This window comes from Sphingomonas sp. TZW2008, assembly GCF_002117915.1.
In the GTDB taxonomy this organism is placed as follows: Bacteria; Pseudomonadota; Alphaproteobacteria; order Sphingomonadales; family Sphingomonadaceae; genus Sphingomonas.
The window spans coordinates 108,813-162,821 of record NZ_BDJB01000009.1 but is presented as its reverse complement, the minus strand read 5'-3'; the positions used below and the strand labels follow the sequence as shown (position 1 = coordinate 162,821).

60 protein-coding genes and 1 tRNA gene (1 of these 61 cut by a window edge) are annotated in these 54,009 nt (G+C 67.1%); 32 read left to right on the top strand and 29 right to left on the bottom strand.

Going from position 1 to position 54,009, the window contains the following annotated elements:
• Positions 1 to 130: 130 nt before the first annotated feature.
• Positions 131 to 427, bottom strand: a complete 297-nt coding sequence (locus B7L05_RS13165) for a hypothetical protein (protein WP_085810723.1) — start codon at positions 425 to 427, stop codon at positions 131 to 133.
• 53 nt (positions 428 to 480) lie between these two features.
• On the opposite strand from B7L05_RS13165, the gene B7L05_RS13160 reads away from it, so the two are divergent.
• The 3 genes from B7L05_RS13160 to B7L05_RS17475 all read left to right on the top strand — a co-directional run bounded on the left by B7L05_RS13160 (position 481) and on the right by B7L05_RS17475 (position 1,403).
• Entirely contained in the window at positions 481 to 669 is a 189-nt protein-coding gene (locus B7L05_RS13160) for a DUF6961 family protein (protein ID WP_144037274.1), read from the top strand.
• Between the two features lie 224 nt (positions 670 to 893).
• Positions 894 to 1,175: a hypothetical protein gene (locus B7L05_RS13155; RefSeq protein ID WP_085810721.1), complete on the top strand. Its 282-nt coding sequence runs from the start codon at positions 894 to 896 to the stop codon at positions 1,173 to 1,175.
• 57 nt (positions 1,176 to 1,232) lie between these two features.
• Positions 1,233 to 1,403, top strand: coding sequence for a hypothetical protein (locus tag B7L05_RS17475; RefSeq protein WP_179187214.1), 171 nt, complete (start codon positions 1,233 to 1,235; stop codon positions 1,401 to 1,403).
• An 8-nt stretch (positions 1,404 to 1,411) separates the two neighbouring features.
• Here the strand turns inward: B7L05_RS17475 and B7L05_RS16955 are convergent, their stop codons facing one another.
• Both B7L05_RS16955 and B7L05_RS13145 read right to left on the bottom strand, forming a co-directional pair.
• The gene (locus tag B7L05_RS16955) at positions 1,412 to 1,669 is read right to left on the bottom strand and encodes a DUF4214 domain-containing protein (protein ID WP_144037273.1); all 258 of its coding nucleotides are present in this window, start codon (positions 1,667 to 1,669) and stop codon (positions 1,412 to 1,414) included.
• Between the two features lie 75 nt (positions 1,670 to 1,744).
• On the bottom strand, positions 1,745 to 2,368 hold the full coding sequence (locus tag B7L05_RS13145) for an SOS response-associated peptidase (protein ID WP_085810719.1): 624 nt from the start codon (positions 2,366 to 2,368) through the stop codon (positions 1,745 to 1,747).
• A gap of 154 nt (positions 2,369 to 2,522) precedes the next feature.
• On the opposite strand from B7L05_RS13145, the gene B7L05_RS13140 reads away from it, so the two are divergent.
• From B7L05_RS13140 to B7L05_RS13125, 4 genes are all read left to right on the top strand, one after another.
• A complete protein-coding gene (locus tag B7L05_RS13140) occupies positions 2,523 to 3,290 on the top strand; it encodes a hypothetical protein (protein WP_085810718.1) in 768 nt (255 codons plus the stop codon).
• Positions 3,287 to 4,498 (top strand): M48 family metallopeptidase, encoded by a 1,212-nt coding sequence (locus B7L05_RS13135; RefSeq protein WP_256926724.1) that lies wholly within the window; start codon positions 3,287 to 3,289, stop codon positions 4,496 to 4,498. The genes B7L05_RS13140 and B7L05_RS13135 overlap by 4 nt, the downstream gene beginning before the upstream one ends.
• The gene (locus tag B7L05_RS13130) at positions 4,498 to 5,100 is read left to right on the top strand and encodes a hypothetical protein (protein WP_085810717.1); all 603 of its coding nucleotides are present in this window, start codon (positions 4,498 to 4,500) and stop codon (positions 5,098 to 5,100) included. The genes B7L05_RS13135 and B7L05_RS13130 overlap by 1 nt, the downstream gene beginning before the upstream one ends.
• A gap of 65 nt (positions 5,101 to 5,165) precedes the next feature.
• Positions 5,166 to 5,474 (top strand): excalibur calcium-binding domain-containing protein, encoded by a 309-nt coding sequence (locus B7L05_RS13125; protein ID WP_085810716.1) that lies wholly within the window; start codon positions 5,166 to 5,168, stop codon positions 5,472 to 5,474.
• A gap of 116 nt (positions 5,475 to 5,590) precedes the next feature.
• On the opposite strand, the gene B7L05_RS17880 is transcribed toward B7L05_RS13125, so the two are convergent.
• From B7L05_RS17880 to B7L05_RS13085, 9 genes are all read right to left on the bottom strand, one after another.
• On the bottom strand, positions 5,591 to 5,737 hold the full coding sequence (locus B7L05_RS17880) for a hypothetical protein (RefSeq protein ID WP_375601263.1): 147 nt from the start codon (positions 5,735 to 5,737) through the stop codon (positions 5,591 to 5,593).
• Positions 5,670 to 6,350: a hypothetical protein gene (locus B7L05_RS16950; RefSeq protein WP_144037272.1), complete on the bottom strand. Its 681-nt coding sequence runs from the start codon at positions 6,348 to 6,350 to the stop codon at positions 5,670 to 5,672. Before B7L05_RS16950 ends, B7L05_RS17880 begins: the two co-directional genes overlap by 68 nt.
• A complete protein-coding gene (locus B7L05_RS13115) occupies positions 6,334 to 6,648 on the bottom strand; it encodes a GcrA family cell cycle regulator (RefSeq protein ID WP_085810715.1) in 315 nt (104 codons plus the stop codon). The genes B7L05_RS16950 and B7L05_RS13115 overlap by 17 nt, the downstream gene beginning before the upstream one ends.
• A complete protein-coding gene (locus B7L05_RS13110) occupies positions 6,645 to 8,126 on the bottom strand; it encodes an AAA family ATPase (protein ID WP_085810714.1) in 1,482 nt (493 codons plus the stop codon). Before B7L05_RS13110 ends, B7L05_RS13115 begins: the two co-directional genes overlap by 4 nt.
• Positions 8,123 to 9,037, bottom strand: coding sequence for a CHC2 zinc finger domain-containing protein (locus B7L05_RS13105; protein WP_085810713.1), 915 nt, complete (start codon positions 9,035 to 9,037; stop codon positions 8,123 to 8,125). Before B7L05_RS13105 ends, B7L05_RS13110 begins: the two co-directional genes overlap by 4 nt.
• Positions 9,034 to 9,372 carry a hypothetical protein gene (locus B7L05_RS13100; protein ID WP_085810712.1) on the bottom strand — a complete coding sequence of 113 codons (339 nt, stop codon included), beginning with the start codon at positions 9,370 to 9,372 and terminating at the stop codon, positions 9,034 to 9,036. The genes B7L05_RS13105 and B7L05_RS13100 overlap by 4 nt, the downstream gene beginning before the upstream one ends.
• Positions 9,373 to 9,771: 399 nt before the next feature.
• Positions 9,772 to 9,960, bottom strand: coding sequence for a helix-turn-helix domain-containing protein (locus tag B7L05_RS13095; protein WP_085810711.1), 189 nt, complete (start codon positions 9,958 to 9,960; stop codon positions 9,772 to 9,774).
• Between the two features lie 97 nt (positions 9,961 to 10,057).
• Positions 10,058 to 10,693, bottom strand: a complete 636-nt coding sequence (locus B7L05_RS13090; RefSeq protein ID WP_085810710.1) for a hypothetical protein — start codon at positions 10,691 to 10,693, stop codon at positions 10,058 to 10,060.
• Entirely contained in the window at positions 10,690 to 11,967 is a 1,278-nt protein-coding gene (locus B7L05_RS13085; protein ID WP_085810709.1) for a site-specific integrase, read from the bottom strand. The genes B7L05_RS13090 and B7L05_RS13085 overlap by 4 nt, the downstream gene beginning before the upstream one ends.
• 369 nt (positions 11,968 to 12,336) lie before the next feature.
• Here B7L05_RS13085 and B7L05_RS13080 point away from each other — a divergent pair, with 369 nt between their 5' ends.
• The 3 genes from B7L05_RS13080 (at position 12,337) to B7L05_RS13070 (ending at position 14,733) form a co-directional block, all read left to right on the top strand.
• Positions 12,337 to 13,209, top strand: a complete 873-nt coding sequence (locus B7L05_RS13080; protein WP_085810708.1) for a dienelactone hydrolase family protein — start codon at positions 12,337 to 12,339, stop codon at positions 13,207 to 13,209.
• Positions 13,210 to 13,266: 57 nt separating this feature from the next.
• A complete protein-coding gene (locus B7L05_RS13075) occupies positions 13,267 to 13,893 on the top strand; it encodes a glutathione S-transferase family protein (RefSeq protein ID WP_085810707.1) in 627 nt (208 codons plus the stop codon).
• Positions 13,894 to 13,965: 72 nt separating this feature from the next.
• Positions 13,966 to 14,733, top strand: coding sequence for a TonB family protein (locus tag B7L05_RS13070; RefSeq protein ID WP_179187213.1), 768 nt, complete (start codon positions 13,966 to 13,968; stop codon positions 14,731 to 14,733).
• A gap of 382 nt (positions 14,734 to 15,115) precedes the next feature.
• Here B7L05_RS13070 and B7L05_RS13065 read toward each other — a convergent pair whose 3' ends face one another.
• Complete coding sequence (locus B7L05_RS13065; protein WP_085810706.1) at positions 15,116 to 16,501, bottom strand: short-chain fatty acyl-CoA regulator family protein; 1,386 nt, start codon at positions 16,499 to 16,501, stop codon at positions 15,116 to 15,118.
• A 182-nt stretch (positions 16,502 to 16,683) separates the two neighbouring features.
• Between B7L05_RS13065 and B7L05_RS17470 the strand changes: the two genes are divergently transcribed.
• The 3 genes from B7L05_RS17470 to B7L05_RS13055 all read left to right on the top strand — a co-directional run bounded on the left by B7L05_RS17470 (position 16,684) and on the right by B7L05_RS13055 (position 19,393).
• A complete protein-coding gene (locus B7L05_RS17470) occupies positions 16,684 to 16,839 on the top strand; it encodes a hypothetical protein (protein WP_179187212.1) in 156 nt (51 codons plus the stop codon).
• 58 nt (positions 16,840 to 16,897) lie between these two features.
• Positions 16,898 to 18,493 (top strand): isocitrate lyase, encoded by a 1,596-nt coding sequence (locus B7L05_RS13060; RefSeq protein WP_085810705.1) that lies wholly within the window; start codon positions 16,898 to 16,900, stop codon positions 18,491 to 18,493.
• 279 nt (positions 18,494 to 18,772) lie between these two features.
• Entirely contained in the window at positions 18,773 to 19,393 is a 621-nt protein-coding gene (locus B7L05_RS13055; protein ID WP_085810704.1) for a hypothetical protein, read from the top strand.
• Here the strand turns inward: B7L05_RS13055 and B7L05_RS13050 are convergent.
• The 3 genes from B7L05_RS13050 to B7L05_RS13040 form a co-directional block, all read right to left on the bottom strand.
• Positions 19,386 to 19,925, bottom strand: a complete 540-nt coding sequence (locus B7L05_RS13050) for a DUF4893 domain-containing protein (RefSeq protein ID WP_256926723.1) — start codon at positions 19,923 to 19,925, stop codon at positions 19,386 to 19,388. The genes B7L05_RS13055 and B7L05_RS13050 overlap by 8 nt on opposite strands.
• Before the next feature lie 130 nt (positions 19,926 to 20,055).
• A complete protein-coding gene (locus B7L05_RS13045; protein WP_085810702.1) occupies positions 20,056 to 20,841 on the bottom strand; it encodes a 3-hydroxybutyrate dehydrogenase in 786 nt (261 codons plus the stop codon).
• A gap of 12 nt (positions 20,842 to 20,853) precedes the next feature.
• The gene (locus B7L05_RS13040) at positions 20,854 to 21,990 is read right to left on the bottom strand and encodes a patatin-like phospholipase family protein (protein WP_085810701.1); all 1,137 of its coding nucleotides are present in this window, start codon (positions 21,988 to 21,990) and stop codon (positions 20,854 to 20,856) included.
• Between the two features lie 103 nt (positions 21,991 to 22,093).
• Between B7L05_RS13040 and B7L05_RS13035 the strand changes: the two genes are divergently transcribed.
• The gene (locus B7L05_RS13035; protein ID WP_085810750.1) at positions 22,094 to 23,011 is read left to right on the top strand and encodes a neutral zinc metallopeptidase; all 918 of its coding nucleotides are present in this window, start codon (positions 22,094 to 22,096) and stop codon (positions 23,009 to 23,011) included.
• Positions 23,012 to 23,070: 59 nt separating this feature from the next.
• On the opposite strand, the gene B7L05_RS13030 is transcribed toward B7L05_RS13035, so the two are convergent.
• Positions 23,071 to 24,057, bottom strand: coding sequence for an NADP-dependent oxidoreductase (locus B7L05_RS13030; RefSeq protein WP_085810700.1), 987 nt, complete (start codon positions 24,055 to 24,057; stop codon positions 23,071 to 23,073).
• Between the two features lie 129 nt (positions 24,058 to 24,186).
• Positions 24,187 to 25,572, bottom strand: coding sequence for a DUF2171 domain-containing protein (locus tag B7L05_RS13025; protein ID WP_085810699.1), 1,386 nt, complete (start codon positions 25,570 to 25,572; stop codon positions 24,187 to 24,189).
• Positions 25,573 to 25,817: 245 nt separating this feature from the next.
• Here B7L05_RS13025 and B7L05_RS13020 point away from each other — a divergent pair.
• From B7L05_RS13020 to B7L05_RS17720, 4 genes are all read left to right on the top strand, one after another.
• Positions 25,818 to 25,893 (top strand) — tRNA-Ala (locus B7L05_RS13020).
• 96 nt (positions 25,894 to 25,989) lie between these two features.
• Positions 25,990 to 26,748, top strand: a complete 759-nt coding sequence (locus B7L05_RS13015) for an NUDIX domain-containing protein (RefSeq protein WP_085810698.1) — start codon at positions 25,990 to 25,992, stop codon at positions 26,746 to 26,748.
• Complete coding sequence (locus tag B7L05_RS13010; protein WP_085810697.1) at positions 26,748 to 27,500, top strand: extensin family protein; 753 nt, start codon at positions 26,748 to 26,750, stop codon at positions 27,498 to 27,500. Before B7L05_RS13015 ends, B7L05_RS13010 begins: the two co-directional genes overlap by 1 nt.
• Positions 27,430 to 27,795 carry a barstar family protein gene (locus B7L05_RS17720; RefSeq protein ID WP_256926726.1) on the top strand — a complete coding sequence of 122 codons (366 nt, stop codon included), beginning with the start codon at positions 27,430 to 27,432 and terminating at the stop codon, positions 27,793 to 27,795. The genes B7L05_RS13010 and B7L05_RS17720 overlap by 71 nt, the downstream gene beginning before the upstream one ends.
• A 6-nt stretch (positions 27,796 to 27,801) precedes the next feature.
• Here the strand turns inward: B7L05_RS17720 and B7L05_RS13000 are convergent, their stop codons facing one another.
• The 4 genes from B7L05_RS13000 to B7L05_RS12985 form a co-directional block, all read right to left on the bottom strand.
• Positions 27,802 to 28,341, bottom strand: a complete 540-nt coding sequence (locus B7L05_RS13000) for a hypothetical protein (protein ID WP_375601262.1) — start codon at positions 28,339 to 28,341, stop codon at positions 27,802 to 27,804.
• Between the two features lie 199 nt (positions 28,342 to 28,540).
• Positions 28,541 to 28,759 (bottom strand): hypothetical protein, encoded by a 219-nt coding sequence (locus B7L05_RS12995; protein ID WP_085810695.1) that lies wholly within the window; start codon positions 28,757 to 28,759, stop codon positions 28,541 to 28,543.
• Positions 28,760 to 28,786: 27 nt separating this feature from the next.
• Positions 28,787 to 29,599, bottom strand: a complete 813-nt coding sequence (locus B7L05_RS12990; RefSeq protein ID WP_085810694.1) for a transglutaminase family protein — start codon at positions 29,597 to 29,599, stop codon at positions 28,787 to 28,789.
• A gap of 101 nt (positions 29,600 to 29,700) precedes the next feature.
• The gene (locus B7L05_RS12985) at positions 29,701 to 30,447 is read right to left on the bottom strand and encodes a Bax inhibitor-1/YccA family protein (protein ID WP_085810693.1); all 747 of its coding nucleotides are present in this window, start codon (positions 30,445 to 30,447) and stop codon (positions 29,701 to 29,703) included.
• A 128-nt stretch (positions 30,448 to 30,575) separates the two neighbouring features.
• Between B7L05_RS12985 and thpR the strand changes: the two genes are divergently transcribed.
• The 8 genes from thpR (at position 30,576) to B7L05_RS12945 (ending at position 39,824) form a co-directional block, all read left to right on the top strand.
• Positions 30,576 to 31,118, top strand: a complete 543-nt coding sequence (thpR, locus tag B7L05_RS12980; RefSeq protein ID WP_085810692.1) for an RNA 2',3'-cyclic phosphodiesterase — start codon at positions 30,576 to 30,578, stop codon at positions 31,116 to 31,118.
• A gap of 42 nt (positions 31,119 to 31,160) precedes the next feature.
• On the top strand, positions 31,161 to 32,720 hold the full coding sequence (locus B7L05_RS12975; protein WP_085810691.1) for an MFS transporter: 1,560 nt from the start codon (positions 31,161 to 31,163) through the stop codon (positions 32,718 to 32,720).
• Between the two features lie 19 nt (positions 32,721 to 32,739).
• Positions 32,740 to 33,465: a 1-acyl-sn-glycerol-3-phosphate acyltransferase gene (locus B7L05_RS12970; protein ID WP_085810690.1), complete on the top strand. Its 726-nt coding sequence runs from the start codon at positions 32,740 to 32,742 to the stop codon at positions 33,463 to 33,465.
• A gap of 79 nt (positions 33,466 to 33,544) precedes the next feature.
• Positions 33,545 to 34,870 carry a tRNA (N6-isopentenyl adenosine(37)-C2)-methylthiotransferase MiaB gene (gene miaB / locus B7L05_RS12965; protein WP_085810689.1) on the top strand — a complete coding sequence of 442 codons (1,326 nt, stop codon included), beginning with the start codon at positions 33,545 to 33,547 and terminating at the stop codon, positions 34,868 to 34,870.
• Positions 34,871 to 35,095: 225 nt separating this feature from the next.
• Complete coding sequence (locus B7L05_RS17815) at positions 35,096 to 37,222, top strand: M10 family metallopeptidase C-terminal domain-containing protein (protein ID WP_085810688.1); 2,127 nt, start codon at positions 35,096 to 35,098, stop codon at positions 37,220 to 37,222.
• A gap of 133 nt (positions 37,223 to 37,355) precedes the next feature.
• Entirely contained in the window at positions 37,356 to 38,357 is a 1,002-nt protein-coding gene (locus B7L05_RS12955) for a PhoH family protein (RefSeq protein ID WP_085810687.1), read from the top strand.
• A gap of 51 nt (positions 38,358 to 38,408) precedes the next feature.
• On the top strand, positions 38,409 to 38,918 hold the full coding sequence (ybeY, locus tag B7L05_RS12950) for an rRNA maturation RNase YbeY (protein WP_085810686.1): 510 nt from the start codon (positions 38,409 to 38,411) through the stop codon (positions 38,916 to 38,918).
• A complete protein-coding gene (locus tag B7L05_RS12945) occupies positions 38,919 to 39,824 on the top strand; it encodes a hemolysin family protein (RefSeq protein ID WP_085810685.1) in 906 nt (301 codons plus the stop codon).
• A 31-nt stretch (positions 39,825 to 39,855) separates the two neighbouring features.
• Here the strand turns inward: B7L05_RS12945 and B7L05_RS12940 are convergent, their stop codons facing one another.
• Genes B7L05_RS12940 through B7L05_RS12930 form a run of 3 tightly spaced genes read right to left on the bottom strand, consistent with a single transcriptional unit; the run spans position 39,856 to position 43,624 of the window.
• Positions 39,856 to 40,137, bottom strand: coding sequence for an ETC complex I subunit (locus B7L05_RS12940; RefSeq protein ID WP_085810748.1), 282 nt, complete (start codon positions 40,135 to 40,137; stop codon positions 39,856 to 39,858).
• 10 nt (positions 40,138 to 40,147) lie between these two features.
• Positions 40,148 to 42,595, bottom strand: a complete 2,448-nt coding sequence (hrpB, locus tag B7L05_RS12935; protein WP_085810747.1) for an ATP-dependent helicase HrpB — start codon at positions 42,593 to 42,595, stop codon at positions 40,148 to 40,150.
• 36 nt (positions 42,596 to 42,631) lie between these two features.
• Positions 42,632 to 43,624, bottom strand: coding sequence for an adenosine kinase (locus B7L05_RS12930; protein WP_085810746.1), 993 nt, complete (start codon positions 43,622 to 43,624; stop codon positions 42,632 to 42,634).
• 134 nt (positions 43,625 to 43,758) lie between these two features.
• Here B7L05_RS12930 and B7L05_RS12925 point away from each other — a divergent pair, with 134 nt between their 5' ends.
• The gene (locus B7L05_RS12925) at positions 43,759 to 44,427 is read left to right on the top strand and encodes an EI24 domain-containing protein (RefSeq protein WP_085810684.1); all 669 of its coding nucleotides are present in this window, start codon (positions 43,759 to 43,761) and stop codon (positions 44,425 to 44,427) included.
• Complete coding sequence (locus B7L05_RS12920; protein WP_085810683.1) at positions 44,424 to 44,789, top strand: hypothetical protein; 366 nt, start codon at positions 44,424 to 44,426, stop codon at positions 44,787 to 44,789. The genes B7L05_RS12925 and B7L05_RS12920 overlap by 4 nt, the downstream gene beginning before the upstream one ends.
• 10 nt (positions 44,790 to 44,799) lie before the next feature.
• On the opposite strand, the gene B7L05_RS12915 is transcribed toward B7L05_RS12920, so the two are convergent.
• Positions 44,800 to 44,994 carry a hypothetical protein gene (locus B7L05_RS12915; protein ID WP_085810682.1) on the bottom strand — a complete coding sequence of 65 codons (195 nt, stop codon included), beginning with the start codon at positions 44,992 to 44,994 and terminating at the stop codon, positions 44,800 to 44,802.
• A 121-nt stretch (positions 44,995 to 45,115) separates the two neighbouring features.
• Positions 45,116 to 46,159, bottom strand: coding sequence for a tRNA epoxyqueuosine(34) reductase QueG (gene queG / locus B7L05_RS12910; protein ID WP_085810681.1), 1,044 nt, complete (start codon positions 46,157 to 46,159; stop codon positions 45,116 to 45,118).
• Between the two features lie 87 nt (positions 46,160 to 46,246).
• Here queG and B7L05_RS12905 point away from each other — a divergent pair, with 87 nt between their 5' ends.
• The 4 genes from B7L05_RS12905 to B7L05_RS12890 all read left to right on the top strand — a co-directional run bounded on the left by B7L05_RS12905 (position 46,247) and on the right by B7L05_RS12890 (position 50,966).
• Entirely contained in the window at positions 46,247 to 47,176 is a 930-nt protein-coding gene (locus tag B7L05_RS12905; protein WP_085810680.1) for an ABC transporter ATP-binding protein, read from the top strand.
• The gene (locus B7L05_RS12900) at positions 47,173 to 48,432 is read left to right on the top strand and encodes an ABC transporter permease (RefSeq protein WP_144037269.1); all 1,260 of its coding nucleotides are present in this window, start codon (positions 47,173 to 47,175) and stop codon (positions 48,430 to 48,432) included. Before B7L05_RS12905 ends, B7L05_RS12900 begins: the two co-directional genes overlap by 4 nt.
• A gap of 55 nt (positions 48,433 to 48,487) precedes the next feature.
• The gene (locus B7L05_RS12895; protein WP_085810744.1) at positions 48,488 to 49,735 is read left to right on the top strand and encodes a cytochrome P450; all 1,248 of its coding nucleotides are present in this window, start codon (positions 48,488 to 48,490) and stop codon (positions 49,733 to 49,735) included.
• 115 nt (positions 49,736 to 49,850) lie between these two features.
• Complete coding sequence (locus B7L05_RS12890; RefSeq protein ID WP_085810679.1) at positions 49,851 to 50,966, top strand: DUF3667 domain-containing protein; 1,116 nt, start codon at positions 49,851 to 49,853, stop codon at positions 50,964 to 50,966.
• 80 nt (positions 50,967 to 51,046) lie between these two features.
• On the opposite strand, the gene ftsH is transcribed toward B7L05_RS12890, so the two are convergent.
• Positions 51,047 to 53,017 carry an ATP-dependent zinc metalloprotease FtsH gene (gene ftsH / locus B7L05_RS12885; RefSeq protein ID WP_085810678.1) on the bottom strand — a complete coding sequence of 657 codons (1,971 nt, stop codon included), beginning with the start codon at positions 53,015 to 53,017 and terminating at the stop codon, positions 51,047 to 51,049.
• Between the two features lie 75 nt (positions 53,018 to 53,092).
• Positions 53,093 to 54,009: the 3' portion of a tRNA lysidine(34) synthetase TilS gene (tilS, locus tag B7L05_RS12880; protein WP_085810677.1), read on the bottom strand. The gene runs 67 nt beyond the window's last position; the window shows 917 of its 984 coding nt (coding positions 68-984); its start codon lies beyond the right edge, outside the window — the gene reads right to left on this strand; its stop codon occupies positions 53,093 to 53,095.

The following is a 54,009-nucleotide window of genomic DNA, read 5'->3' as shown; positions in this document are numbered from 1 at the left end:
CTCCGCCGTCGCCCTCGCTGCAACCGTCATCTTCTGGCTGTGATCAACGAGTCCTGAGCCTAAAGTGGCAAAGATACTGGCGTGGCCACCGATGCAGCATTTGAAGCCGGTCAAAGGGGCTCGCCTGTCGTCAATGTCGCTCGTTGAGACCGCCCCCAGATGACCTGACCAGAGCCTCTTCAGCAGCGATTAGTGCGCGCTTCTCTTCCGCCATGATCCAACACAGCATGTCTTCCTCATACCAGGGCAATGTTTCGACAGCTTCGACGGACGGTCTCACGCCGGTCCAGATCAACAAGCCTTCGATCGCCGTCCACGTGATTATCACCACCGCCACAACTGCAAGCGCAATCAGTACAAGACCGAGTAGCGGAACCGCGCAAACGGCAGCGGCGATAAAGACGGGTAGGAGAACAAACTCTCGCATCGTAACTTTGTGGCTTAGCTGCGCTATTGCCGCAATGCCGTATGGGTCGCTTCATGACGTCAGATCAGGAACGGTGGGCTGAAGCCATAGCGATCGAGCGTCAGCATGGAATGATGGCCCCGATGTGGATCGCCGAACGTATCGGCGCGCTGGCTATGATGGGTGACGTCGGTGGAGTCGTCCGTTTCAAGGAGATCGCTACCAAGCTGGAGTTGCTTATGAGCGGGGAAGGACGCGCGTGAACGAGCCGCGGCCGATCGCTGGCTGCTCTTTCCGTCGCTTGATGCGTCGGCTGTGGAACTACGAAACTGACAGCTTGTGGGTTTGGGTACCTCTATGGGCGCTCGCAGTCCTGCTGTTCGGAGGCTTTTTATCCTAAGCGCTAATCACCACCCGAGACCAACTTATCCACAGCTTCCACAGCTGTCCGTCGCAACCCGACTCAGACAGTTCGCGTCAGCTCTTCATGGCTACGGTTCTTGCCCCTTCCACTGCCGAGGAGATCCGCGATCTTCTCGCACATCTGCTGGCCGGCGTGACGGACGCTTGCGAAGCAACGTGGCGTCGCCGCATCGGCGCGATCGAACGCTATCCGACATGGAAGTATGTGCGGTTCAACTGGGGTGTCGCGCTCAGCAGGAGCGTCGTTGATCGCGAGGCTATCGAAAAAGCAGTCGAGATCGTCAGAGCCGAGCACCCCTACATCACTGATCCTTTCCCGAAAGACGTCGACTGGTTACGCCGGTGACTTGCGCGCGCCGCCCCGCGGGCCGATGGTTCGTCATGGCAGCGCAAGGGCAGATCGATGGACGAGGAACTGCAGACCGCGATCGATCGGCTTCACGCATTCAGCCAGTCGTGGAATGACGATGATGTCGTCGATGAGGTGGGCCACCTTACTGGCAAGGATCTCCGCCTGGTGGTCGAGCATCTACGCGGGACAGAAGCGGCTACCGCCGCCGGCGTTACCGACTAGAGCTTCGCTCAGCGCGGACCGTGCATCGAAAGGTGATGCTCGCGAAAGTCGCGTGCTTCCTGGCTCATTGCCATTGAGCGAACGACAGCGATCAATGTCTCGCGATTCGGCGCCTTCAAGATCAAGTCCCGGTAGTGCTTCTGTCCCGAGGCGTCTGGCGCGCGGCCGAACATCGCATGATAGCAGACGTCGACGAACGCCTTGGCTTCACAATCACTAAAGTTGAGCGCCGTCCCAACAACACCCGCTTTTCGACTCGGCAACACGACTATCCCTCCCCAAGGATCGTCGCCTCTTAGCTTCTTCCAGCCATGCCGCCTACGGCAACATCGTGATATAAATCACTCAACACGCATCAGCTGCGCCGGGTATGGCGCCACCAGCTGCATCGCCTCCTCGATCGGCGCGCGGAGCCACGTTTCCTCATCCTCATCATGCAGCAGCACCGGCATCGCCTTCGGATGGATTGGCGCCACCAGTGAGTTCGGTTCGGTCGTCAGGAACGCGAACACGGCGCCGCCCTCGGCCGGGCGCCAGATCCCGGCGAAGCTGACAATCGGCCGGCTCGGCACGTCGAACCAATGCAGCGGCAGCTTACCCTCGGCACCGCGCGTCTGACCGTATTCGCTGAAGGCTGTGAACGGCACCAGGCAGCGACGCTCCGGTTTCGCGAGCGCGCTCTTCCAGAACGGCGACGTGTAGTTGCGCACGTTCGTCACCTTCTTGTCGAGCAGCACCGGCTTGCCAGTCGCCTTGTCGATCCGCTTGCCAGGCACCTTGTGGGGGAAACCCCAGCTCATCATGTCCAGCATGCGAATGCCATCTGCCTCGCGTACGACATACGCCGGCTTGTCGGGGAACAGCTCTGGCGGCGGGATCGTCAGATCATCAGGGTAGGGTGAAACGATGCCGTAGCGGCCCGCGAGCTCGGCCTGCTTGGCCGTCATGCGGTAGCGGTTGCACATGGCTGCAGGATTGAAGCGACATCAGCGGAAGTCAAAGCCAACGACTCCGTAGGTCCATAGCCGATCAAGTAGCGCCCTAGCATCTTGCATCGTGGAGGCGCCTGTGCAGATTACGACACGTCGGTTGGGGAACCAATGATTCTTCGGGGGTTAGATGCGAGTCAGTCTATACGTCGCAGCCGCTTTTGCAGCTGCTGCGGTCGCCATGCCAGCGGCTGCGCAAGAGCGGACAGCGGTGAAGAACGGATTCGATCTGGCTGCGGCAAGCGGCAAGACGATCTTAGTTATGCGGCCTACGGTGCGCGTGGGAGCTCAGTCGACTGGCGGTATGTTCGAGCCGAACGGGGACTGGACTGATCAATCGCGTAAAAATATCGACGCTGCGTTGTCTAAGATCCAGACCAAGCTTGGCAACAAGGTGGTTGTCGCACCGGAGGCTTACGGGAACGAAGCCCGGATCGCTGAAGAGTATGCCGCGCTGTTCGCCGCCGTATCGCGCTCGGTGATCAATTATCAGTTTTTCGTTGGTAATCGGCTGCCTACCAAAAAGCGTGACAACAAGGCCAACGTGTTTGATTGGTCGCTCGGCTCTGGCGTGTCTGATTTGCCCGGTGCAAAGAACGCAGATTACGCGCTCTTCATCTACAATAAGGATGCTTATGGTTCGACCGGGCGTAAGCTGCTTCAAGCGGTTGCGCTACTCGGTCCCGGGATTGGCATTAAGTCGGGCGAGCATGCCGGCTACGCGGGCTTGGTCGATCTCAAGACCGGTGACATCCTTTGGCTCAATGCTGACGGCGCAATGGGCGGAGATGTCCGGACTGCGGAAGGTGCCGACAAACGGGTCAACCAGTTGCTCGAAGAGTTTCCTGGAAGCTCCATCGCTAAGGAGCCGACCGCCGTCGCCGGGGCCGGAAAGTGAAAATCCCACTTTCAGCGCTCGCCGCCGCGGCCTTGGTCATAGCGGCGTCAGCCAATGCCGCCACCAAGGCCAAGGTTCAGCCCGCGCCGCCCCCTCCCCCTTACGCCGGCGCGTATCAGCCGCAAGGCGTCGACGAGATCGGCATGTGGAAGGAGGACGACGAAGACGAACGTCGGCTTGCGAATTCACCTCTCGTGATCCACGATCCAACACTGAACGGCTATGTGAAGAACGTGCTGTGCGGCACGGTCGGTGTTGACCGTTGTAAGGCGACCCGCGTTTACATTCTGCGCACGCCGCTCTTCAACGCCACTATGTCGCCCAACGGAACGATGCGGGTCTACAGTGGCCTGCTCCTGCGGATGCGCGACGAGGCAGAGCTTGCCAGCGTCCTTGGCCATGAGTTCGGACATTACGAGAGCAGGCATTCGCTAAGCCGGTTTCGCGCGGCTCGGAGCGGCAACGACTTGCTGAGCTGGGCTGCGGTTCTCGCATCAATGTCGGGCACCTACGCCGCAGCTGCAAACTACGACAGCCTTCAGCTTTCTGTTTATGGCGGACTATACCGCTACCAGCGTGATAATGAGCGCGAGGCGGATATGCTCGGTCTCGGCTATCTTAACACCAGCTCTCTTCCGCCGCAGTCGGCGGCAAAAGTGTGGCGAAACGTCATGGCGGAGGCGGAAGCTTCGGCCACCTCACGCGGATTGAAGAAGCCCCGCTTCGACTCGATCGCATTTTTCGCATCTCACCCACCCGAAGCCGAACGCGCAGAGTACCTTGCTGCGCTAGCCGTGCCTGACGGGGCGAGCCGTGATACTGGTGCAAGGCGCTACGCCGCGGCGTTGGCTCGTTGGCTCCCGCTATTTCTTGACGATCAAGTTAAGCTCAACGACTTCGGCGGCAGTGAATACATAATCAACAGCTTGGCGGAGAACGGCTGGACTGCGCCGCTGTGGTCCGCGCGTGGCGATCTCTACCGCGCACGTGGCAACCAGCGCGATCTAGTAAACGCCGCCGAGTTTTACGGGAATGCGGTGGCGCTCGATCCCAAGCTGGCGGAAGCCCAGCGCGGGCTGGGCTTGTCGCTGATTAAGACTGGGCGGCGCGAAGAAGGCCGGGCAGCACTCTCCAATTACCTATCGCTCAAGCCCGATGCGTCCGACGCGGCGATTATCGGTATGCTCGTCCAGAAGGAAGCCAACTGATGCGTGCTGTTATGTCTCGCGCGATGCCGACTGCACTTTTGGCGGCAGTTCTGCTCATGCCGATCAATGCCGATGCTAACGGTTACCGACAGAAGGCGCAGCCCGCTACGATCTCCGGCTCAGTGATGACGGTGACACCGGCGCGTGATTGGAACAAGCTGAGCGTTTCGGCCGGCAAGCAGACCGAGACTTGGACACTCGATGGTGAGGAGTTGAACGACGTCACCTTCTTCGCCGGCATTGAGCCAGGCAAGCCTCTCGTTCGTGAGGTTAGCAAGAAGCGCAAGCCGCTGCCCAAGTTCACGAAGGAGACCTTGCTGGTTGAGGTGCCGGAGCTGGTGGAGGGGACATACCGTTCGGCCAAGGACATCGCGACCTTCGCTATCACGGGTTCCAAGCCGGACCAGTTTCTCGGACGCGACGGCATCCGTTTCACCTTTGACTACGTCGACAATGATGCGCTGCCACGTCGCGGCGAAGGACGCGCGGCACTCGTCAACGGCCTTCTTTATATGGCGGTCTTTGCCGCCCCTCGCCTGAACTACTACGATCGTACCGCGGCGGACTTCCGCGCACTGACTGACAGCGCCAAACTCAATTAGTCCCTCAAGACGCCTGCCGCATCTCGGAGGTGCCGTAGTCCCGAAGTAATAGGGGGGGATTGTTCATGCGCCTGGCAGAATCGTTTGCCGTCGTTGGCCTGCTCGGCACATGCGTGCAATCAGCCGAAGCAACGCCCGGCGGCCTAAACGCACAAGGATGCCACAACGATCGCAAGGGTGGCAGCGGCTATCATTGCCACGCTGGGCCATCTGCTCCGGCGGCTCAGGCTCAATCCCTCCGATCATCAGGCGACGGCGCCTTTGCCAACTGCTCCGCTGCGAGGGCCGCCGGTGCTGCGCCAGTTAGACGTGGCAGGCCTGGCTACGGTCCGCACCTCGACCGCGACAATGATGGGGTCGGCTGCGAGCAATAACTTGCGCCGTTATTTGCCCTAACGAAGTGAATCCAAGCGCAAGCAGCCTCTCCGTATTTTTTCTGCATAGACAGAGGCTAGGAGCAGCGCCTGCAGGCTGTATTTTGGCTGTATCATCAGCTGAGCCGAGCTCGATCAGCCAACCACCCCGCAAGCTCACGTATCGCGGCAGACCGGGCCCCATGCTTCCATGCGTTATTGTTTCCCGCTGGTGCGCCGCTTCCCCGACCGCCGTGCATTCGACACCGGCTCCGCCCCTTGATCGCCGGAGATTGGCACATCCGGCCCAAGCGTGTCCGGGCATTGCAGCGCCGGGCGAGACGAAGACTCTCCGGTTCCCGGTGCATGGGGTTGTTCGACGTATCCTTCATTCCTGACCCCTGATCCGTGCATGTGGAGTTGTTCGGCGACAATGGCTTGGCCCCCTTCGTTGACGTGAACGTGACGCACGATTTGCTCGCGCGGCTGGTGCATGCGGGCGAGTGCCTCTAGCGCGGTTCGGCTCTGCGTTTGTGCCTTCAGCGCTAGGTTCATGTAGCGGTTGAACGCCTCAGGATACTCACCGACGTTCTGCCAGGCACGCCGCATCATCTCAGTCGCGGTCACGTCGAGCATGATCCCTTGCGCGATCAGGGTGTCGGTCACAGGTTGAAGGTCGCCTGAGCCGATCATCTTCGCCATCTTGGCGATGACGTCACCGACATCGACGGCGGTCGACGCGATACCATCGCATTTGATCGTCTGCGATGCGAGCGAGTTGCTGATCATGCCGTGCCGCATGAACGGCATGGCCCGCATCTCGGCCAACACCTTCGCTTCGGTGCTTCCCTCGGGGACGGTTACTTCAGCGGGCTGGTCCCTACCGTCGTAATTCAATTGCGCTCTCCTTCAGCTTCAACCGCTTCACGCGGGTGTGGATTGCGTCGGTGCTGCGGCCGATCTGTGCGCCGATCTCTGCCGCCGTGTGGCCGCGGCTGAGTAGGTCGCGTAGTTGTTCGTCCTGCGTGGACGTCCAGCGTCGAAGAGGCTGCGGGTGAAGCGCCTTGGCCGCCAGCGCCGCGACGAGGCCGCTTTCCCATTGCGTCAGCGACCGCTCACGGTTGAGTGCATCCGCTAAAGCGAAGCCAATGGACACCGGATCGGACGGAGTGATCCGCTCCCCATCGCCAATCACGTTCCATCCCCCGGCAGCACGATGTCTTCGCCCGCGCTAGACTTCTCCCAGCGGCTGAAGTCGCGTGGCGTTCGGTCCTGGAGCCCCAACGCAGGGTTCGGTTTCCACACCTTCGCAGCAGTGCCCAAACCTCGCTTCCCCACCACCTCCCCCATAGGGGGGGAGGTGTGGTGTGGAGACGACGGTTCCCCACCTTCCACACCGTTCCACACCTTCGGTGTGGAGGTGGGGGGAACGCCCTGAACGGCCCACTCGCCCACCTCGACGAAGGTGCGCGGCATGCTCTTGGCGTCCTTGCCGTCGACCTTGATCAGGGCGCCGGTCGCGATCCACGTCCGCAGCAGTGCGTTGATTTTGGCGCGGTCTGCCTTCGCGTCGCTGTCCGCGCTGAGTCCCAGCACATCGGCGACAGCCTTGCCGACCCACTCCTTCGCCTGAACGTCGGCACGCCACTGGCCGGTCTCTATCCGCTGCTGCACCCGGTAGAGGTGATCGGCGGTCACGCCGTCGAACGCGTCCGGCGGCGACCAGCGGGTGACGACGCCGACACTGTCACCTTCCTCACCGAACGGATCGTCCTGCCCGGTCGAGTTATCGACGTTCTGCGATGCGAGCCGATACCACTGCGCATCCTCAGCCGGTGCGCGGTTGGCTTTGTCATCCTGCACGGTGAAGATTCGGCGGCGCTCCTTGTCCTCGGCGATCCCGAAGCGCTGCGCCTCGTCCTTGTCCATCCGATTGAGCACCAGCGTCACGCGTGCCGCGGACACCAGGGCACTCGCACCGCGCGAAGATTCCGCAGTTACCTTCTCGCTGCCGAGCTTCTTTGAATGGTGAACTAAGACGATTGAGCAACTCGCCCGTTTGGCGATGCTTGCCCAGGTCTTCACCACCGCGTCGACGGCGCTGTTGTCGTTCTCCGACACGCCATGCGACGAAACGAATGGATCAATGACTAGCACGTCGATCTTGCGCGCGATCAGTTCGGCAACAAGCGCCTCAACCACGGGGACCGCGACGCTGTAACCATCTCGATCCTCTATCGCGATGCGAAGCTCGGCACCCTCGGGACCGCTGTCGAGGAAGATGCGGTCAGCACATTCCTCCTGCCCGATCCCATGGAACATCGACGCCGCAACGAGCTGCATTTCCAGTTCGTCCAGCCCATCCTCAAGGTTCCAATACCAAACCCGTCGCGGCCCCGCCCATACCGTCTTGCCGAGGATCTCCTGTCGCCCGCTCGCCAGCGACAGCAGCATTGAGGCGACGAACGACGACTTGCCGACACCCCCCGGTGCTACGATCGCAGACACAGTGCCGAGGAGCAGCCAGCGACCCCATACCCAAGGGCGGCGCGGCAGGCTGCGGTGATCCGGCCACCGAAACGGTGATGCGGTAATTTTCACCGGGTCTGCGGCAGCTTGCGGGACAAACGGCTGCGCGGATTCGAACCGCGCTTTGATCGACGCCGCGTTCATGGCCGTGCTTCCATCAACTCGGCGTTGAAGTCCTTGAAGCCGCCCGCTGGGCGCATGATCCGCACCTTGCGACCCGACGCAGTGAACGCGTGTGCAGCCTTCGTCGCCGCCGTTTCGCCAGCTGCGTCCCCATCAGCGCCGATGACGACGGCGCGGGTGACGTCCGCCAGCTCCATGCGGGGCAGCATCGAGGTGCCGGCCGAAACCCAGACAGAACGACCGAGCGCCTGTGCGAGCGTCAAACCATCTTCCAGCCCTTCGGTAACGACGAGACTGGGGACGGGCGGTCCGATCTGAATGGCGCCGCCGGCTACACGACCGAGCGATAACTTCACTTCGGGCACGTCGGCTTTCCGACCCTCCTCGGTAAGGAAGGTGCGCTGTATCCCGGTCAGATCACCGGCTGGATCGCACACCGCCGCGACGAGCGCAGCCCGACGGCGCTGCTCCTGTGGATAGCGCAGCCGGGCGAAACGCAGCGTGTGCGGCAGCTCCATGGTGATGCCACGCGAACGCAGATATGCTTCGGCTGGCGTGCCGCCGATCGGCGACGCCTCGTTCCAGATGGACAGCGCCGCCTTAGACCAGCCGGCCTTCGGCGTGGCGACCACCCGCTGCTGTTCAAGCTCGCGCAGGGCGCCGCCATCCAGCATGTCGATGGCGCCAAGCAGCTTCACGCCGTATGCCCGCTGCACGAAGTCGAGGACGTCGCCTTCGGCACCACAGCCGAAGCACTGGAAACGCCGGTCGTCAGCGTAGACCGTGAACGAAGGCGTTTTGTCAGGGTGGAAGGGGCAGCAACCCTTTAGCTCGCGGCCGGCGCGGGTTAGCTTCACGCCGGCCTGACGCGCGACGCCTGAAACCGGGAACCGGTCGCGCACATTGGCGCAGATGCGATTGAGGTCGCTCATCGTTCCTCCTCGCGGGTCGGCCCGAATGCGGGCAACACCCAAACGACGGCGCGTTTGCGGCTCGAGGGGTTTTGACGACGCATGCCACTGTCCACGATTGCGCCCTTCGCCTTCAGCTCGGAAAATCTTGGCTGCAGGCTGACGCGATCCTGACCAGACATGTTGGCGGCTTCCTCAGGGGTTAACCCTTGCGGCCCCCGCGCTGCAACGAGTTCACGAACCAGCCGCTGAAGCCGCCCGAGTTTGGGCGCCATAGCTGCTGCGGCGTCACGGCCAGTGTCGAAAACGCCTTTCCAGCCTGGCGTATCGGGGTAGGTCGTCCGATCATCCGTCATGACGGCTCCCCTCCCCGATCGCTGCCAAGCCAGCCTTGGCCAGCAACTTGTCGAGCCAGTCCGCCTGTTTCGGCGTAAGTGGGCGCGGGTCCGCGATAAGCTCGCCGCAAAAAGAGCCGGCGGCTCGTGTCAACACTACCGCACCTTCTCGATGGGCGGTGACAAGGGCGTAAGCTGCTTCGCTGTTCGTCATGCCGCTTCCCCCCAGGCAAACTGGGCGAGCAAACTTGCGCGAACGCCAACGATACCAATGAGTCTCAGGCGTTGAAGGCGCAGAGCTTGAGTGCTATTTCGGATCTCGCTGTTGATGAGCAAATTCGTGGAGGGTCGGACTGTGGCGGTCCGGCCCTTTCGCGTCTTAGCGGCGACGCTGCCCGCTGCTGCTGTAAGCATGCTGCTTCAAGCTGCGCGCTGCTGGCTAACGAAGCGCTTGATCGAGTCTACTGCGATCAGCGTGCGCCCACCCACTTTGAACGTTTCAAGGTCGCCGGCCAGTGTGAGGCGGTAAATGGACGTGCGCGACAGCGGCTTATCAACGCCGCCGAGAGCTTTTCCTGCTTCGGAAATGCTGAGGCCTAGAGGCTCCATCCTGGTAACTCCCGTTGCCAGCATGATCGCTGGACGGGTTGAAACTGGCTGAAACCCCTGGGCTGGTCGGCCGAATAGGCCGATTAGAGGCCGACAACTACATTTCGGCCCGCATTTTCTGGAACGCCAGCTCCGCAATATTGATGTGGTCGCGAATTTGCGATTCAGACGGCGTTTTCTCCCAAAATTGGTCGCACCACATCGCCATCTCTCGCTCTAAATCTGCCTTTTTCCAGCCTTCGCTGAACCCGCCTTCATGATCGAGGCGCTCAACGGCATATGCTTCGAAAGCCTTCCAAGCATAGCTGGACGGACGCCCACCACGCTTTCTCGGACCAACGTTCGCCTGCCCAAAAGCGGCGAGCCATATCGCCCACTCTCCTTGATCAATCATCAGCTCCGGAGGAGCACCATTCGCCTCGAAAAAGCGCTGGCCCGCCCACGTAGGCCCTACGACTTCCAAGCGTCCATCATCCCCCTGCCGCCAAGCTCTCAACGTGTTCACGTCGAGCACACCAGCAATGTAACTGACGGCTTGCGCTCGAAAGGTAGCAAGGTGCGCCAATCGGTCGGCGTCCTCGTCGGGCGTGCTGTTCGCTTGGTAAAAATCTACATCGTCGTCGAGGCGGTATCCGGTGTTGGGATCAACGCCGGCTAGAAGCGTCAGCCGTTGCCGAAGCTCTTCCCGAGCTCTGCCCACCCACATGGGACGCCCCAATGTCTGGAAGGTCATCCCGCAATCCTCGTTACGTTGGTTTTGTCTACAATCCCAAGGCCTGACAGCGCTTCCCGAACAGTTTCGGACACGTAGCTGGGCGCGAGGTGGGCATAGTGCTTGCGGGTGATCCGCTCGTCCTTGTGTCCCATCGCTTCAGCGATCACCGCCATCGGCACGCCAGAACGGGCGAGACGGGCACCGTAGCTGCGGCGCAGGTCGTGGAACGTGGTCTTGTCGACCTTGGCACGATCGAACGCGTCTTCCATGCGGCGCTGCTGCTGGCTCTTCTGCCATTGCGTGCCGTCCGGGCGCATAAAGATGAAGTCGCTTGGCTTTTTCCCCGCGATCGCCTGTTCGATCATCGCAACGCCGTCGTCGTCTAGATATGCGGGGCGCGGCACCGCGTTCTTGGTCTCGACGAGGAAAACCGTGCGAGACTGCCGGTCATAATCCTTCACCTGCGCATGCCGCAGCTCGCCATAGCGTCCGCCGGTGAGCAGTGCCGCTCGAACCATCGGCCGGAACTCGGGATCGCTGCCGTTGACCAGCCGCCGCGCTTCGTCATCGTTGAGGTAGCGGCGCTTGGCCACGTCCACCCCTTCAAACGCCTTCACCTTCGACCACGCGGCGACCGGCAACCAGTCACGCGTTTCGGCCGCAAGGTTTAATGCCGCCTTCAATACAGTCAGATCACGGTTGGCGGTGGAGCGCCGCTTGCGCAGTGATTCCTTGTCGTCTGCAGCTCTCTCGTTCTGCTTCTCCGATCCCTTCCGGCTGCGGAGTTTCGCAGGGGATGTTGCGCGCGCATTGTGCCAATCACCGACGATGTCCTTGGTCAGCTTAGCCACCTCATGGTGGCCGAGCGTAGGCTTGATAATCTCATCAATGCGGGATCGCAGATCGGTGGGGATCTCACCCTTCCGAGCCTTGAACGCCTTCTCGTAGTCGTCGAGGGCGTCAGACACCGTGAACGGTCCGACCGGGATGATGTCGCCACGCTCCTTCTCAGCGAACCAGCGCCGCGCCGCGTCGTCAGCCTGTCGAAATGTCAGGATGGTGTCACCGTCCGCATCTCGAATGTCGTCGGCTTCACCCAAGGTGCGCTTGGCATAGCCGCCCTTCGTTCCTGGCGCCTTGTAGCGCGCCACCCACTTCCCGACGCGGGTGCCGCGATAATAGCCAAGGTGGGCGCCCTCGCTGATTAGGCGCCAATACGGCTCCTTCTGGACCGCCAGCTTCAGCCGCGCGTCCCGCTTGTCCAGCTTGGCGTCCTTGACCGCCCGACCCATACCAAACTCCGCTTCGGTAATACGTCGGCAATATACACGCCAGAACCCACTGGAACAGGCTGAAACACGAAATGGCGGAAAACTGCGCCTGTTCGGCAAGCGTTCGTGTTTCAGTCCGTGCCGGAACGTGCCAGTTGCCGCCCTCTCACGGCGAAAACACGGGTTCGATTCCCGTAGGGGTCACCAGCGGCGATAGTCGGGTTCGCGGCTTGAAGCGTCTGCATCGCGAGCCGATTTTCCCCTTCAATCATATGCGCGGTCGAACAAAGGTTCGGCGCGCGTGATCGTCGGCTCTCCGCGTCTTTGACGGCCGCGCGCGTGGCGCGCTAGCGTGCGGCGGTTGCCGGGGGGCGACTCGGGAGACACCGTGTGACTGATCCTTCGCTGCGCGACCGCGCCGTCCAGCTCTACGACGCCTTCACGCACGAGCATCGCGACCGGCGCACGCTGCTGCGGCAGATGACCGCGCTTGCCGGATCCGTGGTCGCGGCGGAGGCGCTGATCGCCGGGATCGCCGCCTCGCCTGCCGCCGCGGCGATGATCGATCCAAAGGACTCGCGGATCGTGGGCGAGATGCGCAGCGGGACCGAAGCGGGGAAGCCAGCGCGCGCCTATTTCGTCAGCCCTAAGGACAAGGCGAGGCACGGCGCTGTCCTCGTCATCCACGAGAACCGCGGGCTGACGCCGCACATCCAGGACGTCGCACGCCGCGTCGCGCTCGCCGGGTTCGTCGCGATCGCGCCCGATCTTCTCGCACCGCAGGGCGGCACGCCGGCGGACGAGGACAAGGCGCGCGATCTGATCGGCACGATCGACTATGATCTGGCGCTGGCGCAGGCGCGCGCCTTCGCCGACAAGGCACGGCGGCTGCCGCGATCGACCGGCAAGGTCGGCATCGTCGGCTTCTGCTGGGGCGGCGCGTTCGTCAACCGGATGGCGGTGGCCGGCGGAATCGACGCCGGCGTCTCCTATTATGGCCCAGCCCCGGCGCCGCAGGAGGCGGGCAAGGTCGGCGCGCCGCTGATGATCCATTTGCCCGAGAAGGACGCGCGCGTCGCGCAGACGGTGACGCCGTGGATCGCGGCCTTGAAGGCGGCGGGCAAGCCGGTGGAGGCGTTCACCTATCCCGGCGTTGACCACGCCTTCAACAACGACACCTCTGCCGCGCGCTACGACAAGACGGCGGCGGATCTGGCGTGGGGGCGCACCACCGCTTTCCTGCACCGCTATCTCGACCGCTGACTAGACGGCGGGGCACAAGTAGTTCCTACTATGTTCCGCTAATTGGGGAGACGTGGGATGAGCGAGCTGATCTTCTACACCAATCCGATGTCACGCGGGCGGATCGCGCGGTGGATGCTCGAGGAGGTCGGCGCGCCGTACGAGACGCGGCTCGTCGACTGGGCGGCGAAGCCCGACGACTTCCTGGCCGCCAACCCGATGGGCAAGGTACCGACGATCGTTCACGACGGACGGACGGTGAGCGAGGCGGGCGCGATCATCGCCTATCTCGCAGACGCCTTTCCCGAGGCCGGGTTGGCGCCGATCGCGGCCGAGCGCGCGGATTATTATCGCTGGATGTTCTTCGCGGCCGGTCCGGTGGAGGCGGCGATCACCAACCGCTCGCTCGGCGTCGCGCCGAGTGCGGAGCAGCAGGGCATGGTGGGCTACGGCTCGCTCGATCGCGTGATCGAGACGCTGAAGCGCGCGGTGAGCGCGCACGAATTTATCGCGGGTGACCGCTTCACCGCGGCCGACGTCTATGTCGGCAGCCATATCGGCTGGGGGAAGCAGTTCGGCGCGCTGCCGGCGTGCGACGAATTCGATGCCTATCTTGCCCGTGTGATGGAGCGGCCCGCGGCGGTGCGCGCGCGTGAGATCGACGACGCGCTGATCGCCGCGGCATCTGCGACGCCGGGCGGCTGATCGCGAGCGGACGAGCCGCGCCGGGGCGCGGCAGCCAGCGATCGTTCAGCGAGGATGTGCGTTAGGCGTGCCATGGCCTATGCCCGCCCCGACGAACCGCACTGGACCCGCGAACGTGTCGTGGCGGCGATCGCAGCGGTCACGGTGCAGGCACTGCTCGGCCTGGCGCTGATCACCGGCCTGTCGGTGTCGTTCCGGCAGAAGGCGCAGGAGACGCTGAAGCTGTTCGCGGCCGAGGACCCCCCGCCCCCACCCAAGGTGCAGGTGATCCCCGAGAAGAAGGTGGCGGCGACGCGGCCCGAGGGGCGCGCCTCGCCACGCAACCTGCGCAGCCGGGCGACACCCGTGGCGGCGCCCGAGCCGATGGTGGTGGTGCCGCTGCCCCCGCCGCCCGTCATTGCCGCGCCCAAGCCGTTCACCGCGAGCGACAATATGTCTGGATCGTCGAGCGTTCGCGGGCCGGGGACGGGCGCTGGCGGGATCGGCGACGGCTTCGGCAGTGGCGGGAACGGCGACGGCGATGGCGGCGGCGGTGGCGATACGCCGCCCGAGCAGATCCGCGGGCGGCTGAGGGTGCGCGATCTGCCCGAATCGATCTTCGCCACCGGGTTCAGCGGCACGGTGGGGGTGCGCTACCAGGTGCTGCGGACCGGGCGCGTGGGCCTGTGCCGGGTGACGCGCTCGAGCGGCAACCGCGCGGTGGACGACAGCACGTGCCGCCAGATCCAGGCGGCGTTCCGCTTCCGCCCGACGCTGGACGAGAACGGCCGCCCGGTCGACGCGTGGATCGTCGAGAACCACACGTGGGAGATCGATGCCGACGTGATCGACGAGCGCTAGGCGCGCGGGGCCGGCACGGGCGGGCATTTCGCTTTGTGATGCTAGGGGCGCGGGTAGCGACATGAGATACATTCAGGTCCGCGGAGCCGCGAAGTCTGGCGAGGCGTGATGGTATGTTCACTGGCCGGGATCGCCGGATCCGGTCGGCAGAGTGGCGAGACCTGGCTTTCCTTGCGCCTGAGGCTGCCAACGGCCGCGCGCGAGATACGCTTTTTCGTTGCTGACTCGGATGGGCGTGAAGAGGCAGCGTCCGCGCTCGTTGATGGCCAACGCGCGTTTGGTGCCGCGGGGCTCTGACGACAGCGGGCGGTAATCGGCCGGTGCGGCCGACGCTGAGCCTGACGTACGACAATCCCGACCCGCCGAGGAAAAAGCGCGCGTGTCAGTCGCCCGCGAAGGTCAGCGCGGAGAGGCGGCGTTCGCGCTCGTTGATGACCAGCGCGCGGCCAGCGGGGGGCGCGGCGCGCTGCGGGCAATCGGGGCGCTGGCACTGCCGGCAGCCGAGCCCGATCGGCATCGCCGCACCGCCGAGATCGAGCCCACGCGCCGCGGCGAGCGTGCCAGCATGCTCCGCCGCGACGCCGATGCCGATCGCGAACTCGGCCGAAACGAGGCCATAGCGCTGGCCTTGCGGCGTGACGGTGCGCGCCATCGTCATCCAGCGCGTACCGTCCTCCAGCGCGACGAGCTGGACGACGAGGTGGCCGGGACGGTCGAAGGCGCGGTGGAGGTGCCACAGCGGACAGCGCCCCTCCGCCTCGACCAGCGCGGCGCCGCTCGCCCCGGCGTAGCGCTTCGACGACTGGCCGGCGCGATCGACGCGGATCATGAAGAACGGCAGCCCGCGCGCGCCGACGCGCTGCAGCGTCGTCAGGCGGTGCGCGACATGTTCGAAGCCGGCACCGAAGCGGCGCTGGAGCAGCTCGATATCATAGCCCGTCGCCTCGCACGCGCGCAGGAAGCGGGCGTAGGGCATCATCACCGCGGCGGCGAAATAGCTGGCGAGATGGCGGCGGAACAGGCGGTCGGCAGCGATCTGGCCGAAGGCGGCGCCCGTGACGAGCGCGTCGATCTCGGCCCGCGCCTCGATCAGCGCGAGTTGGAACGCCGCGGCAAAGGTGCGGCTGGCGGGATCGAGCAGTTCGGACAGCTGGAGCTGGCGTGCATGTAGATCGAGCCGGCGCAGCACGTCGGGCAGCACGTCGATGGGGAGGACGCGAATCGCGATCGAGTGCTTGACGCGCAGCCGCTCGGCGATCGCGCCATAGAGGTCGCCGGCGCCGAGGCGGAGTTCGTCGGCGAGCGTTTCGGCCGCCGCGTCGAGATCGGCGAAATGGTTGCGCCACCGCGCGATCTCGCCGCGGACGCGCCCCACAGGATCGTCGGCGGGCGTGGCGGCCGGCCCGCCCTGCCCGATACGGTCAAAGGCGCGCGCGAACGCCTCCGCTCCGCCGGGCGCGGCGGCGAGCCATTCCTCGAGCTCGTGCCGGTCGATCTCGAGATCGGCGAACAGCGGATCGGCGAGCCGGCGGCGCATCGCGTCGCGCCCGCCGCCGGGCTCCGCCGCGGTGAGCGCGCGCGCGTCGAAGTCGAACGTCTCGGCGAGCTTGACGAGCAGGGTCGCGGAGACGGGGCGCTGGTTGCGCTCGACGAGATTGAGGTAGCTCGGGCTGATCGCGATCATCTCCGCCATCGCCGCTTGGCTCAGCCCCTGCTGGCGGCGCAGGCGCCGCACCGCATGTCCCGCCATCAGCTTGCGTTCGGCCATCGCATCCCTTTCGCGAGCCGCCCTGCCTGGTGCGTCAACCTCTGTCAATTCTTTACAATACGACAGCAGCGAACATGCTCCAGCGCACGTTGTGACCATCAAACGCTGTCAGTTTCTTTGCGATTCGCCGCTCGATCGGGTTTTTACGGTCTCACTTGTAAGCATCCACACAGGAGCGAGCCATGAACGATACGCCCCAGCGCAGCCGTGCGGTCTTCTCGACCGAGGATTTCGGCCTGATGAAGGAAGCGATCGGCGAATACGTCAAGAAGATCGCCGACGAGCCCCGCTCGGCCAAATTCTCCAACCTCTACCACCGGCTCGGCCGCCTCGGCTGAGCGACGCCGCGCGCCATCAGGCCCGCGCCACCCGCCTACTCGCGTGACAGGAACGACGATGACCTACCAGGACCAAACCAATCAGATCGGCCAGCTGGTCGCCAGCTACAACGGCACCTGGGACGGCATTGACGCCGAGGCAGTGGCGCGGATGCGGCTGCAGAACCGCTTCCGCAGCGGGATCGACATCGCGCGCTACACCGCGGGCATCATGCGCCGCGACATGGCGGCCTATGACGCGAATCCGGCGGAGTACACGCAGTCGCTGGGCTGCTGGCACGGCTTCATCGGGCAGCAGAAGCTCATCTCGATCAAGAAGCATTTCGGCACCACCAAGGGCCGTTATCTGTACCTGTCGGGCTGGATGGTCGCGGCGCTGCGCAGCGAGTTCGGTCCGCTGCCAGACCAGTCGATGCACGAGAAGACGAGCGTGCCCGCGCTGATCGAAGAACTCTACACGTTCCTGAAGCAGGCCGATGCGCGCGAGCTGGGCATGATGTTCCGCGATCTCGACGCGGCGCGCGAGGCGGGCAACGAGATCGAGGCGCAGCGTCTGCTGCACGCGATCGACAATTACGAGACGCACGTCGTGCCGATCATCGCCGACATCGACGCGGGCTTCGGCAACGCCGAGGCGACGTATCTCCTCGCCAAAAAGATGATCGAGGCGGGCGCCTGCGCGCTGCAGATCGAGAATCAGGTGTCCGACGAGAAGCAGTGCGGCCACCAAGACGGCAAGGTGACGGTGCCGCACGAGGACTTCCTCGCCAAGGTGCGCGCCTGCCGCTACGCCTTTCTCGAACTGGGTGTCGACGACGGGATCATCGTGACGCGCACCGACTCGCTCGGCGCGGGTCTCACCAAGCAGATCGCCTTCTCGAAGGAGAAGGGCGACATCGGTGACCAGTACAACGCCTTCCTCGATTGCGAGGAAGTGACCGACCTCGCCAGCTTGCGCGGCGACGTGGTGATCGAGCGCGACGGCAAGCTGATGCGCCCGAAGCGCCTGCCGTCGAACCTGTTCCAGTTCCGCGAGGGCACCGGCGCCGACCGCTGCGTGCTCGACTGCATCACGTCGCTGCAGAACGGCGCGGACCTATTGTGGATCGAGACGGAGAAGCCGCACATCGAGCAGATCGCGTCGATGGTCGACCGCATCCGCGAAGTCGTGCCGAACGCCAAGTTGGTGTACAACAATTCGCCCAGCTTCAACTGGACGCTCAACTTCCGCCAGCAGGTGTTCGATGCCTGGGTCGAGGCCGGCAAGGATGTCTCCGCCTATGACCGGGCGCGGCTGATGAGCGTCGATTATGACGACACCGATCTGGCGGCGGAGGCGGACGAGAGGATCCGCACTTTCCAGAAGGATGCGGCGGCGCGCGCCGGCATCTTCCACCACCTGATCACGCTGCCGACGTATCACACCGCGGCGCTCTCGACCGACAATCTCGCCAAGGAGTATTTCGGCGAGGCGGGCATGCTTGGCTACGTCAAGGGCGTGCAGCGCAAGGAGATCCGCGAGGGGATCGCCTGCGTAAAGCACCAGAACATGTCGGGCAGCGACATCGGCGACGACCACAAGGAGTATTTCGCCGGCGAGGCCGCGTTGAAGGCCGGCGGCGCGCACAACACGATGAACCAGTTCGCGGCGTAGCGCGGACGAGGGCAGCGCCGCTGTCCTCATCTCGCGCAAGCCCGGCCGGCGGCGCCGCCAAGGTGCCGCTCGACGGCGCGGCTACGCCGCGCCGCGGGCCAAGCGCAAAGTTTCCCGGCTGGAATCTACCCGGCCACCCGAGTTTCCTGGGGAGGAAAGGTGCCCGCCGGTGGTTCGCCACCGGCGGGTATTTCCGTGTCGGACCGCGGTGGCGCTCAAACGGACAAGATGCAAAGTCACCCGTTGAGCTTCGCCGGGCGGCGTGACAGACTTGCGCCCATGTCGCGTATGCTGGGCGCCCTTGCCGCCATCCTCCTGTCGCTCGCCGCGCTGCCGGCGCAGGCGGCGGTAGTCATCACCTTCTGGAGCCACGAGCTGGGCAACAGCTTCCCGCACGCCTTCTTCACGCTGCGCGGAATTCCTGACGCGGGCGGTCCGCCGGTCGACCTCAACTACGGCTTCACACCAAAAGCGGTGTCTCCGGCGATCCTGTTCGGCCCGGTCGCGGGGCGTATCGACATCGCCAAGCCGGGGTATATGAACGGCAGCGATGCGCAGTTCGCGGTGACGCTGAGCGACGCGCAATATGCCGACATCCGCCGGCTGGTGACCGAGTGGGACGACAAGACGGGCGACGGCACCTATCACATGAACACGCGCAATTGCGTGCATTTCACGCAAGAGGCGGCGCGGCGCGCTGGGCTGGCCAGCGTCGATGCTTTCCCCGCGCTGATGAAGAAGCCGCGGTCGTTCCTGAAGGCGTTGGCGGCGGCGAACGACGGCCGCGTGACGATGATCGGCCGGCACGGCAAGGAGTATCTCGCCAGCCTGCCGCCGATCGTTCCGACGCCGAGCGCGCCCGCGCTCGCCCCTGCAGCCGTGCCCGCGCCCGTCAACTGACCGGCACGATCTCCACCACGTCGAGCATCGACTCGAACGCTGGGCTGGGCAGCACCATGCGCCAGCGCCGCTCGCCGATGCGATCGACGTAGCCAACGAGATCGCGCGCCGCGTCGCGCCCGTAATCGATCGCGCGCGTCTCGTCACCGAGCAGCAGCGTGCCGAGGAACACCGCGCGCCACTGCGGATCGGGGAAGATCAGCCCCACGGGGCGCTGCGACCCGGCCATCTTGGCGAAGCTGGTGAGATCGCCTTCGCGATCGATCCGGCAGGGGTAGGCAGGGAAGCTCGCGAAATCGCGTGTCCCGACGCCCTGCGCGCCGAACTTGACGACGCGGCAGCGATAGTTGCCCGGCGGTGGCACCGGATCGACGAGGAAGCGGTCGAGATCGAACAGCGGCGCGTCGGCGGCGAGCGCGGCCGCCCCGCCCCCGCTGCGCGCGCGCGCCGCCGCGGCGAGCCACGTTTCGCGCCAGGCGCGCAGTCGTGTACGATCCGCCGCCGTCGCGACACTGCGCCAATTGCCGGGCACCGCGCCGCGCGGCGTGGAGGAGGCAGGTGACGGCGCGTTGCCGCCGCACGCCGCGACGAGCAGCGCGAGGGCGGCGGCCGGGAGGAGCGCACGCCCGCGCCGAATGGCGCGCGTGACTGCCGGACGGCGATCAGGCAGCGGTCCAGCCCCCGTCGGCGGAAAGGTTCGCGCCGGTGATCGCCGCGGCCTCGTCGCGGCACAGGAACAGCGCGAAGGCGGCGACCTGTTCGGGGGTGACGAACTGTTTGGTCGGCTGCGCGGCGAGCAGCACGTCGTTGATCACCTGATCGCGCGACAGGCCGCGCGCCTTCATCGTATCGGGGATCTGGTTTTCGACCAGCGGCGTCCAGACATAGCCGGGCGAGATGCAGTTGACGGTGATGCCGTCGGTCGCGGTCTCCAGCGCCACCGTCTTGGTCAGCCCGGCGAGGCCGTGCTTGGCGGCGACATAGGCCGATTTGTTGGGGCTGGCGACGAGGCTGTGCGCGGAGGCAGTGGAAATGATGCGGCCCCACTTCTTCGCGCGCATGTGCGGGATCGCGGCCTTCATCGCGTGAAACGCGCTGGTGAGGTTGATCGCGATGATCGCGTCCCACTTGTCATCGGGGAAATCGGTGACGGGGGAGACGAATTGGATGCCGGCGTTGTTGACGACGATGTCGGGCCCGCCGAGTTCGGCGTGGCAGCGCTCGACCATCGTGGCGATCTGATCAGGCTTCGTCATGTCCGCCGCGTCGTACAGCGCCGCCGCCCCGCTCGCGGTGGCGAGTGCGGCGCGCGCCTGCTCGATCGCGTCGGCCTCGCCGAAACCGTTGATCATCACGCTCGCCCCCTCAGCGGCGAACGCCTTGGCATAAGCGAGGCCGATCCCTGAGGTGGAGCCGGTGACGAGCGCGGTCTTGCCCTTGAGGAACATCGAGCTACTCCCTTATCGTGTCAGATCGAAGGCGGCGGTGCGCCCCGTGAGGATGTTCTCCGCGACGAGCTCGGCATTCTCCATCGTCGCCTCGACCGCGGCGCGGCCCGCGGCCCAATGCTCGCGCATCGTGCGGGTGGAGAATTCGAAATCGCGCGCGCCGCCCTCCCACGCATTGGCGCGATAGATGAGGTGGACGAGGCTGACGGGCTGTTCGGCCGACATTGCGGCGAGCCGGGCGACGTCGGCATCGTCGCGCAGCTCGGCGGGCAGCTTGGCGAGCACGCGGCGGACGAGCTCGCGCTCGCGGCGCAGCTTCATCAGCTGATCGGTCACCTGGCGCGTGCGGCTGGAAAAGGTGATCTCCTTGGCGCGTGCGGCGGCATCGGTGATCGTGCGCGGGCGTTCATCGGCGGCCGAGAAGAGATCGACCTGGAAGACGATCATGCCTTCGCGCTGGTGATCAAGGACGTGCTGGAGCGGCGTGTTGGAGACGAGCCCGCCGTCCCAATACCAGCGCCCGTCGATCTCGACCGGCGGCAGGCCGGGCGGCAGCGCGCCCGACGCCATGACGTGGCGCGCGTCGAGCCGCTCCTCCGCGGTATCGAAATAGCGGAAGTTGCCGCTCTCGACGTCGACCGCGCCGACCGACAGGCGCACCGGCCCATCGTTCACCAGATCCCAGTCGATCAGCGTGTCGAGCGTCGCGCGCAGCGGTGTGGAATCGTAGAAGCTCAGCGCCTCCGGCGTACCGGGCGCGGCGAAGACGGGTGGCACGAAGCGCGGGCCGAAGAAGCCCGGCACCCCGGCAAGCGCGACAAAGCCGGCCGACCAGGCGTGGACGAACTCGCGCACGTGATCCTCGGGCAGGATCGGGAAGCTCGGCAGCCAGCTCGTCGTTTGATCCCAAAATTCGCGCAGCCGCGCGACGCGGCGCTCGGGCGCGTTGCCCGCAACGATCGCGGCGTTGACCGCGCCGATCGAGATGCCCGCGATCCAGTCGGGCTCGATCGCGATCGCCGACAAGGCCTCGATCACGCCGGCCTGGTAGCTGCCGAGCGCACCGCCACCCTGAAGGACCAGCGCGACTTCGCTGGGCAGCGGCAGCGGCTTTGCCCGCCGCGGCGGACGTGGATCGTGATCGGCCATTGCGCGCGGTCATGCGCTGCCGCCCCCGCACGATCAAGCCATGCAACCGCGTTTCGCCTTCGCGCATTCATGCCGGACGAGTAACGAAAAGGGGGAGGCCGACATGCGGCTCGACGATTTCGACAACGACATCAACGTCGAGGACCAGCGCGGGCAGAGCTTCGGCGGCGGGGGCGGTGGCGGGCTGCTGCTGGGGCTGTTGCCGATGATCGGCAGCCGCTTCGGCTGCGGCGGCATCGTCGTGGTGCTGATCATCTTTGCCGTGTTCGGTGGGCTCGGCAACCTCGGCGGGCTCGTCGGCGGGGGCGGCAGCAGCGCGCCGACGCGCAGCGAGCGGAGCGCTGGCGCGGGCGGCGAAGGCGGCACGGGCGCGGCGGCGGCGTGCGGCGTCGATGCAGCGACCAAGGCGACGTGCAACGCCTTCTCCTCGGCAGAAAACACCTGGGAGCAACTGTTCGCGCGATCGGGCGAACGCTTCCAGGCGCCCAAGCTGGTGTTCTACGGCGGCAGCGGGCAATCGGGCTGCGGTGCCGCAATGTCAGCGATGGGGCCGTTCTACTGCCCGTCCGACCAGGGCATCTACATCGACACGAGCTTCTACGACGAGCTGGCGAACAAGTTCGGCGCGGCGGGCGACTTCGCGCAATATTACGTCGTCGCGCACGAATTCGGCCACCACATCCAGACTCTGACGGGCGCGTCCGAGCGGGTGCGCCGCGCGCAGCAATCGGGCAGCGAGGCGGAAGGCAATGCGATGTCGGTGCGGCTCGAGTTGCAGGCGGATTGCTATGCCGGCGTCTGGGCGGCGCAGAACCGCAACCGGCTGGAGCCCGGCGACGTCGAGGAAGGGATGACCGCAGCGCAGGCGATCGGCGACGACACACTACAGCGCCGCGGCGGCGGGCGGGTGGCGCCCGAGAGCTTCACCCATGGCACGTCGGCACAGCGCCAGGCGTGGCTGCGCCGCGGGCTGGAAACGGGCGATCCCGCCCAGTGCGACACGTTCAGCGGCGCGATCTGAGCGGCGCCGGCCGGTAAGGCAAGGCCGTCACGCCGGCGATCCGGCGTGACGGCGCTTCGTCAGAGGCGCACCAGCATCTTGCCGGTGTTGCCGCCGGTGAACAGGCCCATGAACGCCTCGGGCGTCCGCTCGAGCCCGTCCATCACCGTTTCCTCGCGCTTCAGCTTCCCTTCGGCGAGCCAGCCGCCCATCTCGCGGTAGAAATCGGCCGCGCCAGCGAGGTGATCGCTGACGAGGAAGCCCTTGATCGTCAGCCGCGCGCCGATCACCTTGGCGAGATACTTGAGCGACTGCGGCTTGCCGTCGTTGTAGATGTCGATCATCCCGCAGATCGCGAAGCGCGCATGCGGATTGGCGGCGAGCAGCGCGGCGTCGAGGTGATCGCCGCCGACGTTGTCGAAATAGACGTCGATCCCCTTGGGCGTCGCGTCGGCGAGCGCGGCGACGATATCGCCCGCCTTGTAATCGATCACCGCATCGGCGCCGAGCGACTTGACCCAGGCGCATTTCTCCGCGCCGCCGGCCGAGCCAATCACCGTCATTCCCTTCGCCTTAGCGATCTGCACGACGGTGGAGCCGACCGCGCCCGCCGCGGCGGAGACGAACACGACGTCGCCCGGCTTCGCCGCCGCGACCTCGAGCAGGCCAAAATAGGCGGTCATCCCCGGCATGCCGAACTGGCCGAGAAACGCCTCATCAGGAACGTCGAGATCGGGCAGCTTCTGCACCTGGCTTGCGGGCACGACCGCCTCGTCGCGCCAGCCAAGCATGTGCTGCACCTTGGTGCCGACGGGGACGTTCGCATCGCGGCTCTCGATCACCTCGCCGATCGCCCCGCCCTGCATCGGTTCGCCGAGCGCGAACGGCGGGACGTAGCTTTTCACGTCGTTCATCCGCCCGCGCATGTACGGATCGACCGACAGCCAGCGGTTGGCGATGCGCACCTCACCCTCGCCGAGCGGCTGGGCGGGCAGATCGACGAGGTCGAAGTCGCCGGGCTGCGGCATTCCCTTGGGACGCGACTTGAGGCTCCAGGCACGTGGCATGTCAGGCTCTCCTATCTATTGCGCGCGCCGCTATGCCCGAGCATTCCCCCAACGCAAAGAGCCCGGGCGGTGAGGCCCGGGCTCTGCGCGTCGACCCCAAGGGGTCAGAGGCCGACGAAGATCAGCCGATCAGTAAGTGCCGGGGAAGCTGCGGTTGAGCATCTTGCCGTCGTCATCCTTGCCGTCGGTCGTCGTCCCGGCGCTCGCGCTGCTGGTGGACGTGGCTGCCGTCGTGCCGGTCGAGGCAGCCGTTCCCCCGCTGGTCGCGGTCGCGGCGTTGTTCTCGCCGAACATCGCCTGGTTGCGTTCCTCGTCGCGCCACTGCTTCTTCGCCTCATCGGCACTCTTCGACAGCTTGACCTTGTTGTCCTCGACGCTGTCGAGCCAGCTCGACGGGAACGAATGGTGGCGCCCGCCGGCGTCGCTGTCGTTCTTGGTCAGGATCACGCGATCGCCGCGCACCTTGTCGACCGTGCCGACGTGGCTGCCGTCCGAGCCGACGACTTCCATATGCTCATCGACCTTGTTGAGCATGTCGCGCTGCGACTGCCGGCTGCTGCGCCACGTGGTGAACTCGTTCTCGAACTTGCTGCGGTTGTGGCTGCGATATTCGTCGTAATCGCGGTCGAGCGCGTCGATCTGGTTGCGGCGCCAATTGCCATAATCCGAGTCGCGATCGTTGTAGGCGCGCTCGTCGTAGCGCATGTCGGCCTCACGGCGGCGCTCGGCATCCTCGTCTCCGAACCACGAGCGGACCTCGTCCCCGGCGCGCGCGAAGAAGCCGCGGTCGTCGTAATCATAGCCCTGCGGCGAATTGCCACCGCCCTGACGCTGACGATCGCCGTCGGCGCCATAGCGCTGCTGACCGTACTGGTTGCCGCCGGACTGCTGGCGCCCGTAGCCGCCACCCTGGCGCCCGCCGCCGAAGCGGTCATTACCGTACTGGCCGCCGCCGTGCTGACCACCACCATACTGACCGGCGCCCGACTGGCCGGCACCGTACTGGCCCGCGCCATACTGGCCGCCGCGCATGCCGCGCGTGTCGCCCTGCCCGCGCGCGCCGCGGCCCTGCTGGCCGTAACCCTGCTGACCACCGAAGCCTTGCTGGCCGTAGCCCTGGTCGCCGTACTCGCGCTGCGTCCAGCCACGATCGCCGCCACCGCGCTGCGAACCCTGGCCGCGCCAGTTCTGACCGCCCTGGTTCTGGCCATACCCTTGGCTACCGTAGTTCGGGCCGCCATAGTTCTGACCACCGTAATTCTGGCGACCGCCGTTCTGCTGATCGCGTCGGCCATAATCCTGCTGGCCATAATCGCCGAAGTCGCGGCCGCGACTGTTGTCATCCCAGTCCTGATCGCCGCCCCAATAGTTACGGTCGCGATCCGAAGCCCCGGCGGCTTCGTAGTTACGCTCGTTGGCAAAATCCGAATTGCGCCCCGACCCACCGTCGCGGCCATAATCCTGCGTGTCGCGACGACCGTAATAGTCGCCGCGCGGATATTTTTCATATGCCATGTCGCAAACTCCTTACCTGCGCGAGGCGTCGGACTTTCTGCCCGATCACCGTCCAGCATGAAGGCTTGATTTCGATTTATGTTCCTGCCGTTGCACGCGCGTAACAGCTAGTCGTCGCACGGCGCCGTCGCTTGGTCGCCGGAAGCGGTCCGAGAAGGCGCACGAGGATTTCGAACGCAGGGCGTTGCAACCGCGGTTCGACGCCGCTAAGGCCGCGGCTCGACCCGGCAGCGCCGGGTGCGGGCGGGGCTGTAGCTCAGATGGGAGAGCGCTGCAATCGCACTGCAGAGGTCAGGGGTTCGATTCCCCTCAGCTCCACCACCCGCCCTTTCCCCCTTCGTGACGAACGCGCCCTATACTGCGGCGATCTGCGCTGAAGGCGTGACTTTTGCGCGCGGGCGTCGTTAAGTCGATCGTATGAGCGACCAACTGCCCGACGCGATTCCCGCCGCGACCCTGATCATCTTTCGCGAAGCGGGCGACGGGCCGCCCGAACTGCTGATGGTCGAACGCGCGAAGGCGATGGTGTTCGCAGGCGGCGCGATGGTGTTTCCCGGCGGGCGGATCGATCCGGGCGACCACGTGCTCGCCGCGACGATGGGCGGCGGCGACGAGGAGGCCGCGCGGATCGCCGCGGTGCGCGAGACGATCGAGGAAGCGGGGCTGCCAATCGGGCTTGCCGAACTGCCAAGTGCCGCGGCGCTGATCGAGATGCGCGCCGCGCTCCACGCCGGGCAGACGCTGGCCGAGGCGCTGGCAGCGAGCGACGCGCGGCTCGATCTCGAGCAGCTGACGCCCTGGGCACGGTGGCGCCCCGCGCACGCCAACATGCGGATCTTCGACACGCGCTTCTACCTCGCGGAACTCCCGCAGGACGCGCCGCGCGCGAGCGTCGACCAGACGGAGAACGTACGCCTCGTGTGGTCGACCGCGCGGCAGGTGCTCGCCGATGCCGACGCGGGCAAGCTCGCGATCATCTATCCGACGCGGCGCAATCTCGAACGGCTGGCGCAGTTCGACAGCTTCGACGAGGCGGTGGCGCACGCGCGGGCGACGCCGATCAAAACGATCACGCCGTTCGCCGAGCAGCGCGACGGCGAGGATCACCTGTGCATCCCCGATGACGCGGGCTATCCGGTGACGTCGGAGGCGATCGGCAACGCGATGCGCGGCTGATGCGCCGCCGTGATCGCGCCGCGCGGCGTGCGCGGCGGCTGATCGGCTGGATGGTGACGCTGGCGATCGCCGCGCTGCTGGCGCTGATCGGCTATGGCTGGATCCGCAACCATCCGCAGGACACGCCGTGGGCGCCGCTCGACCTTGCGCAGCCGATCGGGATGTTCACCGGGCGCAAGCTGGCGGCGCTGGGTGAGGATTTTCCGCGCTGCCAGGCGCTGCTCGATCGCGCGGGCGTGGGGTACACGGTGCTCGCCGAGCGGCGCGACGGCGCGCGCTGCGGTTATAGCGACGGGGTGCGCTTCGCCGCGGGCGATCCGCGCCTGTCGCGCTTCCAGCCCGCAGGGCTCGGCACCGCCTGCCCCGTCGCCGCTGCGCTCGCGCTGTGGCAGTGGGAAGTCGTCCAACCAGCGGCGGAGCGGCATTTCCGGATGCGGGTGACACAGGTCGATCACCTCGGCAGCTACAATTGCCGCCGGTTGTACGGGCGCAGCAGCGGCGATTACAGCCAACACGCCACCGCCGACGCGATCGACGTGGCGGGTTTTCGCCTGGCGGACGGAACGCGGGTCAGCGTGCTCGGTGACTGGCGGGGGAACGGCAAGCGCGCGGCCTTCCTGCGCGACGTGCGCGACGGCGCGTGCGGCGTCTTCGCGACGGTTCTGTCGCCCGACTACAACGCTGCGCACCGCGACCATCTGCACCTCGACCAGGCGGATCGCGGCGCGATGGGCTGGCGCGCGTGCCGGTGAGGGTGATCCGCTGACGACGATCCGGCTCGACGCGCAGGATTGGCGGACGGCGGACGATCTGTGGGCGGCGCTGCGGCCGGCAATCGGGATGCCGGCGTCGCACGGCCCGAACCTCGACGCGCTGTTCGACGCGCTGGTCACCCGGTTGACCCGTGTCGCGCCACCGATCGAGATCATCCTCGATGGGCTCGCCAAAGCGGGTCCGGCGGCGATCGCCTATGCGACGCGGGTGCGCGAGGTGTTCGACGACGCGGCGGCGGAGACCGGCGAGACGTTCGTATTCCGCCTCGCCTGAACCGTCTCAGTGCGGCAGCGCGCCTGCCTCGACCTTCTCGACCCAATAGGGGTAGAACGCCGGCTGGCGCGACGACCAGCCCGACGCGGTCGCCGCCGCCTCGCTGATCGACTGAAGCAGCTTGCGGCGCAGCTCCGGGTGGAGATGCGGCAGCGCGGCGGCGGCGCAGAAGGCGCCGGGCAGCCACGGTCGCACGCTCGCGCCGATCAGCCGCTCGTAGAGGAAGCGATAGGCGGAGAATGTGGTGATCCGCCCCTGCCCCAGATCGAACGCGCTGACGGTGACGAGCGGCGCGAGAAACGGCTCGATCGCGTCAAGCCCGCTGTCGTCGGGCACGGTGGCGCGGATATCGGGCAGTCGCTGATAGTGGCGGGCCTGCGCGCGGATGCTTGCCGCTTCGACCACGTCACGCGACCAGCGCGCCATCGCGTCCTCGCGATCCAGCCCGATATCGAGGCTGCGGCGGATGTACCGCTGCGTCGCGGCCGCAAAGCCTGCGAATTCCTTCATCTCGGCCAGCGTCATCACACCATCGGCCGGCTTCATCTTGGCACTCATATCGACCACCCCGCCCCGGACAATTCCAGACCGACGCATCGTGCGCCAAGATGGTTAACAGCCGCCTTAACGCCGCGATGTTCGGCGTTCAGATACGAACACGCGATTTGTCGCACCGCAACATACGATGCGACGAACCGAGCCAGATTGTCATAAAAGCGTGACAGATGCGGCGCGAACGCAACAATCAGGCGTCGCGCCGACGCTCCGCCTCCGCGTCATAGCCGGACGATGGGGCGGGATCTGACCGGCCGGGCTGCGTGCTCGAGGGGGGATCCGATGCGTCCATCGATTCATCGAGGCCGGCGTCGAGCTGCGCGTCCTTGCTTTCGGGATGCTTGTCGAGACGCTTCGCGATCGACTTGTCGCGACCGGCGTCCTGCGACGGGGGCTGTTGTTCGGGCATTGCTCATCTCTCCATCGATACGCCCGCTCAACGATCCGGCGACGAGCCGTGTTCCCCATCGTCGCCGAGCCGTTCGACCTTGACCGTCTGCCGCCACAGCGTCGCGGTGCCGAAGATCGTCATGAACGCGATCTCTGTCGCGTCGAGCCCCACTGCGACGCGCACCAGATCGGCGGCGGACGCCATGCCGGTCGCGTCGACGAGCCGCCACGCGCCGTCGAGCCACAGTTCGGCGACGGCGTGGAAATCAGGCGGGTCGACGCCGGGGGCGTAAGCCGCGACACAGCGCGCGGGGATCTCGGCGGCGCGGGCGAGCGCGACCAGGAGATGCGCATAATCGCGGCACACGCCGCGGCGATCGGCGAAGGTGGTGAGCGCGGTAGTGCGCCCATCACTGACGGCATTGCTGTATTCGAGCGCATCGCGCACCCAATCGACCAGCGCCGCGGCGAGCGCGCCGCCCGACAGCCCGGCGAAGGTGCGCCGCACGAAATGCTCGAGCCGGTCGGATTCGCAGTAGCGGCTGGGCATCAGGTAGCGGACGGTGGCGGACGGCAGCGCGCGCACCGGCGTGGCACCGAGCGATTGGAGCACGATGGGCTGCCGTTCGACCCGCACGATCGCGGTGTAATCCGCGACCAGGCGTCGGTCGGCACGTGCCCAGCAGCGCTGACCGACGCCTTCCTCGCCGGGGATCGCGGTGATCGGATTATCCGACCAGATCGTCAGCGCCTGCGCCTCGAGCCGCTGGTCGGCCATCGCCGCCGCCTCGATCTGGAGCAGGACGTCGGCGGGCTCGGGAAAGCCGTAATCGAGGTGGGCGGTGATCGCGATGCGCATCGCTGGCGGCTTTCCGGATTGGCGGCAAAGAGAAGGCCCGGCGAGTCTCCCCGCCGGGCCCGGTATTCGTTGCTAGGTTCGATCGTGCGATCGACCGCCGACTATTCGCGCTGGCCGAGGAACGAGAGCAGGAACTGGAACATGTTGATGAAGTCGAGATAGAGCGACAGCGCGCCCATGATCACGGCCTTGCCCATCATGTCGGTTCCCGCGACGTGGGCGTACATCTCCTTGATGCGCTGCGTATCGTAGGCGGTGAGGCCGGCGAAGAGCAGCACGCCGATCGCGCTGATGCCCATCTGCAGCGCCGAGGACTTCAGCCAGATGTTGAGCAGCGAGGCGACGAGGATGCCGACGACACCCATGATGAGGAAGGTGCCGAACGCCTGCAGGTTACGCTTCGTCGTATAGCCGTAGATGCTGAGCGACAGGAAGGCGACCGCGGTGGCGAAGAACGTCGTCGCGATCGAGGCGCCGGTGTAGACGAGGAAGATCGTCGACATCGACAGGCCCATGATGCCCGCGAACGCCCAGAAAAGCAGCTGCGCGGTGCCGGTCGACAGGCGATTGATGCCGAAGCTGAGTACCATCACGAACGCCAACGGCGAGAACATGATGATGTACTTCAGGATGCCCGGCTGCATGAAGACCTGCGCCGCCATGCTCTCGCGGCCGCCGCTGGAAAACAGCATCGCGACGATGCCGGTGAGCAGCACACCCGAAGCCATGTAGTTATAGACCGACAGCATGTACTTGCGGAGGCCCGCATCATATGTCGATCCACGCGTGCCCGGTACGCTCGCGCCGAACGCGCTCGCGGTCGGACGGGGGTCGGACCAGTTGGCCATTGTCAGTTTGCTCCTTCGTCCGGCAAGGGGCCGGACCTGTCCGGAATATCGCGTGCGCGGGCCTAAAGTTCAAGCTGGCGGGCGGGTGGCAACAGTTCGTCACATGAGGGCGGGAAAGGAGCGCGGGGATGCACCGTCTGTTCGTTGCGCTGCGCCCGCCCCCGGCGATCCGCGAGACGCTGACCGATGCGATGGACGGCGTGCCCGGTGCGCGCTGGCAGGACGACGAGCAGCTGCACCTGACGCTGCGCTTCATCGGCGCAGTCGACCGCCCGGTGGCGGAGGATATCGCCGCGGCGCTCGCGAGCCTCCATGCGCCGACGCCCACCGTGTCGCTCGCCGGCGTCGGCCGGTTCGAGCATCGCGGGCGGACCGAGGCGCTGTGGGCCGCGCTCGCGCCGCACGATGCGCTCGCGGCGCTGCACCGCAAGGTCGACCAGGCGATGGTGCGCGTAGGGCTGCCCCCCGAACGGCGCGCGTATCTGCCGCACGTCACGCTAGCGCGGTTGCCGCGCAGCCTTGGGGCGGAAGCGGCGGTGGGGGCGTGGCTCGCGCGGCACGCCGGTTTACGCTCCGCTCCGTTCGCGCTGCCGCACCTCGTGCTCTACGAGAGCCATCTCGGACAGGCGGGGGCCGCTTACACGCCAATCGCCCGCTGGCTCCTCGCCTGATGCTCTGTTACGCCGGGCCAGTTGCTTTAGGGAGGGGTTTGGATGACGACCGACGCGGACGGTGAATACCGTGCCACCGGCTATGCCTGGTACGTGCTGTCGATCCTGTTCGTGGTCTACATCCTGAACTTCATCGACCGGCAGGTGATCTCGATCCTGGCGGAGGACATCAAGCGCGACCTGAACCTGCGCGACGAGGATCTGGGCTTCCTGTACGGCACCGCGTTCGGCGTGTTCTACGCGCTGTTCGGCATCCCGCTCGGCCGGCTGGCGGACAGCTGGCACCGCGTGCGGCTGATCAGCGCAGGGCTTGCCTTGTGGTCGACGATGACCGCGCTGTCGGGGCTGTCGCGCACCGGTGGGCAGCTCGCCGCGGCGCGGATCGGCGTCGGCATCGGCGAAGCGACGGCGAGCCCGTCGGCCTATTCACTGATCTCCGACTATTTCCCCAAGAAGCTGCGCGCGACGGCGCTGTCGATCTATTCCGCCGGGCTCTACGTCGGCGGCGGCATCTCGCTGTTCATCGGCGGGTTGATCGTGCAGAACTGGAACCGCGCCTATCCCGGCGGCGGGCCGTTCGGGCTGGTCGGCTGGCAGGCGGCGTTCCTCGCCGTCGGCATTCCTGGCCTGGTCATCGCGCTGTGGATCGCGACGCTGCGCGAGCCGGTGCGTGGGCTTTCCGAAGGTCTGGCGCAGGAGCCGCATCCGACGCCGTTCAAGGCGTTCTTCGAGGAACTGGTGACGATCATCCCGCCGCTCACGCTGATCGGCGCCGCGCGGCATGGCACGCGCGTGCTGGTGACCAACGTGATCGCCGCGGCCGTGATCATCGGGATCGTGCTGCTGCTGGTCAGCTTCGGCGAGCCGCTGCCGCAGTGGATCGCGGTCGGCATCGGCGTCTACGCGGTCTTCTCCTGGGCGAGCACGCTGCGCTTTCGCGATCCGCCGACCTTCGCGCTGATCGTCGGCACGCCGGCGTTCCTGTGCACCGTGGTCGCTTATGGCCTCAACGCCTTTCTCAGCTACGCCGCGGGCTTCTGGGCAGCGCCTTATGCGATGCGCGATCTCGGCATCTCGCCGGCCGAGGCGGGGCTGATCCTCGGCGGCCAGGGCGCGGTATCGGGCTTCCTCGGCGTCACCGTCGGCGGCATCCTCGGCGATCGGTTGCGCAGGAAGCATCCGGGTGGACGGCTGATCATGGTCGCGCTCGGCGCGGTGATCCCGGCGCCGTTCATGGCGATCGCCTTCACCACCGACACGCCGATCGTCCTCTACGTCTGCCTGTTCCTCGCGCAGTTCACCGCGAGCTGGGGGCTGGGATCGTCGGCGGCGACGACGCAGGATCTCGTCCTGCCGCGGATGCGCGGCACGGCGACGGCGACCTATTTCATCGGCACGACGCTGATCGGGCTCGCCATGGGGCCGTATCTCGCAGGGCGCGTCTCGTCGCTGACGGGCAGCCTGTCGACCGGCATGCTGTCGCTGCTCGTCACGGTGCCGGTGACGCTGGCGGCAGCGATCGCAGCGTTCAAACTCGTTCCCGCCGCCGAGTCGAGCCGCGAGGCGCGCGCACGCGCAGCGGGCGAGCCCGATCTCGCCTGACGCCACACCGGGCGCGACGATGGGCGGACTCCGTATCGCGCTGCGTCTAGCGATGCTGGTCGCCGCGCTGCTAGCCGCGCTGCCGCTGCACGCGCTGTGGCGGCTCTTCCGCCTGCCCTCGCCGTGGCCGCGGCTGTTCCTTGCCGGCGTCGGCTGGATCGTGGGGGCGCGGCGGCGCACGATCGGCACCCCGCTGACGCGCGACGTGGTGTTCGTTTCCAATCACCTGAGCTGGATGGACATTCCCTTGCTCGCCGGGCGCAGCGGCAGCGCGTTCGTTGCCAAGGCGGAACTTCGCGAGGTGCCGCTGGTCGGCTGGCTGTGCACGCTCAACCGCACGATCTTCGTGCGCCGCGAGGATCGGATGGCGGTGGCAGGGCAGATCGACCTGCTGCGCGACGCGCTAGCGGAGAATTGCGCGATCACCGTCTTTCCCGAAGGGACGACCGGCGACGGCGCGACGCTGCTGCCGTTCAAGGCCGCGCTGCTCGCGGTGCTCGATCCGCCGCCGCCGGGCGTGCGCGTCCAGCCGGTACGGATCGATTACGGCGCGGCGACGCGCGAGCTGGCCTGGGTCGGCGAAGAGCCGGGGCAGGCGCACGCCGCGCGCGTGCTGCGCCGGCGCGGCGGCTTCACCGCGACGCTGACCTTCTGCGAGCCGTTCGACCCGCGCGACATGCCCGGCCGCAAGGCGATCGCAGCCGAGGCGCGCGCGCGGATCGCTGCGGCGGGCGGCGGTAGCTAAGGGCCGCGGGCAGCAAGGGCTAAGCGCCGCGAGCGGGCAAGCGGTGGCGAAACGGCCGCGCCGCCGCTATAGCCGCGCGATGGTGAAACCGACCCCAAAGACCTTTGCCGTCAAATCCTTCGGCTGTCAGATGAACGTCTACGACGGCGAGCGGATGGCCGAGCTGATGGCCGGCCAGGGCATGACCGCGGTCGACGCGGCCGACGCCGACCTCGTCGTGCTCAACACCTGCCACATCCGCGAGAAGGCGACCGAGAAGGTGTTCTCCGACATCGGCCGGCTACGCAAGGACCGCCGCGTCCGCGCGCTCGACGCGCCGATGATCGCGGTCGCCGGCTGCGTCGCGCAAGCCGAGGGCGAGGAGATCGTGCGCCGCGCCAAGGTCGACGTCGTCGTCGGGCCGCAGGCGTATCACAATCTGCCCGCGCTCGTTTCCGCCGCGGCCGCGGGCGCGCCGGCGCTCGATACCGACATGCCGCTCGCCTCGAAGTTCGGCGCTCTCCCCGCACGTCGCCGCGTGGGGCCGACCGCGTTCCTGACGGTGCAGGAGGGGTGCGACAAGTTCTGCACCTATTGCGTCGTGCCCTATACGCGGGGTGCCGAGGTGAGCCGACCGTTCGCCGCGATCGTCGACGAGGCGAAGGCGTTGGTCGATGCCGGCGCGCGCGAGATCACGCTGCTCGGGCAGAACGTCAACGCGTGGGAGGATGCCGACGGGCGCGGGCTGCACGACCTGATCCGCGCGCTCGACCGTATCCCGGGGCTCGCGCGGATCCGCTACACGACCAGCCACCCCAACGACATGAAACAGGGGCTGATCGACGCGCACGGCGATGTCGAGAGCCTGATGCCGTTCCTCCATTTGCCCGTGCAGGCGGGCAGCGACCGCGTGCTGAAGGCGATGAACCGCAGCCATAGCCGCGATTCGTATCTGCGGCTGCTCGATCGCATCCGGGTGGTCCGCCCCGATATTGCGTTGTCGGGCGACTTCATCGTCGGCTTCCCCGGCGAGAGCGAGGCGGATTTCGCCGAAACGCTGAGCTTGGTCGATACGGTCGGCTACGCGCAGGCGTTCAGCTTCAAGTACAGCCCGCGCCCCGGCACGCCGGCGGCCGACATGGGTGACCAGATCGCGCCCGCAGTGATGGACGAGCGCCTCCAGCGGCTGCAGGCGGCGCTCAACCGCGACCAGCACGCGTTCAATCGCGCGAGCATCGGCAAGACCTGCGCCGTGCTGATCGAACGTCGCGGCAAGAATGCCGGGCAGATGTTGGGCAAATCGCCGTGGCTGCAATCGGTGCTGGTCGAAGACGACGTCGCCCTGGGTGACATTGTTACATTGCAGCTGACCGATGCCGGACCCAATTCGCTGGTCGGCCGCGCACTATTCGCGACAGCGGCGTAACAACTTTCCACCTAATAATTCCTGCAAGGCCTTTGTAGCGATTGACAAATTGGCTGGGCCGGCCAAACCTGCGAAAATAACAAGAAAAAGAATTGTTCACGCACGGGAATCGCAAGACCTGCCTCGCTTGACGTCCGACCATCACCGCTCGACCATTCCGGTCGGGCCGGGCAGACGCAGAGTATGGGGCTTGCGCAACGCAAACAGTTGATCAGGGAGGAATGAATGTCGAATGTAGACGCGCCAACCGGCGCGATGTGCCAGTGCCCCGCCTGTGTCGGCGGCAGCGGCACGCATCCTGAAAACACCTTCTGGGACGACGGCCGCTACGTTTCCTATGCCTCGGTCGATCCCAATGCCGGTGGCTCGCTCAACGGCAAGCCGATCTGGACGGTCGACCAAGTCGCCGACAATCTCGTGCGCACCGGCCAGAACTGGTACACGAACAGCTACGGCGAACTGAACGACGGCGTTCTCAACTACGGCTTCTGGAAGAATTTCGGCGAGCTGCAGAACAGCTACTATGTCAACGCCACCGGCACGATCAGCTTCGACGAGGTGAATCGCGACACCTTCTCGGTGTTCAACGCCGGCCAGAAGGCCGTGGCGCGTGACGCGATCAAGCTGTGGGACGAAGTCACCAACATCTCGTTCCGCGAAACCAAGTCGTATGACGCCGACATCACTTTCGGGAACACGGCGACGGGCGGTGCGCAGGCCTATGCCTATCTGCCGTTCGGCAACATCTACGATGCCAGCTACAAGGATGCGTACGACTTCACGCAGACCGGTAAGCTAGGCGGCGATGTGTGGATCGACGGCTTCGTTCCGTCGAACTTCAACCCACTCGCCAACAGCTATTACGCCGTGACGACGATGATCCACGAGATCGGTCACGCGATCGGCCTCAGCCATCCGGGCGACTATAACGCAACCGACGATAATGACGGCGACGGCGTGCCGGACCCGATCACCTACGCCAACGACGCGAAGTTCGCGCAGGATTCGCGTCAATATTCGATCATGAGCTATTTCGATGCTTATGAGACGGGCGCGCAGCACATCGATTTCACGCTGACCAACTTCGCCTATGCCGCCACCCCGCTGGTTCACGACATCGCCGCGATCCAGCAGGTCTACGGCGCGGACACGACGACGCGTACGGGTAACACCGTCTACGGGTTCAATTCGACCGCGCGCAACGATGCGTACAATTTCGATCTGAACCTGCGTCCGATCGTGACGATCTGGGATGCCGGCGGCAAGGACACGCTCGACTTCTCGGGCTGGGACACGCCATCGATCATCGACCTCAACGAAGGGTCGTTCTCGTCGGGTGGTGGCGTGATCGAGTTCCCGTCGCTCGAGGAAGTCAACGCCAAGCGCGCCGAGCTTGGCTTCGCGCCGCGTTCGCAGGCGACCTACGACTTCTACGTCGGCCTTCGCGAGGAACTGGGTCTCACCAACGGCCTGTTCACCGACAACATCTCGATCGCTTACGGGACGACGATCGAGAATGCCGTCGGCGGCGGCGGTAACGATCTCATCATTGTCAACGGCGTGGCGAACCGCGTCGACGGCGGCGCGGGGATCGATACCGTGAGCTACGAGACCGCCACGGAGGGCGCGGTTGTGTCGCTCCTGACGGGCGCGGGCAACGGCGGCGCGCTGGGCGATCGCCTGACCAACATCGAGAATCTGATCGGCTCGAAGTTCAACGATCGCCTGACGGGTAACGGCAACGACAACACCTTCGAAGGCGGCGCGGGCAACGATCGCCTGACCGGCAGCGGCGGCGTCGACACGTTCGTGTTCAAGGTCGCCAACGGCACCAGCGGCGTCGATACGATCACCGATTTCGGCCGCGACGACTTCATCGTCACCGACAAGGCGCTTGCCGATCCGAACCGTGACGGCGTGATCACCGTTGCTGCGAACGGCGTGCTGGTGATCGACAGTGCGACGACGTCGCGCGTCGTGCTCCAGGGTGGTCTCGATCTCAGCGCGGGGCTGCGGCTCGCGGGCGAGGAGAACGGGCTGTATTACTACCGCTACAACGGCGCACCGACGTCCAACCTGCCGACGGTGACCGACGCGTTCGCCGCGGGCCGCGTCTATGAAGCGGCGCCCACGCTGGAAGAGCTGGGCTTCATCGCGCCGACCAGCCCGGCATCGGCAGAATCGTCAGCGCTGCTCGGCGGGATCGACAGCGTCCGCCAGGCGATGGGATCGGTTTCGGCCGGCGCCTTCGTTGGCGGTGGCGACGATCTGTCGGACGCGGCACCGCTGCTCGCCTACGCACCGCTGACGCATGTTCAGCCGCTCGACCTGCAGCACGTCGTCCTGGCGTAAACCGTGACGTGAAGATCGGGGCCTCGGGGCGCATCAGCGTTCCGGGGCCCTTTTCTTTTGTGGGAACGAAAAGGACTTACCCGGCGTCATCGCACCTGTCAGGATCGGCGCTCAACCGGCGCCAAGGAGCAAGATGAGCCGAAAGCCAATTCCCGCGCAGACGGGCGAGCGAAGCCGAACCGAATTGACGTTCGAGCGACCGCAGATGTTGAGCGCGCTTTTCGGGCAATATGACCGCAACCTCGTCGCGCTCGAGAATCGGTTGGGCGTCTACATCACCGCGCGCGGCAACCGCGTCGGGCTGGAAGGCACCGCCGAGCAGGTGGCGATCGCGCGCGACGTGCTGAACGACCTGTACCAGCGCGCGGTACGCGGCGAGGAAGTCGACGCCGGCCTGGTCGACGCGTCGATCGCGATGGCCGCGGAACCGACGCTCGACGGCATCATCTCGGCCGAGCGCGCGGGCGGTGCGCCGCCGATCATGATCCGCACGCGCAAGAAAACGATCGTGCCGCGCACGCCGGCGCAGGCGCATTACATGCGCGAGCTCGTCACGCACGACATGATCTTCGCGCTCGGCCCGGCGGGGACGGGCAAAACCTATCTCGCCGTCGCGCAGGCGGTGGCGCAGCTCATCACCGGCAGCGTCCAGCGGCTGATCCTGTCGCGCCCCGCGGTCGAAGCCGGCGAGCGGCTCGGCTTCCTGCCGGGCGACATGAAGGAGAAGGTCGACCCGTATCTGCGCCCGCTCTACGACGCGCTGTACGACTGCTTGCCCGCCGAGCAGGTAGAGCGGCGTATCGCGAGCGGGGAGATCGAGATCGCGCCAATCGCGTTCATGCGCGGCCGTACGCTCGCCGACGCGTTCGTGATCCTCGACGAAGCGCAGAATACGACGCCGGCGCAGATGAAGATGTTCCTCACCCGCTTCGGCCAGAACAGCCGCATGGTGATCTGCGGCGATCCGAATCAGACCGACCTGCCCGGCGGGGTCGCGGCGAGCGGGCTTGCCGATGCGACGATGCGGCTCGACGGCGTCGAGGGCATCTCGTTGTGCCGCTTCACCGCCGCCGACGTGGTACGCCACCCGATTGTCGGCCGGATCGTCGAGGCGTATGAAGGGCGCGACGGCTGAGCGCATGATGCGGCATTACAAACACGGGCTAATCGTGCTTATGGGGCAGCGATGATCGAGATCGCTCTGTCGCACGAGGCGCCCTGGCCGGACGCGGGCTGGGAGGCGCTGGCCGCCGCGGGCGCGCGCGCGGCGATCGCGGCGACGCCCTACGGCACGCTGCTCACCTCCCCCGCCGCGGTCGAGATCAGCGTCCGTCTGACCTCCGACGACGAGGTGCACGCGCTCAACCGCCAGTATCGCGGCAAGGACAAGCCGACCAACGTCCTGTCCTTTCCGATGGTGCAGCCCGATCTGATCGACACCGTCAGCCAGAATTCGGATGACGGCGAGGTGCTGCTGGGCGACATCGTGCTGGCCCACGGTGTGTGCACCGCGGAGGCGGCGGAGCGCGGCCTATCACCCGAGGATCACCTGACGCATTTGATCGTGCACGGCACGCTGCATTTGCTAGGCTATGATCATCTGACCGACGACGAGGGGGATGCGATGGAGACGATCGAGCGCGATGCGCTCGCGACGCTCGGCATTGCTGACCCCTACGCCATACGAGAGGACTAAGTGTCCGAAGACCGAAGTAGCGCCGGCAACGGCGCACCCAATGACGGCAGCATCTGGCGCGGCCTGCGTACCCTGATCTTCGGCGATACCGAGGAAGCGACGCTGCGCGACGTGCTCGAGGCGGCGATCGACCGGCACGAGGAAGACCCCGGTCCCGAGACAAAGGGCGACATGACGCCGCTTGAGCGGCAGATGGTGCGCAACCTTCTCCATTTCAGCGAGCGCGACGCTGGCGACGTCGGCGTGCCGCGCGCCGACATCATCGCGATCGAGGAGCAGACGACGTTCGAGGAGCTCGTCCACGTCTTCGCCGAGGCGGGCGTCAGCCGCCTGCCCGTCTATCGCGAGCGGCTCGATACGATCGTCGGCATGGTCCACATCAAGGACGTGTTCGCGATCCTCGCTACCGACGCGGCGCGACCAGCCGACATCACCACGCTGATCCGCCAGCCGCTGTTCGTGCCGATGAGCCGCGGCGCGCTCGACCTGCTCGCCGACATGCGCCAGACGCGCGTCCACCTCGCCGTCGTGCTCGATGAATATTCGGGCACCGAGGGACTGGTGACGATCGAGGACCTGATCGAGGAGATCGTCGGCGAGATCGAGGACGAGCATGACGAAGCCCCCGCTGCGCTGCTCGTGCCGCTCGACGGGGGCGCGTGGGAGGCCGACGCGCGCGTCGAGCTGGAGGATATCGCCGAGACGGTTGACGCGCGCTTCGACGAAGAAGACAGCGACGTTGACACGATCGGCGGGCTGACCGCGGTGCTCGCCGGGCGCGTGCCCGAGGCCGGCGAATGCGTCGACCATGCCAGCGGCTGGCGAATCGAGGTGATCGACGCCGACGAACGCCGCGTCAACCGCGTCCGGCTCCACCCGCCGGTGCCGGCGTCGGAAGAGGAATAAAGCGCGGCGCGCCGACGCCGCGGCGCCGGCGTTACTTGAAGTTGTCGGCGTAGGCCTGCAGCTTGAGCGTCTTCTCGGGCGATGGCGTGACGGTGTAGGTGACGCCCTCGCGATCGGCATAGGCGATCGCCGCCTCGCGCGTCGGGAACAGCAGACGCACCTGCTCGTCCGTCTCGGCGCCGCCGGCCCAGCCGGTGAGCGGATCGGCGTTCTTGGGCGCGTCGGACACGAACTCGAGCTGCCAGGCGTCAGTGCGGTGCTTGCCCGATTGCGTGGCGTTCTTCGGGCGCTGGAAGATGCGGGCGTGTGGCATGGCGGTGGCCTTACCGGATGCCGCGCGATCTTGCATCGGCATTTTTCGTGCGCAGCGTCGCGGCGGCGGCGGCGGGATCGTCCGGCCAGGGATGGCGGGGATAACGGCCGCGCATCTCCTTTGCCACCGCCGCCCAGCTGCCCGCCCAGAAGCCCGGCAGATCGCGCGTCGTCTGGATCGGGCGGCCGGCGGGCGAAGTGAGCGACAGCACCAGCGGCACGCGGTCCGCGCCGACGACGGGATGATCGGCGAGCCCGAACAGCGCCTGGACGCGCAGCTCGACGCGCGGGCCGCCCTCCGCGGCGTAATCGATCGCGTGGGTGCTGCCCGCGGGGCTGGTGAAATGCGGCGGGGCGATCCGGTCGATCCGCTGCAGCTCGTCCCACGTCAGCAGCCCGCGCAGCGCATCGTGGAGCGCGCCGGGCGAGACGGCGTCGAGGCGGCGGCGCCCGGCGACGAGCGCAGGCAGCCAATCGTCGAGTCGCGCGAGCAGCGTTTCGTCGTCGAGCGGCACGCCGGCGAAGGCGGCGCGCTGGCGCAGCGCGGTCGCCGCATCGCTCCATGCGAGCAGGCCGACGCCATGAGTGCGAACACCCTCGACCAGCGCGGCCTCGATCGCGGCGGGGGCGGCGTCACTGTCGGGGCCGCTCGACAGCCGCAGCGCACCGAGCCGCCGCTCACGAATCGGGCGAACTGCGCCGGTGGCGGAATCGAAGTCGACGCTGCGCCGGGTCTCGATCCGGTCGCCGAGCAACGCCTCGATCGTCGCAAGATCGATTGCCGCAGCGGACAGAATGCGCGCGCCGGCGGCCATGCCCTGCGTCTCGGCGACCGCGATCCATTCTTCGCGGGCGAGCGAGGCGGTGGGATCGAGCCGGAAGCCGCGCCCGCCGACCGACGCCCAGGTTTCGCCCGACGCGTCGCGCCGCCTCGCGATGCGATCGGGGAAGGCGAGTGCGACGGCGAGCGCAACCGGGCTGTCGTGCGCGGTCACGCCGGCGGCGTCGGGCACGGCGCGCGCCCATCGCTCGGCAAGCTTGCGCGCCGCCTGCGCCTTGAGCGAGCGATCCCCCCGCCAGCGGCGCCGGCGCAGGTCGAGATCGACGTCGCTGCCGCCGAGCCCACGCTCGCCGAGCAGCACCGCGACCTCCGCCGCTGCCCCAGCGTGGCCGATCGCGCTGGCGCGCAACAGCATGTGCGCGAGCCGCGGCGGCATCGGCAGCGTGGCGATCGCGCGGCCGTGCGGCGTTGGGCGCGCGTCCTCGTCGAGCGCGTCGAGCGACTGGAGCCGCGCGCGCGCCTCGGCGACCGCGGCGGCGGGTGGCGGATCGATCCAGCGCAGGTCGCGCGGATCGGCGACGCCCCAGATGGCGGCGGCGAGCACCAGCGCGGACAGATCGGCCTCGAGGATCTCGGGCGGGTCGAAACGCGGCAGGCCCGCGGTGGCGGCCTCCTCCCACAGGCGATAGGCGACGCCCGGCCCTTGCCGCGCGGCACGGCCAGCGCGCTGCGTAGCCGCCGCCTGGCTCGCCCGCTCGGTCACCAACCGCGTCATGCCGGCGGCGCGATCGTAGCGCGGGCGGCGCGCGAGCCCCGAATCGACGACGATGCGGATGCCCTCGAGCGTCAGGCTGGTCTCCGCGATCGACGTGGCGAGCACGACCTTGCGCCGCCCGTCGGGCTCGGCGCGGATCGCGGCACGCTGCGCGGCGGGATCGAGACTGCCGTGGAGCCGGTGCAGCGCGACGCCGTCCAGGCTTTCCAGCCGCTCCGCTGTCCGCTCGATCTCCGCTACACCGGGAAGGAAAGCGAGGATGCCTCCTTCCCCCTCGCGTAGCGCGAGCCGGATCGTCGCGGCGACCGCGTCCTCGATCCGCTCGTGCGTGCGTCCGACGTGGTGCAGTGTGAGCGGCCAGCTTCGCCCGGCGCTCTCGATGACCGGTGCGCCATCCATCAGCGCGGCGAAGCGTGCGCCGTCGAGTGTCGCGGACATCGCGACAAGACGCAGGTCCTCGCGCAGCCCGGCCTGCGCATCGAGCGCGAGCGCCAGCCCGAAATCACCGTCGAGGCTGCGTTCATGCACCTCGTCGAACAGCACCGCGGAGACGCCGGCGAGTTCGGGATCGCGCTGAACCCGCGCGGTGAAGATTCCCTCGGTCACCACGGTCACGCGCGTCGCGGCGGAGCGCCTGGTATCGAGCCGTGTCGCATAGCCGAAGGTCTGCCCGACGGGTTCGCCCGCCAGCGCCGCCATCCGCTCGGCAGCGGCGCGTGCCGCCAACCGGCGCGGCGACAGCAGCAGGATCTCGCCGCTGCACCACGGCTCGACAAGCAGCGCCGGCGCGACCGCAGTGGTCTTGCCTGCCCCCGGCGGCGCGACAAGCACCGCCGACGATCGATCGCGCAGCGTCGCGAGCAGATCGGGCAGGACGGCGTGGATCGGCAGCGCGTCAGCCAGACGCCGCCTCCCGCGCACGATGCGCCGACGCCGCGATCATACCCGCGCGGCGAGCGCCTTCATGTCGGCAAGCGGGCGCGCCCCGAAATGGCTGATGATTTCCGCTGCGCACAGCGCACCGAGCTTCAGCGAGCGTTCGAGATCCCAGCCGCGCGCCTGGCCGTGGAGGAAGCCCGCGGCGAACAGATCGCCCGCCCCGGTCGTGTCGACCACCTTATCGACCGGCGCCGCGGGCACGCGCACGCGGCGATCGCCCGCGACGGCGCAGGCGCCCGACTCGCTCAGCGTCACCACGACGAGCGGCACCTTGTCCTTCACCGCGGCGATCGCGGCTTCCGTATCGGCGGCCTGCGTCAGCGACACGATCTCCGCCTCGTTGGCGAACAGCACGTCGATCAGCCCGGCGTCGATCAGTTCGTGGAACGCGTCGCGGTGGCGATCGATGACGAATTCGGCCGACAGCGTGAAGGCGACCTTGCGACCGGCGGCACGCGCGACGTCGATCGCAGCGCGCATCGCGGCGCGCGGCTCCTCGGGATCCCACAGATAACCCTCGAGATAGAGGAACTGCGCGTCGGCGATCAGCGCGCGGTCGAGCGCGGCCTCGGGCAGATAGTGCGACGCACCGAGAAAGGTGTTCATCGTACGCTGCCCGTCGGGCGTCACGAAGATCATGCAGCGACCCGTCGTCGGGCTGCCCGCGCGCGCCTCGGTATCGAAGCGGATGCCGGCAGCGCGAATGTCGTGCGCGAACACCTCGCCGAGCTGGTCGTCCGCGACCTGACCGATGAAGGCGCACGTGCCGCCGAGCGCGGCCATGCCGGCGATCGTGTTCGCCGCGGATCCGCCCGACACCTCCTGCCCCGGCCCCATCTTGGCGTAGAGCGCGTCGGCATCCTCGGGCGAGAAGACGAGCGCCATCGCCCCCTTCGTCATGCCGTTGTCGGCGACGAAGGAATCAGTTGCGGGGGAGAGGATGTCGACGATCGCATTGCCGATCGCGACGACATCATAGGCAGGCTGGGTCACGGTTTCGGGGTCCCGTTCGAAAGGAGGCGTGCGGCCGGCCCATACGGGCGACTGCAACGAGGTGAAGGATAGCCGCGCCGTAATTGCCGCGCCCGTCTTGCGCAACCGCGCGTCCTTGCGCATTCGCGGACGCCATGTTCGGTGCCTTCGCCCGCAGCCTCGCCCAGCTCGGCGATCGGCCGATCCTGGCGGTGCTCGCCAAGAGCCTGGCGCTGACGCTCGCGATCTTCGCGCTGCTCGGCGCCGGAATTTGGTGGGGGCTCGACATCTGGCTCGCAGGATCGCGCTGGGGCGGCACGCTCGCCTCGGTGGGGGCGCTCGTCGTCACGCTGCACGTGCTGTGGCTGTTGTTCCGCGCGGTGGCGATCGCAGTCATCGGGCTGTTCGCCGATACGGTCGTCGCCGCGGTCGAGCGGCGGCACTATCCCGCCGCTTTGGCACGGGCACGCGAGATCCCGCTACATCGCGCGGCGCGGATGGGGATCGGCTCGGCGGCGCGGTTCGTCGCGATCAACCTCTTGCTCGCGCCGCTCTATCTGATCCTGCTCGCGACCGGCGTCGGCACCGCGGCGCTGTTCCTCGGCGTCAACGCCTGGCTGCTCGGCCGCGATCTCGGCGACATGGTCGCGGCGCGGCATCTGCCGCCCGAAGCGCTGCCCGGATGGCGTCGCGCGACCACCGCGCGCCGCTTCCTGCTCGGCCTCGCCGTCACCCTCTTGTTCCTGGTGCCGTTCCTCAACTTCCTCGCGCCGGTGATCGGTGCGGCGATGGCGACGCACCTGTTCCACCGGAGCCCATCATGAAGCCTGCTGCCGTCCTTGCCGCCCTCGCGCTCCTGTCTGGCTGCGCCACCGTGCCCGGCGGCACCCCCGACCGCGCCGATCGCGTGCCGCTGCCGTTCACCGGCGCCGGGCTCGAGCGCGTCATCGGGCAGAATGCCGCCGCGCTGACGCGTCTGCTCGGCGAGCCCAACGCCGACGTGCGCGAGGGAACGGCGCGCAAGCTGCAGTTCCAGAGCCGGATCTGCGTCCTGGATACCTACCTCTACCCGAAGGGATCGGGCGAGCCGCGTGTCACCTATGTCGACGCCCGCCAGCCCGACGGCAGCGCGATCGACCGTGCGAGCTGCGTCGCCGCGCTGACGCGACGCGACGGCGGGCGATAATGATCGGCTGCTATGACTTGTCGCTGTTGTCCGCGGCGTAAGTCATCGCCGAAGCCGCGGTCGACATTGGTTTGATGTGGAACCAATTGGGATGCTCGGTCGCGACAAGGAACAGGAGCAGGACGGCGCCAAAGGCCATGAAGAACACGGACGACAGCAGCCTCTGCTTGATCTCCTCCACGTTTCTTCTCTTCGGTTCGTCCATCTGTCGCACTCCTTATTGGTGAGACGATGATATAGGCCGGCGGATGTTTCCGTGTTTGGGCCTGCTGTAACGATTTTTTGCTGCACCGCGTCATGTCGGTGACCAGTGCCGCGCGATCGGCTCAGTGCCCGGCGAGCGCGTGCATCGCCCAGTCGGCAGCCTCCGCGACGACGGGATCGGGGTCGTCGCGCAGCGTTGCGACGCGCGGCAGCAAATCGGGATCGCCGCTGTTGCCCGCCGCGATCAGGCAGTTGCGGATCATCCGCCCGCGCCCGATGCGCTTGATCGGCGACCCGGCGAACACCTGGCGGAACCCCGCATCGTCGAGCGCCAGCAGATCGGCGAGGCGCGGCGCGGCGAGCTCGGCGCGCGCGGCGTAGGCCTGGTTCGCGCGCGATGCGGACGCGAACTTGTTCCACGGGCAGACGGCGAGGCAATCGTCGCAGCCGTAGATGCGGTTGCCGATCGCGCGGCGGAACTCGTGCGGGATCGGGCCGGCATGTTCGATCGTGAGATACGAGATGCAGCGCCGCGCATCGAGCCGATAGGGCGCGGGAAAGGCGTTGGTCGGGCACGCCCGCTGACACGCGTCGCACGATCCGCAGCTCGGCCGGCCGGGGGCGTCGGGCGCGAGATCGAGCGTGGTGTAGATCGCGCCGAGGAACAGCCAGCTGCCGTCGCTGCGGCTGACGAGATTGGTGTGCTTGCCCTGCCAGCCGAGCCCCGCCGCCTCGGCCAGCGGCTTCTCCATCACCGGGGCGGTATCGACGAACACCTTGAGATCGCACGGCGCCGCATCGACCAGCCAGCGGGCGAGCGCCTTCAGCGCCTTTTTCACGACGTCGTGATAGTCTGCGCCCTGCGCGTAGGTGGAGATGCGGCCGATGCCGCCCTCCCCCGCCAGCCGCAGCGGATCCTCGGCGGGCGCGTAGCTCATGCCCAGCGCGATCACGCTGCGCGCCTCCGGCCACAGCCCGGCCGGGGATTCGCGGTGGTGTGCGCGCGCCTCCATCCAGATCATGTCGCCGTGGCAACCGTCCGCCAGCCACTGGCGCAGTCGTTCGCCGGCGCGCGGCGCGGCATCGGCCAGCGCGATGCCGCACGCGGCGAAGCCGAGCGCGATTGCCTTCGCCTTCAGCTGCGCTTCGAGGTTGTCTTGCGGCATCGCGCCCCGCTACCACGCCCGGGCGTGCGATGGCACGTCCGCTTTCCCCGCGCGGGGGATCGGCTGCACGAGGATCGTTCCCGCTCCATGGATCATGCCATCACCGCCAGCGGCCTGGTGAAGCGTTTCGGCGAGCGCCGCGTCGTCGACGGGATCGACCTTCAGGTGCCGCGCGGTGCGATCTACGGCGTGTTAGGCCCCAACGGCGCGGGCAAGACGACGACGCTACGCATGCTGCTGGGGATCATCGAGCCCGACGCGGGCAGCCGGACGCTGTTCGGCGCAGCACATCCGCGTGAGGCGAGCGACCGCGTCGGCTATCTGCCCGAGGAGCGCGGGCTGTATCCGGCGATGAAGGCACGCGAGGCGATCGCCTTCATGGGCGCACTGCGTGGCCTGCCGTGGCGCGAGGGCCGCGCGCGCGCCGGCGACCTGCTCGAGGCGGCGGGGATCGGCCACGCCACCGAGCAGAAGATCCGCAAGCTGTCGAAGGGCATGGCGCAACTGGTGCAGCTGCTCGGCTCGGTCGTTCACCAGCCCGATCTCCTGGTACTCGACGAGCCCTTCTCCGGGCTCGACCCGGTCAATCAGGAGCGGCTCGAGGCGCTGATCCTCGCCGAGCGCGATCGCGGCGCGACGATCCTGTTCTCGACGCACGTCATGGCGCACGCGCAGCGATTGTGCGACCGACTGGCGATCATTGCCGGGGGGAAGCGGCGGTTCGAGGGCACGGTCGACGAGGCACGCGGCACCTTGCCGCAGCAGGTGCATTACGTGCCGCATTTTCTCGCGGCAGGAATCGCCGCGCAGCTGCCGCCCGACGCGCGCGCCGACGGCGACGGATGGCGCTTCGTGCTGCCGGCGGACGGGATCGAGGCGTTGCTCAAGCGGCTGATCGATGCGGGTTACGGCATTTCCGGCCTGTCGATCGAGCGGCCGGGGCTGCACGAGGCGTTCGTCCGGATCGTCGGCCAGGCTGCCGGTGACGCGGACGCGGTGCGGGAGCAGGCTGCGTGAGCGCCGCCCCCGGCAACCTGCGCCGCCGCCTGCGCCAGACGCTGACGATCGCGCGGCGCGATTTCACCGCCACGGTGTTCACGCCGATCTTCCTCCTGTTCCTGTTCGCGCCGGTCATCATGGGCTCGTTCGGCGCGATCGGCGGGCTCGGCGCCGCGACGGTTTCCGCCGGCTCCGCCGACAAGGAGCGGCTGGTGGTGATCGCGCCGCCGGCCGAGGCGGCGGCGATCGTCGCTGCCGATCGGGAGTTGCGCGCGCTGTTCGGCGCCGACGCGCGGCCGCCGGCGCTCGACGTACGCGCGCCGGCGGGTGACATCGCGGCGCAGGCGCGCGCAGCGCTCAACGCGCCCGGCATCGATGTGTCGGCGGTGATCAGCGGGCCGCTCGCCGCGCCGCAGATCCTCTACGGGCGCAGTCGCCGCCCGGCCTATTACCTCGCCGCGCTCGCCGAACAGGCGATCCGCCTCGACCGCACCGGCGCGCAGCCGCTCAGCCGGCCGACGCTGACGCGCGCCACGCGCGACGCGCCGTCGCTCGGCGGGCGCAACGCCTCGGCGTTCTTCGCGGTGTTCGGCATCTTCTTCCTGACATTGTTCCTGTCGGGGCAGGTCGTCGGCACGATGGCGGAGGAGCGCAACAACAAGGTGATCGAGGTGCTCGCGGCGGCGGTGCCGCTGGAAAGCGTGTTCCTCGGCAAGCTGCTCGGCATGTTCGGCGTCGCGGTGCTGTTCGTCGGCTTCTGGGGGATCGTCGTCAGCCAGGTCGGCGCGCTGCTGCCGGCGGGGGCGAACGTCGCCGAGCTTACCCCGGCGGTCGGCTTCGGCGCGTTCGCCTTGCTGTTCGCAGCCTATTTCACCACCGCCTATCTACTGCTCGGTTCGGTATTCCTCGGGATCGGCGCGCAGGCCTCGACGATGCGCGAGATCCAGATGCTGTCGCTGCCGATCACGATCCTGCAGGTCGGCATGTTCGCGCTCGCCTCCGCGGCGGCATCGAAGCCCGGAACGTGGATCGCGACCGCGGCGGAGGTGTTCCCGCTGTCCTCGCCGTTCGCGATGGCGGGCCGCGCCGCCAATTCGCCCGCGCTGTGGCCGCACCTCGTCGCACTCGGCTGGCAGATCCTCTGGGTGGCGATCTTCATCGCCGTCGGCGCGCGGCTGTTCCGGCGCGGGGTGCTGCAATCGGGCAGCCCGGCGGGCGCGTGGAAGCGGCTGTTCGGTCGCAAACCCCGGACGGCTGCGCGCGAGACCTATTGACAAGCCTGTCAGTTAGGTTTTCTCTCGCAACCAATAACGACGCGGGAGAGTGATGATGGCGACGCTTGCGAAAAGTGCGTTGGACACGGCCACGGTCGATCCGTTCGATGTCAGCCGGGCAGAGCTGTACCGCGACGATACGTGGCGCGAACCGTTTGCGCGGCTGCGCGCCGAGGCGCCCGTCCACTATGTGCCCGATTCGGAGTTCGGCCCCTATTGGTCGGTGTCGAGCTACAAGCCGATCGTCGAGGTCGAATCGCTGCCCGATCTCTACTCGTCGGAGACGGGCGGGATCACGCTCGCCAATTTCGAGGTGGACGATCCCAATGCGGTGCGCATGCCGATGTTCATCGCGCGTGATCGCCCGGTGCATACCGCGCAGCGCCGCACCGTATCGCCCGCCTTCACCCCGTCCGAGATGACGCGCATGGCGGACGATATCCGCCGCCGCACCGGCGAGGTGCTCGACCGGCTGCCGTGGGGCGAGGAATTCGACTGGGTCGATACCGTCTCGATCGAGCTGACGACGGGGATGCTCGCGATCCTGTTCGACTTTCCCTGGGCGGATCGCCGCAAGCTGACCTTCTGGTCCGACTGGGCGGGTGATATCGAGATCATCAAGAACCCTGAGCTGCGCCAGCAGCGCTTGCAGCACATGTACGAGTGCGGCAGCTATTTCCGCCGGCTGTGGAACGAGCGCGTCAACAAGCCGCGCCAGCCCGATCTCATCAGCATGATGATCCATTCGGACGCGATGCGCGAGATGGACGACGGCGAGTTCATCGGAAACCTGATCCTGCTGATCGTCGGCGGCAATGATACGACGCGCAACACGATGTCGGGCCTCGCCTATGGCCTCGACAAATATGCCGATCAGCGCGCCAAGCTCGAGGCCGATCCGTCGCTGATCCCCAATGCGGTGAGCGAGATCATTCGCTGGCAGACCCCGCTCGCGCACATGCGGCGTACGGCCACCGCCGATACAGAACTGATGGGCCAGCAGATCAAGGCGGGCGACAAGCTCGCGCTGTGGTACATCTCGGGGAACCGCGACGAGAGCGTGTTCGGCGAGGATGCCGACGATCTCGTCATCGATCGCCCCAACGCTCGCCGCCATCTCGCCTTTGGCCACGGCATCCACCGCTGCGTCGGCGCGCGGCTCGCCGAGCTTCAGATCGGTATCCTGCTCGAGGAGATGGCGGCGCGGCGGATGCGCGTGAACGTGGCCGGCGCGCCCGAGCGCGTATCAGCGTGCTTCGTCCACGGCTATCGCCGGTTACCGGTGACGCTCAGCAAGTACTGATCGCGCGCCGGGCGACCGGTGCGGGCGTGAAGCGGCGGCGGCGGGCTCAATCCCGCCGCCGTTTTGCGTTGCCGCCGCGACGCGCTAAACCGGGCGTCCGGCAGGGGGTTGGCGGATGACGGACGGTATCGAAGCGGGCGCGGACGTGTTGACCGGCGGGCTGATCGCGCGCGCGCTCGAGCGGCCGGGAGCCGCCGGCGGCGTCTCGCACGATCATGCCGAGGATCACGCCTGCCTCAATTGCGGCACCACGCTGATCGGATCGCACTGTCACGCCTGCGGTCAGGCGGCCCACGTGCATCGCACCGCGGGCGCGATCTTGCACGACATCGCGCACGGCGTGTTCCATTTCGAGGGCAAGGCGTGGCACACGCTGCCGATGCTGGTGACGCGACCGGGCGAGCTGACGCGGCGCTACGTCGACGGCGAGCGGGCGCGCTTCGTGTCGCCGCTGGCGCTGTTCCTGTTCACCGTCTTCCTGATGTTCGCGATCGTCGCCAACCTGCCCGGCTGGTCGTTCGGCGACGCCGACTTCCTCAAATCGGGGATCACCGGCGGGATGGCGGAAGCCCGCGCCAAGGTGACCGAAGAGCGCGTGCGATCCGAGGGCGAGGTACGCGAGCTGCGGCAGTCGCTCGCCAAGGAGCGCGGCAAGCCCGATCCCGAGACCGATCGGCTCGCGCGGCTCGAACGGCGGCTGAAGGTGGCGGAGAAGGCGCGCAGCGACCTCGCCGATGCGGAGCGGCTGCTGCCCGTGCCAGCGACGTTCGACGTCGCCGGGGCGCCGCCGGCGAGCGAGGACAATTGGCTGGAGGACAAGTTCCGCCACGCCAAGGAGAACCCGAAGCTGCTGCTCTACAAGCTCAAGACATCGGCGTACAAGTACAGCTGGGCGCTGATCCCGCTGTCGATCCCCTTCCTGTGGCTACTGTTCCCGTTCAGCCGTCGCTTCGGCGTTTACGATCACGCCGTCTTCACCACCTATTCGCTGACATTCATCTCCCTGCTGACGATCGTCCTCGCGCTATTGAACGCGATCGGCGTCGCGAGCTGGATCGTCATCGTCGCGGCGCTGATCGTGCCGCCGTTCCACATCTATCGCCAGATGAAGGGGGCGTACCGGCTCGGCCGCATCGGCGCGCTGGTACGCACGACGATTCTCGTCGGGCTGATCGTCAGCGCGATCGTTCCCGCTTTCGCGCTGCTGCTGCTGTACTTCGGGCTGGCCTGACCGCCCGTTAGCGTGGCACGGAGAGCGCACAAAGAAAAACGCGGCCGCCTCTCGGCAGCCGCGTCCTCCTGTTCATCGCGTCACGCGCCGGCGGGTGACGGGGTGCCGAACGGCCCCTGCGGGCGCCGCGTCTTGGGGATCGAGGTGCCGACCGACGGGACCGCGGACTTCTTGGGCCCCTGATCGATCCGACCGATGTTCTCGCCAGCGATCAGCTTCTTGATCTCGTCTCCCGACAGCGTCTCATATTCGAGCAGCGCCTCGGCGAGCAGATGAAGCTGATCGTTGTGCTGCGTCAGTACCGTCTTGGCGCGCGTGAGCCCGCCTTCGACGATCGTCTTGATCTCGTGATCGATCAGCTTCGCCGTCTCGTTCGACATATGCGTCGGCTGCGAGGACGAGTAGCCGAGGAAGCTCTCCCCCTCCGGCTGCGCATAGTCGACCGGGCCGACGGTGTCCGACATGCCCCATTTGGTGACCATGTCGCGCGCAAGGCCGGTCGCATACTGGATGTCGCCGCTCGCGCCTGACGATACCTTGTCGTAGCCGAAGATGATCTCCTCGGCGACGCGGCCGCCCATCGCCACCGCGAGGTTCGCGTACATCTTGTCGCGGTGGTAGCTGTAGCTGTCACGCTCGGGCAGGCGCATCACCATGCCGAGCGCGCGGCCGCGCGGAATGATCGTCGCCTTGTGGATCGGATCGGACGCGGGCTCGTGCAGCGCGACGATCGCGTGGCCCGCCTCGTGATAGGCGGTCATGCGCTTCTCGTCGTCGGTCATCACCATCGAACGCCGCTCGGCGCCCATCATGACCTTGTCCTTGGCTTCCTCGAACTCCTGCATCGCGACGAGGCGCTTCGATTTGCGCGCCGCCATCAGCGCCGCCTCGTTGACGAGGTTGGCAAGATCGGCACCCGAGAAGCCCGGCGTACCGCGCGCGATGGTGCGCGCATCGACGTCGGGCGCCAGCGGCACCTTCTTCATGTGCACTTCTAGGATCTTGATCCGACCCTCGATGTCCGGACGCGGCACGACCACCTGGCGGTCGAAGCGGCCCGGTCGCAGCAGCGCGGGATCGAGCACATCGGGGCGGTTGGTCGCCGCGATGATGATGATGCCCTCGTTCGCCTCGAAGCCGTCCATCTCGACCAGCAGCTGGTTGAGAGTCTGCTCGCGCTCGTCGTTGCCGTTGCCGAGCCCAGCACCGCGATGGCGGCCGACGGCGTCGATCTCGTCGATGAAGACGATGCATGGCGCCGACTTCTTGGCCTGTTCGAACATGTCGCGCACGCGGCTAGCGCCGACGCCGACGAACATCTCGACGAAGTCCGAGCCCGAGATGGTGAAGAACGGCACGCCCGCCTCACCCGCGATCGCGCGGGCGAGCAGCGTCTTGCCGGTACCGGGCGAACCGACGAGCAGCGCGCCCTTGGGGATCTTGCCGCCAAGGCGTGCGAACTTCGACGGATCCTTTAGGAACTCGACAATCTCCTCGAGCTCCTCGCGCGCCTCGTCGATGCCCGCAACGTCGGCGAAGGTAACCTTGCCTTCCTTCTGCGTCAGCATCTTTGCGCGGCTCTTGCCGAAGCCCATCGCGCCGCCCGCGCCGCCGCCCTTCTGCATCTGGCGCACGACGAAGAAAGCGATGCCGAGGAACAGCAGGAAGGGCAGTGCCTGGACGAGCATATACTGCCAGATCGACGGGCCTTCCTCGCGCTTGCCGGAGATCTCGACGCCAGCCTTGCGCAGGCGATCGGTGAGCTGCGGATCGGAGACGGGATCGGTGCGGAACTTGTCACCGCTCGACAGCGTGCCGCTGATCTGATCGCGCGAGATCACGACGTCCTTGACGGTGCCTTCGTCGACCTTGTCGAGGAATGCCGAATAAGCGATCGAATTGCCGCTCGCCGTGGCCGTCCGCCCGTCAAACATCGTCACGACGATGGCGAGCGAAAGCAGGATACCCACCCAGATGAGCAGGCTCTTCATCCACGGGTTGGGGCCGTTGCCGCCATTGTCGCCGCCGGACTGCTTGTCGTTCTCGTTCATGCGCTACCTTTCAACAGCCGCAATGTAGGCTGCCCAAGGTTAATGGCAATGGAACGCGACGCGGAATTGGGCCGGTCAGAGTGATCGACGCGGCGGGGCTGCGCGGAAGTGCCAGCGGCCGTGGCGCGGGCTGCCGATCACGCCCGCCTGCGTCGCACGGTGCCCCCCATCCAGCGCGTCGATCAGCGCCTCGACATTGGCCGCGGCGTCGAAGGCGGGGGTGCTGATCTCGGCATCGTCGCGGATTAGCGCGATCGCGCGGCGGACGTGGCGGCGGCGCGTGTCGCGCGGCAGTCCGGCAACGTCGATGCCGACGCTCGCCGGGCCGATCGTCGCGCGCTCCGCCCACAGCAGGTCGGCGAGCGCGGCAAGATCGCGCTCCGCCTCACCGATCGCGCCGGCCGTTCGGGCAAGCGCGGGCGGATCGAGCCACTCATTCTCGTCGAGCAGCCGGCGGAAACGCGTGCGATCGTGCCGCGGATCGGCGTTCGACGGATCGTCAATAAATGCCGCGCCGGCGCGGCGCACGATCGCGCGCAACGCCGCGCGTCGCCAGCCGAGCAGCGGCCGAACGAGCCGCGCGCCCGCGACCACCGCGCGCGGGCGGATCGCCGACAAACCGGTGACGCCCGATCCGCGCGACGCGCGCATCAGAAAGGTCTCGGCCTGATCGTCGGCATGATGCGCGGTGGCGATTGCGACAACGCCGCCCGCCCCCGCCCAGCGTGCGAGGCTGGCGTAGCGCGCGGCGCGTGCGCGCGCCTGCAGACTCGCGCCCGACAATCCGCCATCGACCTCGAGAATCGCGTGCGGCACGCCGATCGCCGACGCCTCACGCGCGACCATGCGCGCCTCGTCGGCATTGGCGGCACGCAGACCATGGTCGACGCTCGCCGCCGCGACGGCTCCCGGAAACGCCGCGTGCGCGAGCAGCAGCAGCGCCATGCTGTCCGGGCCGCCCGACACCGCGAGGCCGAGCGGCGCGGCGGGAC

What these genes read in the sequence shown, in the direction of transcription:
- B7L05_RS13140 (WP_085810718.1), top strand. Translation starts at nt 2,523, where the DNA reads ATGCGAGTCAGTCTATACGTCGCAGCCGCTTTTGCAGCTGCTGCGGTC.
- B7L05_RS17815 (WP_085810688.1), top strand. Translation starts at nt 35,096, where the DNA reads ATGTCGAATGTAGACGCGCCAACCGGCGCGATGTGCCAGTGCCCCGCC.
- B7L05_RS13000 (WP_375601262.1), bottom strand. Translation starts at nt 28,341, where the DNA reads ATGAAGCCGGCCGATGGTGTGATGACGCTGGCCGAGATGAAGGAATTC.
- B7L05_RS13075 (WP_085810707.1), top strand. Translation starts at nt 13,267, where the DNA reads ATGAGCGAGCTGATCTTCTACACCAATCCGATGTCACGCGGGCGGATC.
- B7L05_RS13160 (WP_144037274.1), top strand. Translation starts at nt 481, where the DNA reads ATGACGTCAGATCAGGAACGGTGGGCTGAAGCCATAGCGATCGAGCGT.
- B7L05_RS13040 (WP_085810701.1), bottom strand. Translation starts at nt 21,990, where the DNA reads ATGGCCGATCACGATCCACGTCCGCCGCGGCGGGCAAAGCCGCTGCCG.
- B7L05_RS12955 (WP_085810687.1), top strand. Translation starts at nt 37,356, where the DNA reads ATGAGCCGAAAGCCAATTCCCGCGCAGACGGGCGAGCGAAGCCGAACC.
- queG (WP_085810681.1), bottom strand. Translation starts at nt 46,159, where the DNA reads ATGCCGCAAGACAACCTCGAAGCGCAGCTGAAGGCGAAGGCAATCGCG.
- B7L05_RS13070 (WP_179187213.1), top strand. Translation starts at nt 13,966, where the DNA reads ATGGCCTATGCCCGCCCCGACGAACCGCACTGGACCCGCGAACGTGTC.
- B7L05_RS13165 (WP_085810723.1), bottom strand. Translation starts at nt 427, where the DNA reads ATGCGAGAGTTTGTTCTCCTACCCGTCTTTATCGCCGCTGCCGTTTGC.
- B7L05_RS13090 (WP_085810710.1), bottom strand. Translation starts at nt 10,693, where the DNA reads ATGACCTTCCAGACATTGGGGCGTCCCATGTGGGTGGGCAGAGCTCGG.
- B7L05_RS13155 (WP_085810721.1), top strand. Translation starts at nt 894, where the DNA reads ATGGCTACGGTTCTTGCCCCTTCCACTGCCGAGGAGATCCGCGATCTT.
- B7L05_RS12895 (WP_085810744.1), top strand. Translation starts at nt 48,488, where the DNA reads ATGGCGACGCTTGCGAAAAGTGCGTTGGACACGGCCACGGTCGATCCG.
- ftsH (WP_085810678.1), bottom strand. Translation starts at nt 53,017, where the DNA reads ATGAACGAGAACGACAAGCAGTCCGGCGGCGACAATGGCGGCAACGGC.
- B7L05_RS12990 (WP_085810694.1), bottom strand. Translation starts at nt 29,599, where the DNA reads ATGCGCATCGCGATCACCGCCCACCTCGATTACGGCTTTCCCGAGCCC.
- ybeY (WP_085810686.1), top strand. Translation starts at nt 38,409, where the DNA reads ATGATCGAGATCGCTCTGTCGCACGAGGCGCCCTGGCCGGACGCGGGC.
- B7L05_RS13030 (WP_085810700.1), bottom strand. Translation starts at nt 24,057, where the DNA reads ATGCCACGTGCCTGGAGCCTCAAGTCGCGTCCCAAGGGAATGCCGCAG.
- B7L05_RS13045 (WP_085810702.1), bottom strand. Translation starts at nt 20,841, where the DNA reads ATGTTCCTCAAGGGCAAGACCGCGCTCGTCACCGGCTCCACCTCAGGG.
- B7L05_RS13100 (WP_085810712.1), bottom strand. Translation starts at nt 9,372, where the DNA reads ATGACGGATGATCGGACGACCTACCCCGATACGCCAGGCTGGAAAGGC.
- miaB (WP_085810689.1), top strand. Translation starts at nt 33,545, where the DNA reads ATGGTGAAACCGACCCCAAAGACCTTTGCCGTCAAATCCTTCGGCTGT.
- B7L05_RS13145 (WP_085810719.1), bottom strand. Translation starts at nt 2,368, where the DNA reads ATGTGCAACCGCTACCGCATGACGGCCAAGCAGGCCGAGCTCGCGGGC.
- B7L05_RS13025 (WP_085810699.1), bottom strand. Translation starts at nt 25,572, where the DNA reads ATGGCATATGAAAAATATCCGCGCGGCGACTATTACGGTCGTCGCGAC.
- B7L05_RS13035 (WP_085810750.1), top strand. Translation starts at nt 22,094, where the DNA reads ATGCGGCTCGACGATTTCGACAACGACATCAACGTCGAGGACCAGCGC.
- B7L05_RS13130 (WP_085810717.1), top strand. Translation starts at nt 4,498, where the DNA reads ATGCGTGCTGTTATGTCTCGCGCGATGCCGACTGCACTTTTGGCGGCA.
- B7L05_RS12970 (WP_085810690.1), top strand. Translation starts at nt 32,740, where the DNA reads ATGGGCGGACTCCGTATCGCGCTGCGTCTAGCGATGCTGGTCGCCGCG.
- B7L05_RS12920 (WP_085810683.1), top strand. Translation starts at nt 44,424, where the DNA reads ATGAAGCCTGCTGCCGTCCTTGCCGCCCTCGCGCTCCTGTCTGGCTGC.
- B7L05_RS12985 (WP_085810693.1), bottom strand. Translation starts at nt 30,447, where the DNA reads ATGGCCAACTGGTCCGACCCCCGTCCGACCGCGAGCGCGTTCGGCGCG.
- B7L05_RS13110 (WP_085810714.1), bottom strand. Translation starts at nt 8,126, where the DNA reads ATGAACGCGGCGTCGATCAAAGCGCGGTTCGAATCCGCGCAGCCGTTT.
- B7L05_RS12925 (WP_085810684.1), top strand. Translation starts at nt 43,759, where the DNA reads ATGTTCGGTGCCTTCGCCCGCAGCCTCGCCCAGCTCGGCGATCGGCCG.
- B7L05_RS17470 (WP_179187212.1), top strand. Translation starts at nt 16,684, where the DNA reads ATGAACGATACGCCCCAGCGCAGCCGTGCGGTCTTCTCGACCGAGGAT.
- B7L05_RS13060 (WP_085810705.1), top strand. Translation starts at nt 16,898, where the DNA reads ATGACCTACCAGGACCAAACCAATCAGATCGGCCAGCTGGTCGCCAGC.
- B7L05_RS13125 (WP_085810716.1), top strand. Translation starts at nt 5,166, where the DNA reads ATGCGCCTGGCAGAATCGTTTGCCGTCGTTGGCCTGCTCGGCACATGC.
- B7L05_RS12995 (WP_085810695.1), bottom strand. Translation starts at nt 28,759, where the DNA reads ATGCCCGAACAACAGCCCCCGTCGCAGGACGCCGGTCGCGACAAGTCG.
- B7L05_RS13015 (WP_085810698.1), top strand. Translation starts at nt 25,990, where the DNA reads ATGAGCGACCAACTGCCCGACGCGATTCCCGCCGCGACCCTGATCATC.
- B7L05_RS12890 (WP_085810679.1), top strand. Translation starts at nt 49,851, where the DNA reads ATGACGGACGGTATCGAAGCGGGCGCGGACGTGTTGACCGGCGGGCTG.
- B7L05_RS13010 (WP_085810697.1), top strand. Translation starts at nt 26,748, where the DNA reads ATGCGCCGCCGTGATCGCGCCGCGCGGCGTGCGCGGCGGCTGATCGGC.
- B7L05_RS13105 (WP_085810713.1), bottom strand. Translation starts at nt 9,037, where the DNA reads ATGAGCGACCTCAATCGCATCTGCGCCAATGTGCGCGACCGGTTCCCG.
- B7L05_RS13065 (WP_085810706.1), bottom strand. Translation starts at nt 16,501, where the DNA reads ATGGCCGAACGCAAGCTGATGGCGGGACATGCGGTGCGGCGCCTGCGC.
- B7L05_RS13055 (WP_085810704.1), top strand. Translation starts at nt 18,773, where the DNA reads ATGTCGCGTATGCTGGGCGCCCTTGCCGCCATCCTCCTGTCGCTCGCC.
- B7L05_RS13085 (WP_085810709.1), bottom strand. Translation starts at nt 11,967, where the DNA reads ATGGGTCGGGCGGTCAAGGACGCCAAGCTGGACAAGCGGGACGCGCGG.
- B7L05_RS12940 (WP_085810748.1), bottom strand. Translation starts at nt 40,137, where the DNA reads ATGCCACACGCCCGCATCTTCCAGCGCCCGAAGAACGCCACGCAATCG.
- B7L05_RS13095 (WP_085810711.1), bottom strand. Translation starts at nt 9,960, where the DNA reads ATGGAGCCTCTAGGCCTCAGCATTTCCGAAGCAGGAAAAGCTCTCGGC.
- B7L05_RS12975 (WP_085810691.1), top strand. Translation starts at nt 31,161, where the DNA reads ATGACGACCGACGCGGACGGTGAATACCGTGCCACCGGCTATGCCTGG.
- B7L05_RS17475 (WP_179187214.1), top strand. Translation starts at nt 1,233, where the DNA reads ATGGACGAGGAACTGCAGACCGCGATCGATCGGCTTCACGCATTCAGC.
- B7L05_RS12915 (WP_085810682.1), bottom strand. Translation starts at nt 44,994, where the DNA reads ATGGACGAACCGAAGAGAAGAAACGTGGAGGAGATCAAGCAGAGGCTG.
- thpR (WP_085810692.1), top strand. Translation starts at nt 30,576, where the DNA reads ATGCACCGTCTGTTCGTTGCGCTGCGCCCGCCCCCGGCGATCCGCGAG.
- B7L05_RS12905 (WP_085810680.1), top strand. Translation starts at nt 46,247, where the DNA reads ATGGATCATGCCATCACCGCCAGCGGCCTGGTGAAGCGTTTCGGCGAG.